Raw genomic sequence first — 57,671 nt, forward strand, 5'->3', positions numbered from 1 at the left:
AGATTCCGATGACGTTGACTCTCCCCGGAAAAGCCAACCGCGGTAACGCCGCTCAGGCCGTAGCGGCAGCGGCGGCTTTGGGCGCAGATCCGGTCGGGGCAGTTGCCGCCGCGTCGACGGTCCAGGAAGTCGCCGGCCGCTACAGCACCGTCGAGGTCGGACCGCACTCCGTTCACATGCTGCTCGCGAAGAATCCCGCCGGTTGGCAGGAAGCGCTGTCGATGATCGATCCCACGGTGGACGGCCTGGTCATCGCGGTGAACGGTCAGGTTCCGGACGGCGAGGACCTCTCCTGGCTGTGGGACGTGAAGTTCGAACACTTCGAAGGCGTCAAGGTAGTGGCCGCCGGCGAACGCGGAACCGATCTCGCCGTTCGCCTCACGTACGCAGGCGTCGAGCACACCCTCGATCCGGATCCGTTGCGCGCCATCGCTTCCTGCCCTCCCGGACGTGTGGAGGTACTGGCGAACTACACAGCCTTCCGTGACCTCAACACCGCCATCGCGAAGGAGTCTCGCAATGTCTGACTCGACAATTCGCATCGGACTGGTTCTCCCCGACGTCATGGGCACCTACGGCGACGGCGGCAATGCCCTGATCCTGCGTCAGCGTCTGCGGATGCGCGGCTACGACGCCGAGATCGTGGACATCACCTTGAGCGATCCGGTCCCCGATTCGCTCGACGTGTACACATTGGGTGGCGCCGAGGATTCCGCCCAGCGACTCGCAACGCGCCATCTCGCGAAATACCCTGGCCTGCAACGCGCCGCCGAGCGCGGCGCACCGGTTCTGGCGATCTGCGCTGCCATTCAGGTGCTCGGCAACTGGTACGAAACCTCCAGCGGCGAACGCGTCGACGGTGTCTCGATGCTCGACGTCACGACCTCTCCGCAGGAGAAGCGTTCCATCGGCGAGGTCATCACGAAGCCCTTGATCGACGGGCTCACCGCGCCTCTCTCAGGTTTCGAGAATCACCGCGGCGGAACAACTCTGGGTAGCTCAGCCTCTGGATTCGCACGTGTCACCCATGGTGTCGGGAACGGTGTCGGTGACGGATTCGAAGGCGTCGTACAGGGTTCGGTGATCGGGACGTACATGCACGGACCCGCCTTGGCCCGGAATCCGGAACTCGCGGACCTCCTGCTCATGCGGGCCTTGGGTGTGAACGAACTCGAACCCCTGCATCTGCCCGAGGTCGACAAGCTCCGCAAGGAGCGGCTCGCGATTCGCTGAGCCTGTCGTCCGTTCGGACGACTGTTGGTGGGCGGCGGCACCTCGTAGCCTCATTCCATGCGTCTTCGTGTGGCGATCTGTATTGCGGCGACTGCGATCATTGCCGTCGGGTGTTCGACGCAGGGCAGTGGCGGGCCCAAAGAAGCAGGTGGGACCCAGGAAGTAGGCGGGCCCCAGCAGGCAAGTGTCACTGCTGATCCGGTTTCAGAGGCGAGCGCAACGGCGCCTAGCATCATCGTCCTGGACGCCTCGGGGTCGATGAAGCAGGACGACGCTCCCGGTCCTCGAATCGATGCCGCCAAGAACGCGATTCACACTCTTGTCAGTGGTCTTCCAGACGACACAGCGCTCGGTCTGATCGCGTACGGCACCGCCACAGGTAGCAGCGACGCCGAGAAGGACGCGGGTTGCCGCGACATCAAGACCGTCGTGCCACTCGGACCGCTCGATCGAAATGCATTCGCAGCGGGAATCGACGGGTTGTCCGCGTCGGGATACACGCCGATCATGGCTGCGCTTCAACAAGCCGCCGCCGCACTCCCGACCGATGGCGAGCGCACGATCATCCTCGTCTCCGACGGAGAGGACACCTGCTCAACCGAACCTCCATGTGAGTCCACGGAAGCGATACCTCACGATCCTGACCTGACTATCCACACAATCGGATTCAAGCTCGACGCCGCTGCGTCCGGCCAGTTGAAGTGCATCGCCGACGCGACCGGGGGCATGGCGATCGACGCCGCCAACGCAGCGCAACTCACCGCACGGCTGGCGGTTGCCTCGAATCCCGAATCCGCACGGGAGCGACTCTCCACCAGCGGCTTCCGTAACCTTCGGATCGGCATGACGGTGGAGGACGCACGGAAAGCGGCCGGCGATCTGGCGTCGGTATCGAAGACCGGAACGGTGGTGGTCGAATGGCAAGACTGCGAATTGACCTTTACCGATGGCGTTCTCGTCGAAATTGCACCCCGGACCGGTGCTGTCACACTGGACGGACTGGCCGTCGGCCAGAAGATGCAGCGCGCCGCCGAACTGTACGGTCCCTTCACTGCCACAACCAATTCCGACGGCGAATCGGTTGCAGTCTTTCCGGCCGACTCCGAAGCAGGAACCGGGTATCGCATCACCTTCACACCCGAAGGCAAGAAAGCGGATGAGGGAACTATCACCCGCATAGTCCTCTGCCGGTGCTTGCCCGCGACTGCGGGATCATCAGCGGGCGGTACACCCACCGAGATCGTGAATCTTGTTGCCGTCGACGGTTCCGGCAAACCCAAATCCGGTTGGAGTGTCAAGACACCGGCCATGAAAATCAGCGAGTGCTACGGAGCATCTCAGTCGGCCGTCACGCCGGGAGTCATCACCTGCGGAAGCACCGCAGACGGGGCGGACGCGTGTTGGGTCGGCCCGGAGCCCGATTCGATTCTCTGCCTGCAATTTCCCTGGGGAACAGAACTGATCACCGCTCGAGGCGTGGACGGCGTCGAGGCCTATCCGCCGCCCGCCGGTCCGACTCCCTTCGGACTCGAACTCGAGAACGGCCTTCTCTGCCGCGTCCGGCACGGCGGTTCGTGGCCCTCTGCCGAATCCGACCCCCGTCTGGCGGGCGCCTACTCCTGCCGAGGGCAAGGGACGGATACACCCATCGTATGGGCCGAAAGCACCTATCCGATCGATCGTTCCGAAGATCGGTGGACCGTGCTGGTCGGACCGTCGAAGGGACCGCTGGAGACCGTCGCCGTCACCAAGGCGATATTCCTTGCCGCCGAATGAGCGCTCAGACGGTTTCGGATTTCCCCTCGGTCAGAACCAGTTCCACGGCCAACAGCGCGGCGCAGGCCAGCCCCGCGACCAGTTCGGGCACCGCGGTGTAGGTACCACCGAGCACGACGACGATCGCGACCGAGAACGGCATGAGGGTGCGTACCGAGGAGTCATGTAGTCGAATGTGGATGAACCACAGGGCGGCAAGGATGACCGCGACCGGAACGGTGACGGCAGCACCCGTCACCAACGCGCTACCGTCACCGTGATGAGTCCAGAAGTCGACGCGCGAAGCCAACCCCGCACCGATGGCGGCAGCGGCGGCGAAGATGAAGTAGTGACCGAACCCCCAGACGAAGGGTGAGACGTTGTCACCGCCGATCACTTCGCCTGCATTGCGTTGGAAGTAGAGCCACCACAGGCTGAAGACAATCAGAATGCCGCCGATCACGACGTAGGTGACCTGCGCTGCCGGATGCTCACCGTCGACCGCGTCCTGAATCGCGATGGTGGTCGAGAGGATCGTCTCGCCCAGAACGATGATGAAGAACAACGAGTACCGCTCCGCGATGTGATGCGGGTGCCACGGCGTCATGCCCGGCTTCTCCGACCAGATCGGTACCGCGAATTCGCACAGAACCAACACCAGGAACGTCGGGACGTAAATGGCGGATGGAACGAAGTAGAAACCGATCCAACCGATCTGGACCAACACGATTCCGAGAGCGTATCGACGAGCCGTGAGCGCATGTTCGGGGTCGTTCCGCGACACCCTGAGCCATTGGATGACCAGGGCTATTCGCATGATGACGTAGCCGACGATGATGAGCAGGGCGTCGTCGTTGAAGAAGCGGACGATGCCGGCTGCAAGGACCAGCGATCCGAGGATCTGGAAGATGGTCAGCAGCCGGGCGATTCCGTCGTCGTTGTCGTACGCCGAGGTGAACCACGTGAAGTTCAGCCACGTCCACCAGATCGCGAAGAATGCCATCGCGAAGTGCCCGACGCCCGAAGCCGCGTGCCCTTCGCTGATCGCGTGGTGCAGACCGGTGGCCGCTTGAGCGACCGCCACGACGAAGCAGAGGTCGGTGAGCAGCTCGAGCGGCGTCGCCACCCGATGCGGCTCGTGCGGATCCCGCGGAACCAACGGCCGGATGAACGAACTGGTGCGATTCACGAAGGGCAGAGTAGCGCGATGATTGCCGACGCGCTGCCCGTGACTGCAACCTGTCGTCTCAGATATTCACGCCGACGCCCCGATCTGGGCTCGGATTTCCAACTGATCGGCGAGTTCGGCGCCTATCGCCCCCGCGCTCCCCAAGGTGAAGGCGATCTGCCGTCCCCACAGGAAATAGCGGTGAATCGGGTAGTCGACGTCCGCTCCGATTCCGCCGTGCAGGTGCTGGGTCGCGTGCACCACGCGCAGGCCGCCGCGCGACGCCCACCATTTGGCGACCAGCGCAGCTGCTTCCGCTTCGCTCTCGACTCCGCTGTCCATCAGCCAGGCAGCGCGGTGCGTGGTCAACCTTGTGCTCTCGGTGTCGAGGTATGCGTCGGCGGCCCGGACGGCAACTGCCTGGTTGGTCGAGAGTGGACGACCGAATTGCACTCGCTCGGAGGTGTATTTCGCCGTCATCGCCAGCGCTTCCTCGCAGACGCCGGTAGCCAGGGCCGCAAGAGCCACCCGTGCACGCCGCAACGTCCAGTCTCGAACCACCGCGCCGTCGGCGGGAAGTGCGTCAGCTGCAGTAACCGCAACCCCGTCGAACTGCACAGAGCTGTTGCTCTCGCGGTTCGTCACCGCAAGCGGTGTACGCACCAGCGCGTCCCGGTCCGTGGGCACGATCATGACGCTGACACTGCCGTCCGGCATCGTCACCGGAACGACCAGCGCGGCCGCGAACTCCGCGGCAGGCACGGAGTCGACGTGGCCTGACAGAACCCAACCGTCAGGCGCCGGTTCGGCGCGAACCGCCGTCTCGGCGTTGTAGCCGGTGTCGAATGCGCCGGTGACGATCACCGAGCCGTCGAGCAGTCCCGGAAGCCACGACGCTTTCTGCTCCGTGCTGCCGAACTCGGAAATCGGCAGCGCCGCCGTGGAAATCACCGACCAGAGCGGCACCTGGGCGACCCGGCGGCCCTGTTGTTCGAGCACCGCAGCCAGGCCGAGCATTCCGAGTCCTGCTCCCCCGACCTCTTCCGGCAGAGCGATTCCCAGAACGTCGGAGTCGGCGAGGAGCTTCCACAGTTCGGCGTCGAAACCGCCGGCGCCCTCCACTTCCCGCAGTCGGTCCACTCCGGACTTCGCCGAGAAGATCGATTCACTCAGATCCCGCACGGCGGACAAGTTGTCGTCGAATTCGAATTCCATGTCAGCTCTTTTCGTTCTGTGCAGCGGGCCGGCGACGCGCAGCAAGCGCCATGCCCAGGCATTTTGCGGCGACAATTTCACGCATCACTTCGTTGGTACCACCACCGAAGGTGTTGTTCTGGGCGCGCCGACCCAGGTTCTCGACCCGCCCTTCCAGTACCGCTCCGGGTGTACCGGGGCGCAGTAAGCCTTTGGCACCCAGCACTTCCTGCAGCATGCCGTACGCACTGACGACGGCTTCGGTACCGAAGATCTTGGCCGCGGCCGAATCCCCGCCGCCCAAGGTGTTGGCGGCGACGTCCGCCACCAGTCGCAGGTTCATCAGGTCGGCGGCGCTGAGCAGCGCGTAGACTTCCGCCAATTTCTCACGTACCCAGCCGATGTCGTAGACGTGGCCGTCACCGGCGGGTTCTGTCTTTGCCCACTCGACCACCTCGGCGAAGAGCTCGTTGGCGATGCCGCCGCGTGCTGCCAGGGCAACACGTTCGTGGTTGAGCTGGTTGGTGATGAGCTTCCACCCCTGATTGAGCTCACCGATGACATTGCTGATCGGCACCCGAACATCTTCGTAATAGGTTGCCGAAGTGCTGATTCCGCCCACGGTGTGAATTTCGGTGACCGAGAACCCCGGCGAATTGGTCGGTACCAGGACCACGGAAATGCCCTGATGCGTCGGCGCGTCAGGATCGGTGCGAACGGCAAGCCAGACCCAGTCGGCAAACACACCGGCGCTGGTGAAGATCTTGTTGCCGTTGATGACAAGCTCGTCGCCCTCGATGCGGGCGCGTGTTTCGAGTGCCGCGAGATCGGTGCCCGCATTGGGTTCGGTGTAGCCGATGGCAAAGATCAATTCACCCGCCAGGATCGGACGCAGGAAGAAGTCCTTCTGAGCTTGCGTCCCGTGCTTGATCAGAGCGGGTCCGACGGTGTTCAGCGTGACCAGTGACAGCGGCGCATTCGCGCGAATCACCTCATCGTAGAACACATACAGAGCTTCGGGGTTCTCACCCCGACCGCCGAATTCCTCCGGCCACCCCAAGCCCAGCCAACCGTCTTTACCCATCCGGCGCAGGATGCGATCGAAGACGGGGCCGCCTTCGGTCTGATCCACGAGAGCACGGCGGTCTTCGTCGTTGATGATCTCTGCGAAGTATGCGCGCAATTCCTTGCGCAGAGTCTTCGACTCCTCCGACAAATCCAAGTACATGGTGAAGCTCCTAAGATCTACGAACGCGGCAGGCCGAGTACGCGCTGCGCGATGACGTTGAGTTGGATTTCGACGGTTCCGCCGCCGAACAGAATCGAGGGAAGTCCGATGTGGTCTATCGCGTAACTCGCCGACGGGTCGACAACTGCGGCGCGCGGTCCGAGCAGTCGCAACAGGTCCCGCGAGCCCTCGCGCTGCGCCAGGGCGTTGTACACCTTCGACACGCTGATCTCGGCGCCCGGTTCCTGACCCGCCAGTCGCGCCGACACTCCGCGCAGATTCATCGCGGACAGTGCCAACTCACGAGAGATACTGCGGCCGAGGCCTTCCACTGCATCTTCGCGGGGGCAGTCGTGGCTCGCGTCGGCAATCACCTGACGGAACAGTCGACTCGAACCGTGGTGCAGCGTGCTGCCCATGCTCAAGCGTTCGTTGGACAGCGTTGTCGCAGCCAGTTTCCACCCTTGCCCAGGTTCGGCCACCAGGCAGTCGTCCGGCACGAAGACGTCGTCGAGGAATACCTCGTTGAACTCCGACTTACCGGTGGCTTGCTTCAGCGGGCGTACGTCGATGCCCTTCGAGGTCATGTCGACCAGGAAGTACGACAGCCCACGATGTTTCGGAGCGTCCGCGTCGGAACGCGCCAGGCATACTCCCCAATCTGCCTCGTGCGCACCCGAGTTCCACACTTTCTGACCTGACAGGACCCAGCCACCGTCGACCTTGCGCGCTTTCGTGCTCAGACCGGCCAGGTCTGATCCCGCGCCCGGCTCACTGAACAGCTGGCACCAGATGATGTCGGCACGCAGCGAAGGCTCGACGAACCTGTCCTGCTGCTCGGCGTTGCCGTGTTCGAGAATCGTGGGCAGCACCCATTCCCCGATCACCGTGGACGGTTGAGCCCAACCTCGCATCGCGAATTCATGTGCGATGACGGCCTGTTCCCTCGGTCCCGCTCCCAGCCCGTACGGCGCCCGATAGTGCGGGGCAACCAGTTTGGCGTCGGCAAATCGGGCGCGTCGAGCGCTCCCCTTGGCCGGCGCCCAACTCGCGCTGGTGGTTCCGTCGTCAGGCAGCAGCGCAACCTCGTCCAGAACCCTCCGAACCTGCTCTCGTAACTCCGGCAGCATTTCCGGGTCGACAAAGGAGAAATCCCGTTCCGAATCGGCGGACCGGTCTCCCAATGTGTGTGCCCACTTCACCTCGGAACCCGCCACTGCCGCGATACTGATCGCCCGGCGCCAGTACAGATGCGCGTCATGCTCCCAAGTGAATCCGATTCCGCCGAGCAAAGTTACACATTCGAGGGCGTTCTCGATGCCGACGGGCAAAGCGGCCAACGCAGCTTGAGCCGAGACAAGTTTCTGCTGATCCTCGTCGTGCTCTTCGGATCGAGCGGCGTCCCACGCTGCGGCACAGGCAATCTCGGAGCGGACCAACATCATGGCCGCCTTGTGCTGAACTGCCTGGAAGCTTCCGACCGGACGGCCGAACTGCTGCCGGGACTTCACATAGTCGACTGCGGTCCGTAGCGCCCACCCGGCGATACCGCTCGCCTCCGCAGCCAACACCGTGTTGACGATCAGTTCGACTCGGTGCGCCTGGAGGCCGTCGACGATCAGCCCAGCCTCGACCTGGTGATCGGTCAACGTCAGTGTTCCGATCGACCGTGTCAGATCCACCCCGTCTTCGATCACCACCGCAGCGGAAGTCGACGGTTCGAGCCGGAACCACAACTCGCCGTCTTCGCTGTTCGCCCGCACGAGAACGACATCAGCTCCGGGCAGACCTAGAGCTGGGTCGGCAGAACCGCTCACTGTCCACCCAGCGTCGCTGCGAGCCGCGCGCAATCTCGTTCCGGTGCAGACTGCTCCGGTTGCACCGGCGGCCAATTCGGTCAGCATTGTTTCCGCAGCCGGGCCCGCAGCTGTTGCGAGAATGCCGCTCGCGATGACCGTCGGAACGTACGGTCCCGGATAGAGCGCATCACCCAATTGCTCGACTACCACTGCAAGTTCGGCAAGACCCGCCCCGTCACCGCCGTACTGCTCCGGCAGGTGCACTGCGTGCAGGCCCTGACGGACCAACCCATCCCACGAGTCCGGCCGATCACCGGCGGCGTACCTCTTGACGTTGCTCCGGGTATCGGCGATTCCACCGAAGCGGTTCGCGAATGCGGCTACCGCTTCCGCCAGGTCACGGTGATCTTCGAGCAGGGGTAGTGCCATGGCAGGTTCCTCAATCTTCGGTTCTTGTCAGATGCATTCGAGAATCAGGCAGGTGGTTGCGGCGGACGCGCAGATCGCGATCAGTGCGATGGACTTGTTCCGGCGTTCCAGTTCGTCGATGACATTGGCCAACAGTCTGATTCCGGTTGCACCGGCCGGGTGGCCCAGTGCGATTGCACCACCGTTGACGTTCAGCAATTCGGGATCGACGCCGTGAACCTGCGCGAACGACATCGGTACCGAAGCAAATGCCTCGTTGACCTCGAACAGATCGATGTCGTCGATTGTCAGCCCGGTGCGTCCGAGCACGATGTTTGCCGCGTCGACGGGACCGTCGAGCATGAACTCGGTGTCACCGCCGATGACGCACTGCGCCAGTATCTTTGCGCGCGGCCGCACGCCGAGGGCCTTGGCTCGATCCTCGGACATCAGCAGAGCGGCACTCGCACCGTCCGAGACCTGCGAAGACGTTCCAGCGGTGTGCAATCCGCCCTCTTGAACGGTGCGCAGCTTCGCGAGCCCTTCGAGACTCGATTCGCGCAGACCCTGATCCCGATGAACCGGAACGTCAGAGCCCGGAGCGACCACATCGATGATGTGCGAGTCGAAGCGTCCTGCCTCCCACGCCGCCGCCGCCCGCTGCTGCGAGCGCAGCCCGAAGGCGTCGAGATCCTCGCGGCTGAAACCGCGCTTGACAGCAATCCGATCGGCCGCGGTGTACTGGTCGACGGTATCGAGTGACCACGACTCCGGACGCGGCGTTCCCAGACCGGTACCCACCTTGTACGTCAACGGAGCGCGGGACATCAACTCGACACCGCACGCCACACCCACGTCGACTGCACCGATGGCAATCTGCCCGGCGATCAACTGCACCGATTGCTGCGCTGTGCCGCACTGCGCGTCGATCGTGGTGCAACCCGCTTTCAACGGAAGGCCCGCATGCATCCAGGACGTACGCACGATGTTTCCGAACTGCTCACCGAGAGGCGTCACACAGCCGCCGATGACCTGGTCGACCGCGTCAGGATCCACGCCCACCCGATCCAGCACGCCTCTCTGCGCATATCCCAACAGTTCCGCCGCGTGGACTCCGGACAGCCAACCCTCACGCTTGCCGAACGGCGTTCGTGCTGCGTCCACGATGACGGGCTTCATGCCAACTCCTCGGTTCGTAGTGCCGGGTTCTCCGGTAATGCTGCGCCGTCCAGACCGCGTACGGTCAGGGACCACTCGTCGATCAGGTCCAAGCTGACGCTCGAGCGCGCGGTGAACTCGGTGTCGCAATCACACAGCGCTGTGACCGCTTCCACCATTTCTTCCATAGATTCGACCTGATCCGGCCGGATAGTCTCACCGACCAGGACTCTGGCGCCCTCACTGAGCACCGCTGCCCGCGGTTGAACCGTGTTGACGCGAACCCCCTGGCCGTAAAGTTCCACGCCCATGCCGTTGCTCATCCTGTTGAGCGCTGCTTTGGAGGCGCCGTACACGGTCATGGCAGTTCCCGGTTCGACCCACGTGAACGGCGGGCCATGCCACAGTTTGACGGTGCCACTGGACACGTTCACGATCCAGCCGTATCCGTTTGCCACCATCCCCGGCACCACGGCTTGCATCAGATCGAGCGGTGCATGGACATTTGCCTCGAACATCAAACGTCGCCGCCGCAGTGGGTAATCCGACAGCAGCTGATAGATCGCCGCTGCCGCGTTGTTCACCAGGATGTCGATCGTCCCGCCAAGCTTCTCGATCGCCAGCGGCACCACCGTGTCGCGCTGCTGCTCGTCCGTCAGATCTGCGACAACTATCTCGACTTTGGTTCCGTACTTGGCAATTCGAGCCGCAGTCTCTTCGAGACTGCCCGGCAGGGTTGCATGCGTGCCGAGCGTCCGAGCCACGAGGGCGACGTCGGCACCCTCCGCGGCCAGTCTTTCTGCGACGCCCGCACCGATTCCACGACTGGAACCGGTGACAAGCGCCCGGCGGCCGTCAAAGCGCCTCGTCATGCTATTTGAACTTCGAGGCGAAGCGATTGATGCTCTCCGCAATCCGTGCAACTTCGTCTTCACGCAGGCCGTGACTCATGCCGAGTGTCATTCCTCGGGCAAAAACCGCGTCGGCTTCCGGCAATCCTTCGGCCGGCTGACGGAACTCGATGTTGTTCATCATCGGGTGACGAGTGACGTTGCCGCTCCACACAGTTCGTGTGTCGATACCGTCGGCCTCGATGGCTTCCTGCAGGTCGCTGCGCGTGAAGGGGGCGTTCTCGTTGATCATCACCGGGTAACACAGCCACGCCGTGTCGAGACCGTCGAGTTCTACCGGCGTCGTGAAGAATTCAGGATGGGCGCCGTATGCCGCCGTGAAGGCCGCAAACGTTGCCTTACGCGTCTTGTAGTTCTCTTCCAGCTTGTCGAGCTGCACGACGCCGTAGGCTGCGCCGAGTTCGGAGGGCTCGAAGTTCCATGACATGAGCTCGAAGATGAAGTCGTTGTCGTAGTCGACGCCGTCGAGTTCTTCACGGAAGACTCGGCCGGACTTGGTACTACCGAACAGATTCGGCTCACTGCGACGACCCCAGCGGCGAAGCAGGAGCGCCTTGTCGCGGCTGGCTTCGTCGTCGACGCACACCATTCCACCGGTTCCCGCGCACGTGATGATGTGTGCCATCGAGAAACTGGTGACGACGATGTCCGCCCGGGAGCCGGTGGGAGTGCCGCGGAGCGTGGCACCGATCGCGTCACACGAATCCTCGATCACCTTGAGTCCGTGACGATCTGCGATATCACGAATGACGTCCCAGTCCGGGCAGTTGCCGGCGAGGTTCGGCATGAGGATGGCACCGGTTTTTTCGGTGACCATTGCCTCGATCTTGGTGACGTCGACGTTGAACGTGTTGGGTTCCACGTCCACGAACACCGGCACCAGACCGGCACGCACGATCGGTGCGATGTCGGTGGAGAACGTCAACGGCGACGTGATGATCTCGCTTCCCGCAGGCAGTCCGAGCAGCTCGACTGCCAAGTACAAACCCGAGGATCCCGAGTTGCACATGACGCCGAACTTCTTGCCTGCCAAGGCCGCGATGCGTTCTTCCATCTCGAAGACGTTCTTGCCGATGCGCAATCCTTGATGCCCGCTGCGCAAGACGTCGACAACCGCCTGTATTTCTTCCTCGCCGTGTGTAGCCCTGGCGTAGGTGATCCGCTCACTCATCTTGTTCCTGCTTTCTCGAATAGGCGGCAGATTCAGCGATCTGCCGAGAGGACGAGCGCACTGTGCGGGACGGGAGAGCCGCCGGTCACGAGCACGTTGTCCAGAGTTTTGGTGGGTTGATTGGTGGAAGTGCCGCGGATCAGGCGTACACCTTCGGCAATACCGTTGACGCCGTGGATGTATCCCTCACCGAGTTGACCGCCGTGGGTGTTGATCGGCAGGCGACCGTCCAGCTCGAGATTGCCGTCGGCGATGAAGTCTTTTGCCTCGCCTCGACCGCAGAATCCGTACTCCTCGAGTTGAAGCAGAACCATCGGGGTGAAGGCGTCGTAGAGAATTGCGGCATCGATGTCGTCCGGGCCGATACCGGCCTGATCCCACAGTTGGCGCGCCACGAGTTCGACTTCCGGCATGCTGTCGATGTCTTCGCGGTAGTAGCTGCTCATCGAAATCTGTTGTGGACCTACACCTTGCGCAGCACCGCTGATGATCGCTGGTTTGTGCGGCAGGTCGCGGGCGCGCTCCGCGCTGACGATGACCAGCGCCTGTCCGCCGTCACTTTCCTGACAGCAGTCGAGCAGGCGGATGGGGTCGGCGATCATGCGCGAGTTCTGATGATCCTCGATGGTGATCGGGCGTTCGTAGAACCAGGCCTTCGGGTTGTTCGCGGCATGCTTGCGTGAGAGAACCGAGATCTGACCGAAGTCGGCGCTGGTTGCCCCGTACTTGTGCATGTAGAGCTTGGCGAGGAAGGCTTCCTGCTGCGCCGGCGTCAGAAGCCCGTACGGGTTGATCCAGTTCCGATACTCCTGGTCCGTCGACGCGTTGTACGCAAAGGGCGGTGGCCCGGCGCCGAATCGGTGGCCTGATCTTTCGTTGAAGGCACGGTAGACGACCACGACGTCGGCGACACCACTGGAGACGGCAAGCGCGGCTTGTTGAACCGGTGCGCAGGCGCCGCCGCCGCCGTGTGGAATACGACTGAAGAATGTCAGTTCCGGGATCCCGAGAGCGCGTGCGACCGCAATCTCGGGATTGTTCTCCATGGTGAACAGCGCAAATCCGTTCACCTCTTCTGCCTCGATGTGAGCGTCGTCGAGCGCGGCGATCACGGATTCGCACGCCAACTGCCATTCACTGCGGCCGGAGTTCTTGGAGAACTCGGTGGCGCCGATCCCGGCGATGGCGGCTTGCCTCGAAAATCCTCGTGTCATGCGATTACCCTTTCCGCCGGTTCGAGGGTCACGTCGGCTGTCACGTGCGTTCCGCGAGCGTTCTTGCCGAGAACCGTCACGGTGAGCGTCCGGCCGTCGGTGTCGATCACTTTGCCGGTGAACGTCATGGTGTCTCCGGGAAAGTTCGGAACACCAAGCCGTAGTGATGTTTTGACGATTCGCGATCCCGGGCCTGACCAGTCGGTGATGTAGCGGTCGATGAGCCCGTTGGTGGTGTTGATGCTCATGAAGATGTCGGGAGTTCCGCGATCCTGCGCCTTGCCCGGATCGTGATGCACGTCCTCGAAATCCTGAGAAGCGATCGCCGTGGCGACGATGAGCGTTCGGTCCAACGGCAGTTCGAGGCTGGGAAGGGTCGAACCTACCTCGTAATCAGAAAGATTCGTCATTGCACCGATCCCCGTCGCCTCAGTTGCGGCAGCATCTCGCTGTGAGCGTGCTCGGAGAACGCCACTTCGAGTTCCATACCGAATTCGAGTTCCTCGTGATCGATGCCCGCGATGTCGGCAACCAGACGCGTGCCTTCTTCGAGATCGACGAGTCCGACGGCGAGCGGGTACTCGAAGGCAGGATCCTTCGGGTGATGAATGACCGTGAAGCTGTGCAACGTGCATCGCCGCGTGGATTCGACTGTGTCCCAACTGAACGAGCGGCATTCCGGGCAGGCGGGCGCTGGCGGGTGGCGCAGTGTCTTGCAATCCGCACACCGTTGGATTTCGAGGCGACCCTCTTTGGCCGCGGAGAAGAAGAAATCGTTGTCATCGGTGACGGTGAGTCTCGGCACCGCGGTGTTGCGGGAGCCAGTCTCGCTCATGCGATTACCTCCTGGGCTTCGGGCTTGGTATCTGTCTGGGCATCTGGTTTGAATCTGAGCAATCGGAAGCGCTCTTCGACCAGCGTCTTTCCGTCCTGGTCCACGTACTTCTTGAACAGGGTGATGAAGCACCCGTGACCGAGAGCCGTCTGTTTGAACGGTGAGATCGCTTCGATGGTGAAATATGCGGTGACGTGGTCTCCGGGACTCAACTCCGCGAAATACTCCTGCTCGACGTTGGTCGCGACTACGGACGTGTAGCCGGCCTCGTCCAACAGCCCGAGTAGTCGTGAATAGGCGAAATCCTCGGAGGCTCCGTCGGCGCGAAGTTGTTGGACCTGCCGATAGCGGCGGTAGCCCGCCATCACCCAGGTCGAGATCATGGCGGGTGGGCAGACGACGTCTCGACGACCGGTGCTGCGAGCAGCTTCGGCGTCGACGTAGATCGAGTTGCGGTCGTCGTGTGCCTCGACCCAGTTGCGGATCATCGCCTCGTTGACGGCGTAGCGGGCGACGCGGGGTGGTTCGGCCTCTGCGCCGATGAAATTCGGAAACTGCGTCTGCAGGCTCTGCACTGAAATCCTCCGTGAACGAAAGTTGAGCAAGCGCTTGATTTTGAAGCTAGCATAGGAATACGGAAGTGGAAACACGCGATCTCACCGACGAATTGGTTCGAGCCGGAGCCATCAGGCAGGATTGCGCTACGTTCGACGCCGGCAGCCCGGCACCCGCGAAACCCTGCCCTGAGCAGGACCGACAACCAGTGGAGATTTCAGTGGCATCACCAGATCGTCGGGAGAAGATCCTGGAGAGCTCAGCCGAGCTGTTCGCCAGGAAGGGTGTCGCCACCACGACCGTTCGCGAGATCGGCGACGCCGCTGGAGTGTTCTCGGGCAGCCTTTACCACTACTTCAAGTCGAAGAATGCGATAGTCGCCGAGCTCATGCGCGGCTTCATCACCGACATTCAACTCCGCTTCGATCAGGTGGAGAAGACGGCGAACGACCCCGAGGACGTCCTACGCGGCCTGATCCGCGAGACCCTGGTCGTCATCGAACTGCACCCGCACCCGACGGCGATCTACCAGAACGATCGGGCATATCTACGCGACAACGATCTCCTGCAATCCGTCGACGGGCCTTCCCGCCAAGTCCGCGAGCACTGGATGAAAGCGATCGCCGAAGGCGTCGATCAGGGAATCTTCCGCAAAGACGTGGCCCCGGAGATTTTCTATCGATCAGTACGAGACACCCTGTGGTCGACCACGCATTGGCCGGACCGCCAGAAGTACACCACCGAAGAGTTCGCGGATCTGATGATCACACTCTTCCTCTCGGGATTCAGGGTCGCCTGACGAGATCCGGCAGGTCCAGATGTTTCGGGGTTCGCCCCTGCGGCAACAGGATCGACACTACGAACACGACCACGGCGCAGCCCGCGCACACAAGGTAGGCGACGGAGAATCCGGTCCACGACGTGGAATGTTCCGAACCGCTGATCACGAACGCGGCGAGGATCGTTGCCACCGTCGCGCTGCAGATCGTGCTTCCGGACGTCCGCAGAAGTGAGTTCACCCCGTTGGCTGCAGCCAGTCGCTGACGGGGCACGGCAACCAGAATCAGCAGCGAGAGCGTGCTGTAGACGATGGCGGTCCCGACTGCTGTGATACCCAGTGCTGCAACCACTCCCCACAGTGGCTTACCGGCAACTGCGTGAATCCCGTACCCGCCGGCGAGGAACACGGCACCGGTCAACATCGCGGTCCGTGAACCGAAGCGGTCGGTGATCCGCACCGCAACCGGTGAGAACAGCACCATCGCGATACTCGCCGGAATCTGGCAGAGCGCAGCCGCGATGATCGACAGGCCGTACCCGGCGCCCGGCCCCTTCATCCCCTGCAGCAGTTGCGTGGTGATCAGTGTGTTCCCGAAAAATGCGAACCCGACCAGCAGAGCCGCCAGATGCGGGATCAACACCGCACGTTTCACGAGAGCACGGACGTCGACCAGCGGATTGACGTTGCGCCGCTGTTGAATTACCCAGAGCGTGAACAGCACCGCCGACGCGGCCAGCATGGAGATCACCGCTCCGCTGGTCCATCCCCAACTCGATCCCTGAGTGATCGGCACCAGTAGCGCGATCATCGCGGCGCTCAGACCGACAGCCCCGACGCCGTCGAATCTTCCCGACGGATTCGCCTCGGACTCTCGAATGAACAGCACCGCAGCAAGAGTCACGGACAGCCCGATGGCGGTGGTTACCCAGAACAGGACGTGCCAGTTCGAGTACTGCGCGATCATCGCAGAAAACGGTATGCCCAAAGCGGTTCCGACGCCGAGCGTCGAACTCATCATCGCCACTGCGCCATTGACCTTGTTGCGTGGCAATTCGTCACGCAGCATGGAGATTCCGATGGGGATGACCGCCGACCCGGCTCCCTGCAACGCTCTCGCGAAGATGAGGACAGCGATGTCCGACGACAGCGCACACAACATCGAGCCGAGAGTCATCATCGAGAAGGCAACCAGAAGCATCTTCTTCTTGCCGAACATGTCGGCGAGCCGGCCAAAAATGGGAGTGACGACGGCGCCGACCAGCAGCGTTACGGTCACCAGCCAGGACACGGCCGTGCGTCCAGCGCCGGTGAAGTGCGGCAACTCCGGCAGCAGTGGAACGATGACCGTCTGCAGAACAGCCTGGAACACGGCGGCGGCGACAACGATGGGGAAGAGAAAGCGGGAGCGCGACTGCGCGAGACTCGCGTCGGGGGTGGTGGCTGCAGGCGTGCCCGGCGGACGGTCGAGCGTCGTCACCCCACACCGCCTGTTCCCACTAGGTAAATATCCGTTCACCTACATTAGGTGAACGGATATTTACCAAGCAAGAATTGTGATGCCGCTCACCCGTCGAGCAGCTTTTGGACAAGTGGTGCGTACAGCGCAACCACTTCGTCCTGGGTGCCGGTGGCGTGGCCGGCCATCATCCGTCGGCGCATGATCGCCACTCCGACCACCATCGACATCGCCAGTTCCGCGCGCAATCTCGCGTCGGGGCCGGACAGGCGAGCGGCGAGGGTGTCGATCATCTGCGTCGAATAGTTCTCGCGCAGCTTGCGGTTGCTCTCTTCACTGACGCCGCTCATGAACAACAAGCTCATGGACAGCGGCTTGTACGACTCCAACGGCTTGGTGAACAGCGAGACCATGCGCTCGCCGAGCGAGTCGTTCGGGGCGTCGAAGACCGTGACCGCTGCTGCCCGGAAGTCGACCAACTCGTCGTACAACTGCTCTTTGGAACCGAAATACTTGATGATCAGAGGTGCGCTGACGCCTGCGTCTTCGGCGATGTCCTTGAGCGTGATTTCGCGGTACGGCCGAGTCGCGAATGCTTTCCCGGCCGACGCGATGATCTGCGCACGCGTCTGCTCGGACGTACGACGCACCTGCTGACCTTGCTCCGTGCCGCTCATCAAGCGTTCCGCGACAATTCACGACGGCCGGACAATGCCCGACCCAGCGTCAACTCGTCTGCGAATTCGAGATCGCCACCCATCGGAAGACCCGAAGCCAACCGAGACACCGTCAGCCCCGGAATGTCTCGCATCATGCGAACGAGATAGGTAGCTGTCGCCTCACCCTCCGTGTTGGGGTCGGTGGCGATGATGACCTCGGACACGTCGACGCCGTCCTCCTGATTTGCGATGCGAGCCAACAACTCCCGGATACGCAACTGGTCCGGCCCGATCCCCGAGAGCGGATTGAGCGCACCGCCGAGCACGTGGTAGCGACCCTTGAACTCACGGGTGCGCTCGACGGCCTGGACGTCCTTCGGTTCCTCCACGACGCAGATCACCGTGCGATCGCGACGTGCGTCGGCGCAGATGCGGCACTTCTCCTGATCGGACACAGTTCCGCACACCGTGCAGAACTGAACGCCGTCACGGATGCGCTGCAATGCATTTTTCAAACGGTCGATCTCGGGAGGCTCCACGGAGAGCAGGTGAAAAGCGATGCGTTGAGCGCTCTTCGGCCCGACTCCGGGAAGCTTCCCGAGTTCGTCGATCAGATCCTGAACCGGACCTTCGTACACGCGTTCTCGTTTCTAGAAGCCGGGGAGACCGGGAAGGCCTCCGCCGAGTCCGCCGGCCAACGGGCCGAGCTTCTCAGCAGCGACTTCCTGTGCTTTGCGCGAAGCGTCCTCGATCGCGCCGATCACCAGATCCTGCAGCGTCTCGACGTCTTCGGGGTCGACGACCTTGGGATCGATCTGCAGACCGACAACCTCGCCGGTGCCCTTGACCGTGGCGACAACCAGTCCGCCACCGGCCTGACCGGTCACTTCGGCCTGAGCCATTTCCTGCTGCGCCGCCATCAATTGCTGCTGCATCTGCTGAGCCTGAGCCAACAGAGCAGACATGTCGGGTGCTCCACCTGGTTGCACGAGCGGTCCTTTCTACAGAGTTATCCCCACCAGCGTAGTCGGTGCGCGCTACCGTGAGCGGGTGCGCCGGAACCAGTCAGACACCGTAAAACCGTCAGGTAGGTCAAACATGGCATCACGTGTGTTCCGCTCCACTGCCTTGATCGCCGTGGTCGGGGCTGGGCTTCTGAGCGCTGCGTGCACGATTCCGACCGACACTGCCGAGGCCACGACTTCGGTCGAGGTGTCTCCGCTCAGCACTGTGGCCGCTGGCGTCCCCGCTGCGCTCACCGGCAAGGTCGTCTTCCTCGATCCCGGGCACAGCGGGGCGAACGACGACAGCATCAACACCCAGGTCCCCACGGGCCGCGGCGGCACCAAGAACTGCCAGACCACCGGCACCAACACCGATGCCGGGTTCCCCGAGCACACCTTCAACTGGGAAGTCGCGAGCCTGGTCAAGAGCGAGCTCGAAGGCCAAGGCGCAACTGTCGTCCTGAGTCGACCCGATGACGTCAGCGTCGGATCATGCGTCGACGCACGTGCCGAAGCTGCCAATTCCTCCGGCGCCGACGTAGTGGTGAGCATTCACGCGGACGGCGCAGCAGCGGGGGCCGAGGGCTTCCATGTCTGCTACTCCGCGCCCCCGCTGAATACGGTGCAGGCCGGCCCGTCCGTCGCCTTTGCCGAAACCATGCGCGACTCACTCGTCACCGCCGGGCTCACCCCGTCGACCTACATCGGTGACGACGGGTTGGCGCCACGCGCCGATCTGACGGGTCTCAATCTGTCGCAGCGGCCGTCGATTCTGGTCGAACTCGGCAACATGCGAAATGCCGACGAGGCAGCGCGCATGACGAGCCCGGACGGTCAGCAGGAGTACGCAACCGCCGTCACCAGCGGAGTCACCGCCTTCCTGACAACCCCCTGACCTCGCTACTGTGGAGAAATCCCGATTGTCCACAGGAAACTCGGCACCGTCCCGCTAGCCAGCTCACCTGGATACGGTTCTGCCATGGGGCCGATACTTCAGGTAGATTTCGCTGCTCTGCAGCAACTTTCAGCTGATCTGTCTCGAATTGCGGATCAGATCTCGGGGATCGATTCCGTCGGCCCGATTTTCGAAGCCGCGGCGGCCCTGAATTCGTCCGCTGTCGCGGCTGTGTCGACTGGGAATGCCGGAGTCATCGCCGACGCGTACCGGTACCTGGCTACGCAATTGGGACTCATGGCGTCGGGAACCGCTGCCGCAGCACGTCTGTACGACGCTGCCGAGGGCGAAGTGGTGTCCGAACTGCGCGGAGCCTACTGATGCAGCCCACCGTCTCTCAGCTTCGAACGTGGTCACCGGAGAAATTGCTCACAAGCGCTTCGGAACTGATCGACATCGACCGGCAGATCGAAGCTCTCGGCAATGACGCCGGACGCAGCATCGACGGCGTCCGCGAATTCTGGCAGGGACAAGCGTCGAGCGTGGCGGCAGTGCAGTGGTCTGGCGTCTCGCTTTCCTCGTCGCGGCTGTCGATTGCCGTTCGCGTAATTGCGGATCTGTATGGCGGAGCGGCCAATACGATCGGTGCGGCGCGAAAATCAGTTCTGGACCTGGTCGAGGAGGCGACTCTCGAACACGGCTTGACGGTGTCAGACAGTGGAGCTGTATCGGCACCTGAGACGAAGCAGCCCTGGAATCTGGCCGACGTCATGCAAGATTCCGAAAATGCCACGGCTGCACAGATTTTTCAGCAAAAGATCTCCACTGCATTGACGGCACTCGACGACGAAGACAACCGGGCCGCGACTGCTCTGGGTGAGGCATTCCGGGAGATCGGATCACTCCTTGGTAATCAGACTGATCGCCTCAACCGCACTGTCGTCGACATCATCGATGGGAGGTCGACACTCCCCGGGACACCAACGGAGCTACACCGACTGTGGGAATCGCTCACTCCCAACGAGAAAGACGCGTTGGCGAGGTGGGATCCGTCCATCGGTAGCCGCGACGGCCTTCCCGCTCTAGACCGGGACTACTACAACCGGCGGTACCTCTCTGCGCTCGAGCAGTTGCCGGATCGAACGGTAGCTGCCGGATACACGGCCGTGCGCGGCGAACTTCGACCGGACACGTTCCTTCTCTCGGTCACGGATGGGCACGCCGTCGTGGCAGTCGGTAATCCCGATGCCGCCGACAACGTCGCAACACTGGTTCCCGGAACCGGCTCCGGGCTGTCGGGCGTCGGCGGAGATCTGCAACGAACCAAGGCCATGTACGACTCGGCGGTGAGGGCGGCGCCAACGGAAGCCACATCAGTGATCCTGTGGTCCGGATACGACGCTCCCCCAGGCATTCCCGATGCAGCCTCGGATCAGTACGCCAACTCCGCGGCACCGAGGCTGGACAGCTTCCAGGACGGGTTACGAACCTCGCATGACGGTCAGCCGTCGCACAACGTGGTGATCGGTCATTCCTACGGCAGCACCGTCGTCGGTGCCGCGACTACCCGTGGCGCTTCTCTCGATGTCGACGAACTGGTTTTTGTCGCAAGCCCGGGCGTCGATGTCGAGCGCGTGAACGAACTGAGCCTGGACGGCGTCGACTCGGACGAGGTGGCGCGCCATGTTCATTCGACGACGGCCTTCTGGGATCCGGTCCAATTGATCCCCAAGATCCTCGGAGTCCACGGGTTCGACCCGTCGGATCCGGAATTCGGCGCGCAGATATTCGCCGGATCACCCGGGCAGCCTGGGTTCGGAGTTCACAGCGACTACTGGGAAAGCGGAAACCCCGCACTCGCCGAATTGGGGCGGATCATTACCGGCCCATGAAAGAAGGCGCCGTACCGGTGAAGGTACGACGCCATCTCGGTGATGCAGGATCAGTTAGACGAGTTCGCGCTTGAGGTTGTCCAGGACCTGGGCCTGGATGCGCTGCAGACCCTTCGGGGCGAACGTGCGCTCGAAGAATCCGCCGATACCGGTGGCACCCTGCCACTGGGTGAGCGTCGTCACCGTTGTTCCGGTGCCGTTGGGGGCAACGGTCCAGGTGGTGACGAGACTGGAGTTCGCGTCCTTCTCGGTGATGACGTTGCCGTCGACCGTAACGGTGGCCTTGACGTTGCGCGAGCGCTTTTCCGTCGCCTTCAGCGTCCACTGCGCGACGGTGCCGTCACCCTGGCCGCCTTCGACGACCTTGTAGTCGAGGTACTGCTCGGACAGGATCCGCGGGCGAACCGTCTCGTAGTCCGCGAGCGCCGCGAGCACCTTGTCGGGTGCTGCTGTGACGACTATCGAACTCATTGCATTGACCTGACCCATATGCCCTACGTCTCCTTGCTCGACCAACGCGGCTCGATACCGCGAATGACTACCCGAATCCGCACCTCGAACTGCGCAGATATTCCTTTCCATACTGCCTGCTGCGCCCGGGTATCTCGACCATCTACCCATTCCGTGTGAGCTGGTTCACCACTCGGAGCATTTACCGAGTTCGATTGCAACAACTCGATCAAATTCGGGCATTAATACCCCTCCGGATAGCTTGCACACGCAACTACCGATAGCGTCAGGGTGTGACTCTCTCGTTCAATGGGGTAGTTCAGAAGTTAGATCGAATCCGGACAAAGCAAGGCCCGGGTTCCGATGCTGCGCGTGAAATGGGGTTCGAGCAGCACAGAGAAGGCGTCGAACGCCTACTCGCGTCATACCGCGCCATTCCCGCCGATGCTTCTGTACGCCTGGCAAAGAAGACATCCAATCTGTTCCGCGCTCGCGCCAAGACGTCGGCCCCCGGCCTCGACGTCAGCGGTCTGGCAGGTGTCATCGCCGTCGATGCGCAGGCGCACACAGCCGACGTCGCCGGCATGTGCACCTACGAAGACCTCGTCGACGCGACGCTGCCCTACGGTCTGGCGCCACTGGTCGTACCTCAACTCAAGACCATCACCCTGGGCGGTGCGGTGACGGGCCTGGGCATCGAGTCCACCTCGTTCCGCAACGGCCTGCCACACGAGTCGGTGCTCGAAATCGACGTACTGACCGGCAGCGGCGAGATCATCACCGCAACGCCGGACGGCGAACACGCCGAACTGTTCTTCGGTTTCCCCAATTCCTACGGCACACTTGGCTATTCGACGCGATTGAAGATCGCACTCGAACCCGTCAAGAAGTACGTCGCCCTGCGACACGTGCGTTTCGATTCGTTGAAGAAGCTCGAAGAAACGATGGATCGCATCGTCACCGAGCGCGAGTACGACGGGATCGCCGTCGACTATCTCGACGGGGTGGTCTTCACCGATTCCGAGAGCTACCTCACACTCGGCGTACAAACCGACGAGGAAGGCCCGGTCAGCGATTACACCGACCAGGACATCTTCTACCGGTCGATCCAGCATCCGTCACTCACACAGCCCAAGACGGATCGCTTGACCATTCGGGACTACCTGTGGCGCTGGGACACCGACTGGTTCTGGTGCTCACGGGCTTTCGGTGCACAGAACCCGAAGATTCGACGCTTCTGGCCCAAGCAGTACCTGCGCAGCAGCTTCTACTGGAAGCTGATCGCCCTCGACCACAAGTACGACATCGGAGATCGCCTCGAAAAGCGCAAGGGCAAGCCCCCGCGCGAACGCGTCGTCCAGGACGTCGAGGTACCCATCGAACGAACCGCGGACTTCGTCTCTTGGTTCCTCGAGGAAATTCCGATCGAACCACTGTGGTTGTGCCCGTTGCGTCTTCGTGAGCCCAGCCCGGCCGCTGCCTCAGCTTCTCGGCCGTGGCCCCTCTACCCCCTCGAACCCAAGCGCACCTACGTCAACATCGGCTTCTGGTCTTCGGTGCCGATCGTTCCCGGCGAGCGCGAGGGGGCAGCAAATCGACTGATCGAAGAAAAGGTCAGCGATTTCGACGGACACAAATCGCTCTACTCCGACTCCTACTACTCGAAGGAAGACTTCGAGGAGCTGTACTACGGCGGCGACCGGTACATCGGACTCAAGGAACGCTACGACCCGAAATCCCGTTTATTGGATCTATTCTCTAAGGCGGTGCAACGTAAATGACCACGTTCAAAGACTCCAAAAGCCAGGACAAGCTCTCTATTGCCGAGATTCTCGAGACGCTTTCCGACGGCATGCTGCCGCTTCGATTCACCGCGTACGACGGCAGCACCGCCGGCCCCGAAGATGCCGACTACGGACTGCACCTCAAGTCGACTCGCGGAACCACTTATCTCGCAACGGCGCCCGGCGATCTCGGCATGGCCCGCGCGTACGTCTCCGGCGATCTCGAAGCCGAGGGTGTTCACCCCGGTGATCCGTACGAGATCCTGCGCATCATGGGTGACGAACTCCACCTCAAGCGCCCGTCGGCACTGACACTCGCCAGTATCACCCGCTCACTGGGCTGGGATCTGTTGCGGCCCATCGCCCCGCCGCCCCAGGAACACCTTCCTCGCTGGCGTCGCGTCGCAGAAGGACTGCGTCACTCCAAGACTCGTGACGCCGAAGTCATCCATCACCATTACGACGTCTCCAACACCTTCTACGAGTACGTCCTCGGCCCGTCCATGACGTACACCTGTGCCGCCTACGACAATGCGGAACAGACGCTCGAAGAAGCCCAGGAGAACAAGTACCGCCTGGTGTTCGAGAAGCTCGGACTCCAGAAGGGTGATCGACTTCTCGACATCGGTTGCGGCTGGGGCTCGATGGTTCGCTACGCGGCCCGACGCGGCGTCAAGGTGATCGGCGTGACTCTCTCACGCGAGCAAGCGGATTGGGCACAGAAGGCCATCGAGGACGAGGGCCTCGCCGATCTCGCCCAGGTCCGTTTCTCCGACTACCGCGACGTGGCCGAAACCGGATTCGACGCAGTGTCCTCCATCGGCCTGACCGAGCACATCGGCGTCGGAAACTACCCGGCGTACTTCGAGTTCCTCAAGGGCAAGCTGCGTGAAGGTGGGCGCCTGCTCAACCACTGCATCACCCGTCCGGACAACCGAAGCAGTGCCAAGGCAGGCGGATTCATCGACCGGTACGTCTTCCCCGACGGGGAGCTCACCGGTTCGGGTCGCATCATCTCCGAGATCCAGAACGTCGGTCTCGAGGTGCGCCACGAGGAGAACCTGCGCGAGCACTACGCACTGACGCTCGCCGGATGGTGCCAGAACCTCGTCGACAACTGGGACGCCTGCGTCGCCGAGGTCGGCGAGGGAACCGCACGCGTCTGGGGCCTGTACATGGCCGGCTCACGACTCGGGTTCGAGCGCAACGTCGTTCAGCTGCACCAGGTTCTGGCCGTCAAGCTCGGCCCCAAGGGTGAGGCGCATGTGCCGCTTCGCCCGTGGTGGAAGGCTTAGGGAGCTCCGCTCCCTGTGAGTGGTTAAGGAGTCTCTGTACTCCTTAACCACTCACAGGCCCCGCAGGGGTTCTCCCCTCTTCTCTCCCAACCTCCCCGCCGCAAGACCATCTCCACCTCGTGCGCAACCTGGCACGGGGTCTTCATCACCTCGTCGAATCCGTAGACCAACCGCGGACGACCTGCCAGCTCTGCCGCGTTGTCACGACGGCGATCACGGAATGCCACCTCGGCCATGGAATGCGCCCACCGACCGTCGAGACGCACGATCAGCGGCACACCCACTTCGCTGTAATCACAATCCTCGTACAGTGTGCGACCGTCGACGCGAACCGGTGATTGGCGTCTGGCCGACGGCAACCCGTGTGCCTGCTCCACATCCACCGCATAGTGATATTCGAGAGTCGATTGCACCCCGTCTGCCAAAAGCTTCACCGCACTTTCGAGGGCCTTCCGGTACCTACGGGGTGAGCGCTCCTCCATGCGTCGGCGGATGTCCGTCAAGCGGATGCGGCCGTTGGTGACTGTGGTGATGAGGCTGACATAGGCCTCGCGCGGAGTCGGTTCTGCGACGGCCAGATCGAGTGCTGTATCAGCCTTGCCGGTGCGCGGCATCTGCGCGTCGACGCCGATGTGACGATGAGCCCTCGAACGGTGGACCACAACGCCGGGATGGAGGACAGTGCCGATCAGGGGTGATGGATGTCGGTCGGCGCCGAGGCCACGAACGAAAGTGGCGGCCTGAGAGATCGCAGACTTCCCGTACGGAACGGTGATATGTACGGGTGCAGTGCCATCCGGCCGACACATCGACCATTCCTCAGCGGCGGTGCGATGGCTGAGCATCGACGACCCGCCGCCGTACAAGAGCGCGGCCTCGAGTACGGCATACCTGGTCAATGGGCCCGTGGTGACGGAGTAGACGCCGCGAAGAACAGTTTGCCAGCGTCCGACCTCAACTCGTTGTTTCACGCGAGAGCGAGGAAATCCGAGCGTGTGAAGTTGAGTGTGAGTGACCAGTCCGTGCTGAGCATCGACGACGGTCTGCAATGCATCGATTTCTGTATGTGAAGGCATACGACGAGCCTGCAAATACATACAGAAGGATTTCACCGAGAAAACCAACCTGTGGATAAAGCTGTGCGCGGTTAGGAAGTGTTGAGACTCCCTAACCGCGCACGGGGGCTATGCCCCTAGCGAAGCCGGCGGGGTGAACCGCGGGCCGTACTGCGCAGCGAGTTCCTTTGCGCGAGCGACGAAGCCGGCCGTGCCGCCCTCGTATCCGACGATGAACTGGTGAACGCCACCGGTCCAGGCCGGGAATCCGATGCCCATGATGGAGCCGATGTTGGCGTCCGCCGTGGTGATCAGGACGTTCTCGTCGAAGCACTTCTGCGTCTCGATCGCCTCGATGAACAGCATGCGGTCGATGAGGTCCTGGATCGGAGCATCGGAGGTTCCGGAGTTGAAGTTCTCGCGGAGTCCGGACCACAGGCCGGTGCGCTTGCCCTCGGCGTAATCGTAGAAGCCCGCTCCACCGAGCTTGCCCTTACGATCGAACTTCTCGACGAGGGTGTTGATGACCTCGCCGGCCGGATCTGCCGGCAGTTCCTTGCCCTCGGCCTTGGCGGCGTCGGCAGATTCCTTGCGGATCTTCTGCATGAGGGTGAGGTTGAGCTCATCCGAAAGCTGAAGCGGCGCAGCCGGATAACCGGCCTGCATACCGGCCTGCTCGATGGTGGCAGGCTCGACACCCTCGGCGAGCATGCCGATGGCCTCGTTGATGAAGGTGCCGATGACACGTGAGGTGAAGAAGCCACGCGAGTCGTTGACCACGATCGGCGTCTTGCGGATCGCCTGGACGTAGTCGAACACGCGAGCCAGAGTCTCGTCGGAAGTCTTCTCACCGCGGATGATCTCCACCAGCGGCATCTTGTCGACGGGCGAGAAGAAGTGGATGCCGATGAAGTCTTCCTGACGCTTCACGCCGGTGGCGAGACCCGTGATGGGCAGCGTCGAGGTGTTCGAGCCCAGCAGTGCCTTGGGATCGACGATGTCCTCGATCTCCTGGAACACCTTGTGCTTGAGTTCCTGGCTCTCGAAGACCGCTTCGATGACGAAGTCGACGCCGGCGAAATCTGCCGGGTCAGCCGTCGGGGTGATCTTGGCGAGGAGTGCGTCGGACTTCTCCTGCGTGGTCTTGCCGCGCGAGAGTGCCTTGGCCTCAATGCCTTCGGCGTACGCCTTGCCCTTGTTGGCAGCCTCGATGCTGACGTCCTTGAGGACGACGTCGAAGCCGGCCTTCGCGGAGACGTACGCGATGCCCGCGCCCATCATGCCCGCGCCGAGGACGCCGACCTTCTTGATGGTGGACTTCTCGATGCCTGCCGGACGTGAACCGCCGCCGTTGATCGACTGCAGGTCGAAGAAGAACGCCTGAATCATGTTCTTCGCGACGCGGCCGGTCACCAGCGAGGTGAAGTAGCGAGCCTCGATGAGGAGCGCGTTGTCGATGTCGACCTGCGAGCCTTCGACGGCTGCGGCCATGATGGCGCGCGGAGCCGGCATCGGAGCACCCTTGAGCTGCTTACGCAGGTTCGCGGGGAACGCCGGAAGGTTGGCAGCGAATGCCGGGGTGGACGGGGTTCCGCCAGGGATCTTGTAGCCCTTGACATCCCACGGCTGAACGCCGCCTTCGGGGTTGGCCTTGATCCATGCCTTCGCAGCCGGAACCAGTTCTTCTACCGAGCCGACGACCTCGTCGATGAGGCCGACTTCCTTGGCCTGAACGGGTCCACGCTGCTGCCCCTGGAGCAGGACGCCCATGAGCGCGTTCTGCAGACCGAGCATCCGCACGGTGCGCACGACGCCGCCGCCGCCGGGCAGCAGGCCGAGGGTGACCTCGGGCAGGCCGATCTTGACGCCCTTGACGTCTGCCGCGATGCGGTGGTGGGTCGCGAGAGCGATCTCGAGGCCGCCGCCGAGCGCCGCGCCGTTGATGGCGGCGACTACCGGCTTGCCGAGAGTTTCGAGGCGACGCAGGTCTGCCTTGATCTCGACGCTGTGGTTGTAGATCTCCTCGGCCTGCTCGGGGCCGACCTTGATCATGTTCTTGAGGTCGCCACCGGCGAAGAAGGTCTTCTTGCCTGAGGTGATGACGGCACCGGTGATGGAGTCCTTCTCGGCGACCAGGCGGTCGACGGTGGCCTTCATCGACGCGATGTACGCGTCGTTCATGGTGTTTGCGCCCTGGTTGGGATCGTTGATGGTGAGCACGACGATGCCGTCGGCGTCCTGGTCCCAGTTGATGATGTTCTGATCAGTCACTTTGCTTGACTCCTGGTAAGCCTCGTTGGAAGGACGGACGCCGCGTCAGACGCGCTCGATGATGGTGGCAACGCCCATACCGCCGCCGATGCACAGGGTGATGAGGGCGCGCTTGCCGCCACGACGCTCGAGCTCGTCGACCATCGTTCCGGTGATCATCGCGCCGGTTGCACCGAGCGGGTGACCCATGGCGATCGCGCCACCGTTGACGTTGAGCTTCTCGTCCGGGATGTTCAGGTCCTTCTGGAACTTCAGGACGACGGAAGCGAATGCCTCGTTGATCTCGAAGAGGTCGATGTCGTCGACCGTCAGGCCGGCAGCTGCCAGAACCTTCTTCGACGCCGGCGTCGGGCCGGTGAGCATGATGGTGGAGTCGGCGCCGCTGGTGGCGGTGGCGACGACGCGAGCGCGCGGCGTCAGACCCATGTCCTTGCCGGCCTGCTCGCTACCGACGAGCACGAGGGCAGCGCCGTCGACGATTCCCGAGCTGTTGCCGCCGTGGTGAACGTGGTTGATCTTCTCGACCCAGTGGTACTTCTGCAGCGATACGGCGTCGAATCCGCCGATTTCACCGATCACACCGAACGCGGAAGCCAGGCCGGCAAGGTTCTCGGCCGTGGTGCCCGGACGCATGTGCTCGTCGTTGTCGAGGATGGTGATGCCGTTGATGTCCTTGACCGGCACTACCGACTTGGCGAAGTATCCGCCGGTCCACGCCTTGGCGGCGAGGTCCTGCGAGCGCACGGCGTATGCATCGACGTCGTCACGCGAGAAGCCCTCGATGGTGGCGATGAGGTCTGCGCCGACGCCCTGCGGCACGAAGTAGTTGTCGTAGTTGGTGGCGGGGTCGAGCGCCCACGGTCCACCGTCGGATCCCATCGGAACGCGGGACATCGACTCGACGCCACCGGCGATCACCAGTTCGTCCCAGCCGGACCGAACCTTCTGAGCTGCCATGTTGACGGCTTCGAGGCCGGAAGCGCAGAAACGGTTGAGCTGAACGCCGCCGACGGTGTCCGGCAGTCCCGCATCGTTGACTGCAACGCGGGCGATGTCCATTCCCTGATCGCCAACGGGGGTGACGACGCCCAGGATGAGGTCGGAGATCCGATCCTCGTCGAGGTCGGGAAAGCGCACGCGCAGTTCCTGGATCAGACCCGTGACCAGCGAGATCGGCTTGACCGAGTGCAACGACCCGGTCTTCTTGCCGCGGCCTCGCGGGGTACGGATGGCTTCATAAATGAATGCCTCTGTGGTCACTGTGAGGTGTTCCTTCCGTGTAATTCGTCGAACCGGTCTGCAGATCGTCCGCGCCGCCTTCGGTGGTGGCGCATGGCCGAGGTACAGACCTCAGCCCTTTCACTGTAGAACGTGTTCCAAATTCATGGGAAGGACCGAAGCGATCCTGCTAGGTGACCGAGGTGATCCGACGCGCGAACGCCTGCCCGCTTCGGTTCATTTCGAGAGCGCCCCCGGAAGCACTCACGGCACGATGCGATACGGCAACATCATGTCGTGATCTTCGTGATCGAGTAGATGGCAATGCCACACGTATCCCTGGAGCCGACCGGTGTTACTCGCGTCGTGGTTGCTCATGCCGTGATGCCCGTTTCCCTGATGCGCCTGATCACCGCCCGTCATCCCACCGCCCGTCATCACAGCGCTCGTCATCCCACCGCCCGTCATCACAGCGCTCGGAAGACGATCGAACATCGCGTCGGGATCGAAACCCAGCTCATCCTCGGTGGGGAATCGCACGATGATCCGGGTGACAGTGCCGCCGTCCACCCTGACGGTGTCCTTCATCCCCGCTTCCCACGGCGCCGGCGCGATCATCGGCCCCGCCTCGAACCCGTCGGGCGACGGAGTCCACTTGTTGCCGATCACCGGCTGCGGATGGCGGATCAAGTACTCCAGCGTCCGCATCGGTGTCCTGCCGAGAATCCGGAAATTCACCAGGTGCAGGTGTATCGGATGCGGGTCCGGCGTGGTGTTGACGATGTTCCACTGCTCGACGGTGCCTTGCCGCGGCCTCTCGACGTCCGTGGTGCTGAACGTCAGGTTGTTCAGCGTCATCTGAGCCGGTGGATTCCGCAGTTCCAGTTGCTGGCTCACTGTCACCGTGCGAATTACCGTCGGCTGCTCCAACGGGGCGAGAACGTCACGTTGTCGGCGCCCACCGCGCAGTTGCGACGGAACACCACCGGTGAATCCGCGCCTGGAGTCGCCGCGGAACCGGCAGAACAGCGGCATAGTCACTTCACCGATGACAGCAGCGGGCAGCGGGGGCGCCTCGTCGTTGCGGAGCTCCACCGTCGAACCCTCCGACAGTCCGGTGAAATCGACGAGGAGGTCGTACCGCTCCCCCGGTGCGCAGCGGAAGGCATTGACCGCGACGGGTGCGTCGAGCATTCCGGCGTCGTTGCCGATGACCCAGAACGTCATCATGTTCGAGAAGTGAAGATTCCACACACTTGCCGACGACGCATTGACGATGCGGAAGCGGTAAAGGCCCCGAGCCACAGACAGTTCCGGCCACACCTTGCCGTTGACCAAGCCAACGTCGCCCACCGCGCCGCCTTCCCACGATCCTTCCGGGATCAAGATGGTGGATCGGCCGTTCTGGGCGCCTGTCGGCGTGAAGATCTTCTCCTGCAGGATCAACGGGATCTCGAATTCCTCGGCCGGCAACCCCAACGGATTTCCCAGTTTGCCGGTGTCGAATTCATCCCTGATCAGATAGTTGCCGATCAGACCGGCGTAGACGTTGAGCCGGGTGATGCCCATCGCGTGATCGTGATACCAGAGGTGGGCGGCTTCCTGACCGTGCGAAAAGTGATGCATCGCAGCCTGTCCCGGCATCACCAGCAGTTCCGGGTGGCCGTCGCTCTCAGGTGAAGTGACTCCACCGTGCAAGTGCAACGACGTCGGCGGTTTCGCACGAAAGTCGGCCTGCATTCCGTGCAGCGTCATATCCATGTCCGCTGCCAACGGATGTCCGGTCAGATCGTTCTCGAACGTCAACATGATCGGCTCGCCGGAATGCGCCTCGACGGTCGGGCCCAGATAACCGCCACCGATCTCTCCGCTGCGGTACGACAGTGCCGGGGACGATGGAAAGTCCCGATGAAAGGCATGTTGCCCCACTTGCGCTGTCAGCGTGATCTCGTTTCCGGAAAGCGTCGACAACGAGGGTAGTTCGTCACAAAACGGCTCGAACTCCGGCGAATGAAAAATCAACGGCGACTCGATGTCCGCGCTCCCGGTTGGAACAGCACTTGCCTTTGCACCCAATGCAACCGCCACCGTGCCGACTGCCGACCCCTTCAGAACCGACCTTCTCGAAACCCCGATACCCATACATACCCCTCCCCATCGAAACGGGTTGCGTTCTCCGGCAAGGAAAACGCAACCCGTCTCTCCACTTCGATCTCGGAAAATCCCCCGTCTACTTTCCGTCGATCGCCTCCAGCACCGAATCGATCAGTGACTGCGGAAGTTTCGACGGCGGAGAGATTTCCAGTTCTCCCAGAGCGCCCGGCATCGTCCAGACAGTTCTGTGCCGAGCGATCGCGAGCTTCTCCCGTGATCCGTCCTGATTGACCTTGAAGTACTCGAACTCGAGGTCGATCCCCCTCTCGTAGAGGGCAGCCAAGGACATCGTGACCAGGACGTCGTCGAACGGCATGACCTCGCGCAGATGCTCAACCCTGGTGTGCACACAACGCAGTTCCCCGAGAGCGCCTCTGGCCGCCATGGCCTCACGCTGAGAACGGGCGAGGAACTTGTCCCGAACCCTCGACTGCCAGATGTAATAGTTGCCGAAGTAGATGTTGCCCACGACGTTTCCGTCCTGCATCGTCGTCGAGAACATCTCGGATTCGAGCAGGTACGGATTGCGCGGCACCATCGGAGCCGAGCGGATCAAGGAACCACGATCGACGTCCTTCGGTTGTGTGGGGACAGCGATGTTCTTCGCCCCCGTCGGAATCGTCATCGGTTCGATGAAATCGTGGAAGTACTGCGGCATCGGCCGTGCCGCCACCACACCGTGGGAGAGGATTTCCACCCACGTCGTCTGCATCGCACTCCATCCGATGTGTGTGCGCGTCTCGCCGTCGACCCGGCACCATTCGACATGCAGATTGGTGGTTGCCCGATCCGGACCGGTGAGCTCGGTGATCCAGATGGTCCCCTCGACAATGTCGTCGGTGTACAGGTTCGCATCGATGAACACCTCGGAGTTGTTGGTCACCATGCCCCAACGACCCGTCGCCATGTCCTCCACGATCTGCTTCGAGATCGGTCCGGTTCCCCTCTCTCGCAAAGCGCCCAACCACAGCGCGAAGCTCGCGAACCCCACTGATCCACCGACGTTGCACGCGTCCCGGAACCCGACGGGGAACCGGATCGACACCGCCGGGTAGCCGCTCCGAGCCACCACATGCACGTCGGAGCCGTAGGCCATCGGATCGAACTGCGCGAGAGACTTCGCCGACAACGGGCCGGAGTCGAACTGTGGTGCCGGGCCTTGCGCCGGTTCTTCCGCATCCGCCTCGTCCGAAACACGCTCTTCGGCATCCGCCTCATCGGTCACAAAAGCGAGAATCCGCTCCTCGTTGTCCGTCAACAGAGCCGGAAAAGTCAGAACCACCACGCTTCCCTCTGCGCCGCCGCGGAAGGTCACTGCGTCGTCCTCCCTGGCGCCCATCGCCAGAGAAACCGACATCTGCCCCGTGGCCTTTCGGATCGCCTCGGCCGCCGCCCACAGCCTGGTGCCCGCACGATCGAGTGATTCGCCGCCTGCGATCAACTCGTCGAGCAGCGGAATCCGCGCCGAACCCAGAAGCGCCTTCCACTGCACGACGGTTCGGGAGCGAATCGGTTCGATGTCACACCCCTGAGGCCAGTCGCCGGCCGAACTGAGTGACTTGCTGCCGTCGTGCGAGAGCGAGACATCCACAGAGGGTGGAATATCACCGACAACGACGGGCTTTCCGGTTTCCTGCCATTCGATGGCAAAGGCATTACTCATTTGATCACCACATCCTCATCGAGATGAATGTTCACGGCCGCCTCGGCGATCGGTTTCTCCTGCTCGTGGCGTTCCGACTTGGTCAACTCGTGAATCCCCGGGGTGTGCGCGACCACAACCCGCGGGCTCTTCACTCCCAACGCCCGGCTGTGTTGCGCGAGCTTGTCGAGAATGATCTGTGCGTCGCGCGCAGTCGGATCCGCGATTTCCTCAGCCGTAGGACGGCTTTCGTCGTGGGAGAGAATCTGGGAGCGATATCCCTCGAGCTGCATCACCACTCGTCCGTCCTTCACCACCGCCACGTCGGCTTGCATGTGGGTCTCTGTCTGCACCTTGTCGTAGGCGTACGCGGTGAACGAACGAGCCTCGAATCGTCCGTCGTACATGTCGATTCGCGCAATGTTGACCGGAAGGCAGATCTCCCGCGGAACCATGATCTGGCCCGATTGGAGCAGGGAATCGAGGAAATACGGATCACCGAGGAGGTGCTGCTTACGGTCGGCTCGCGAAATAGCACTGAAGAGAATGTGCTCGGAATCGAGGCTCGAGATCTCTTCGAGTCGGCGGAAATCGCCCTCCTGGAACAGCAACCACGAGTAGAGGTCGTCCAACGGATCGATGTCGAGCACCGGTCGCGGCAACTCCTTCTCGAACTCCGGCAGTGATTCGTCCAGCCCGAAGATGAAGTCGGCCGAGAAATGGGGCCGCCCGTACCCGGTCCGTTCGGTGCCGATCGTGACATGCACACGCGCTCCTGCGGCATCACGATCCTGCTCCACGACGCTTGCCTTGATCTCGACTCTGGTGCCCTCGACGGTGTCGACGACGATCGGTCGATCCAGTTTGATGTCGTCGATGCGGACGCGACCCAGGGTCACGCGTCCGGTGACATACGCCGCCGCCTGCGACATCGCCTCGAGCCCGAACACCGTCGGAAGCAGCGCCGATCCCTTCCAGACATGATCGAGGACAAAGGGATCCGCCGAGGTGGACAACGTCGTCCGGGTCACCAGTTCTACCTGCGGCTCGAATGTCACCACTTGGTCGATGTAGCGCGACACCGCCGGCAGAGCCGGTGCTGCCGGCGCCCAGGTGTCGAGACCGCCGAGTCGACTGGTCACGACGATACGACTCGCCTCGGGTCCGCTGTCGACCAGGCGAAGGAAATGATCCACTCCCGCAGCCGTCGAAATCGGCATGACACCCATCTTCGCGAGGTGGTTGACACTGCCCATGCGGGCGCCCATCCCGGTCTCTCCCCACACGCTGTACGCGAGCGAGAACGTCCGAGTCTTCGGGTGCCCGGCGGCATACCGCACCACCATTTCGTCGAGAAGCTCGTTTCCGTATGCATACCAGCTGTTTCCGGGCATACCTGTGAATCCGATGATGGAAGAGAAGCCCACGAACAGCTTCAAGTCACGATCAGCGAGCGCTTCGACGAAGTTGGCTGCGCCCAGGACCTTAGGTGCAACCTCCTCGAAAGCCGCAGCGCTGTCGACTCTCTCGAACCGCCGCGGAACATTTGCCCCCGCACCGTGGACAAACCCGGTGATCGGCCCCACCTCGACCTCGATCTGGGCGACGACGCCGGCCACCGCCGCGGCATCCGTGACGTTGCAGCGATAGTAGTGAGCGCTCAAACCGGCAGACGTGAAGTCCGCAAGAGTGGAGGCGATTTCGTCGCCCGCTTGTCGCTGAGAGCTTCCGATCAGCACCAGTTCGGCGCCGGTCTTTCGACCGAGGGCCAGAGCACATTGGGCCATGATGCCTTTCGCGCCACCGGTCACGACCACGACATCCGAACTTCCCAATCCGCTTTCGCGGACGGTGTAGTCGTTCGAGGCGAGAACCCGCGGTTGCAGTGCCGTGCGTCCCATCTCGGCGTCGTAAGTCGCGAACACATAGGGTGCAACCGAATCCAACTCGGAGACGACAGTGGCTGCCACCTCCGCGTCCGCAGTCGAGCCGTCGAATCCTATGACGCGCACATCCAGTTCGGGACGCTCGTGATGCACCGAAGCGGTGAACGCCGCCACACTCGGCACCGGCGCTGGATTGCTCAACTCGACATCGGTGAACTGAACCACTGCCAATGTGGTTCGCGCGCCTCCACTTTGCTGCGCCGGAACTATCTTGTACATGTGTTCGATCCCACGGCGCAAGCCGCTTTCGGTGACGGAATCATCGGTCACGCGCGGCATTACGGCAACCACGTGGTGTGCATTCGCAGAAGTGCTGTCGGAGAATGTGCGAATGTCGACCTGAGCACCACGACCTCGAAGTTCGGATTCCAACCTTCCGACCAAACCGGCGTCGTCACCGATGACGACAAACGTCGTGTCCGTGAGGTCTCGGACTCCGTGCAACGCTGTCTCGCTCCGAACCTTTTCCAGGGTGTAATCGCGAACCCAGGTGAAGCTGTCGGCTGATATACCCTTTGCCTTCGCCGGCAGCGCCCGCGCAGCCGGCTGCTGCTGCCCCGACTTCTCCTTCGCGGACCGATCGAGCACTTCGATCAGTTCACCCAGGCTGACGTTGACGAGTTCGGCTGGATCCAGGTCACCCTGAACACCCAATCGTGTTGCCACCGTCGCGATTGCATCGGCGGCCTTGATCGAGTCCATGTTCAGGTCGTCCAGAAGGTGGAGATCGACGTCGAGAGACTCCACCGGAAATCCGGTGTCCTCCGCGATTACCTCGAGCAGTATTCGCGACACGTCCGACTGCGCCGAACTCGCTGCTGGAACGTCAGAACCGGGATGCGGTGATGCCGCAAGGATCAGCGATGCTGCTTCTCCGATGGTGGCGTTGGCCAACTCGGCAGGGTCGAGGTCGACAACCTCGAACTGATGTGCAACCTTCGAAATAGCCTCTGCCGCACTGATCGAGTCGAGATTCAGATCATCGAGCAGACGCAGATCCGTCGTGATCGACTCGGCGGGGAATCCCGTCGTATCGGCGAGGATCCTGATCAGCTCACTTTCCACGGACCCGGCGCCCGCAACAGCCGGCTCTTCGACTACCGGAGCCGAAACCGGCGAAGGAGCTTTGGCTGCTACAGATTCGTGGCCGTTGGTGACTGCCCGCGAAGTCGGAGCAGATGGAGAAGACGGAGAAGTCGCTCCACTGCCTACATCCGCGCGAATGACGTCGACGAGGAAGGTCCCGCGTCGGCTCAGGTAATCGGCCAGCGCCGCAGCCGGATCCCCGCCGGACGTACCAAGTGCGAGCGGTTCGGGAGCAGAGGTAACCGTCAGCTTCGCCTCGGCCAGGTTCTCGATGAACACCTTCTGATCGGCAGGAACGAATTCGCGCACGAACCGGCCGTCGAAAAGTTCGTTCCAGCGGACCTGAGCGCCGTGTACGTACATCGCGGCCAGTGCGACGTTGAAGTCCTCGTCGCGTCCGGACTTGGACGCAACGGGGAAGCAGCGCACGCCGTCGGTCCCATTGATCGCCTTGGTGAGCCCGGTCAGCACACGGCCGGGTCCGACCTCGACGAGCAGGTCCACTTCCTGCGAGATCCCACTTACCGTCTTGACCCAGTCAACCGGTGAGACAACCTGTTTGGTGACCAGTTCGCGAAGTGCCAGTGGCGTCTGTACGCGTTCCCCTTCGACGCAGGAATACACGGAGCAAGTCAACGAATCGACTTGCTCGTCAACGGGCGCAGTGGACTTCAGCTCCCGTTCGGCCTCGTTCATCATCTCGGAGTGGAAAGCATTCGACACGGCAAGCGCCTGAGCCGACACTCCGCGGGTCTTCGCGATGGCAACCACATCGTCGACCGCGTCTTTGGTACCCGAAACCACACTCTGCGTGGGCGTATTCAGATTCGCGACGGTCGCGTAACCCTTTGCCTCCGCGATGATCGCCTCAGCCGTCGATCGGTCGCAGGTCAGGCTCGCCATTGCGCCGTTTCCACCACCACTGACAGCCATGGCCGCACCCTTCGCCGCAGCCAAGGTGATCAGCGTCTTCTGGTCGTAAGCTCCGGCCGCGTAGAGCGCAGTCAACTCCCCGAGACTGTGGCCGGCGACAGCACTGGGTGTGACACCCAATCGGCGGAGGTACTCGAACCAGAGCAGCGACGCCAAGGCGACGGCGGGCTGGGTGAACTGTGTCTGGGCGAGGTCCCGCTTCCACTTCGCCAATTCCGCAGCGTCTGCGCTCTTGACCGGGTTCCGCAGAATCCGCGGCGTGATCGCCTCCGCTCCAACTCCCTCCAACCAGCCGTCCGCCTTGGTCGCCAGTTCGCGCGCCCACTCGAAGCGCTCGATCAGCACGCGAGCCATCTCGAGTTGTTGGGATCCCTGTCCAGGGAACAGGAATCCGATGTCGTGGCGGACGCTGTTCGAAATCGAGATCTCGTTGCTCACCACCTTGACCTGGCCGGAAGCTGGAGCGGAGTTCTCGCAGATCACGGCAAGCTGACGCATGCGTTCGGCCAACTGCGCGGGACGTCCGGCCACCACTGCGGCACGGAAGGGCGCGGTCGGCGAGATCACTCGCGAGAGTTTCGCCGAAAAGTCCAGCAGCTCCGCAACACTCAACGGAACCGCCAGATCTGCAACATCCCGCGCTCGGGTCGCCAAGTCCACCGCGGAATCTGCAGAGAGTACAAATACCTCGGTGTCCTGATACGACGCCATCATCGTGCGGACGTCTTGCGAGGGTGTCAGCTTGCTGGACGGTGCATCAGCCGATTCGATCGCGACGTGGCAGTTGATACCGCCGAAACCCATGGCTTGCGCACCGGCACGCATCTTCTCCGACGGATCTCTGATCTCGCCGTTGACAAGCGGAAAGAGTGCCGGTGCTTCGGTTCCGAACGCCGGGTTCGGGTCGGTGCAACCGGCGAGCGGCGGAAGGATTCGTTGATTGACGGCCATGGTCGCCTTGATCAGCGCAAGGATGCCCGACGCCGCCTTCGTGTGCCCGATCAGCGACTTCAGTGAGGTCATGCCGATGCTACGAGCCTCGACTGGTCCGTCCGTCTGCGCGGCCTGCTGGACGCCGGCCAATTCGACAGGGTCCCCGACGGGAGTACCAGTTCCGTGTCCTTCGACAAAGGCAACCTCGCTGGCCGCGAATCCCGCTCCCGAATATGCGCGACGGATCATTTCGGCCTGAGTTTCGGCGCGGGGCTTGGTAATTCCACCCTTGCCATCGGTAGAGATGCCCCAGCCGCGAATCGTCGCGTACACGTAGTCGCCGTCCGCCCTGGCGTCCTCGAGTCGTTTCAAGGCCACGAATCCGCAACCTTCACCCGGGATGAATCCGCTTCGGCTTGCGTCGTACACGTTCATGTCGCCGCGTGTCAGTGCACCCAAACGGGCGAATCCCACCAGTTCCAAAGGATCCAGGCTGACGTCGACTCCACCTGCCAATACGAAGTCGGCCGCGCCGGACGCCAGCTTTTCGGCTGCAGTCGCCACCGCGAGCATTCCGGACGCGCACGCACCGTCCACGACGTACCCGCCGCCGTTGAAGTCGAGGTAATTGCAGATACGGCCGGCGATCGTATTCGACAACATGCCGGCCAGAGTGTCTTCACTCGGCTCCACCAACGGGCCTTTGTAGACCTCTTCCATCGTCTCGGCGAGAGCATCGGCGACGGAACTGTCCAACTGGCGCGCTTCGGCTGCCACAGCGAGTGCGCGCTTGACGTAAGGCCAACGCAAACGCATCGACCACATCCGGGATTCTTCACCGGTGAGGGAGTTGCCGACGATTGCGGCGCTGCGTCCAGTTGGCACCGATCCTCGGCTGTAGCCCGCGTCCGTCAAAGCCCCGAGTGCTGTTTCCAGCGCCAACCAGTGTGTGAGATCTGTCGACTTGAAGGTTCGCTCCGGTATCCGGCGACCTACCCAGTCGAATTCGAAACCGTCCATGAACGCGCCGCGGTCGGCGTATGTCTTGTCGACGTCGTCAGGGCTCGCGCTCCAGTAGTCGTCGAGCGACATCCGCGACTCGGGAAACTTTCGGAATTGCATCCGTCGCGCGAGGACGTTCTCCCAAAATCCTTGCAGATCATGGGCACCGGGAGACCACATGCTCATCCCGACTATCGCGATCGCGGGATTAGTTGAATCTTCAGTCATCTTACACTTCCTATTTTCGCGCGCATCCACGGGAGACTCAATCGACCGAAGACTAACCACGCGTTCAGCCGTGTGTAAAACGCAGATTCACCTCAAGGCATAAACAAATAACAAAGGTCGTTCAGCTCCGTGAACAGGTGTCAGCAATTTGACAGCAATCGATAGTTAGCTGTAACTCGGAGTTACTTATTTGCTTCGTCGCCGGTCAAGCAGTGGCTTGAACATCCGTACCGGACACCGGTTTCACGGCCACCTTTTTCTCGAGATCGGCAAATGCTCAGTTGAGTGCGCACCGAAATGCCGCAATGCCGAATATGTGGCCAATTCGCCGAATGTCCCAAATTGGTCGATCACCGCAAAACAAACATCCGACAACTATCAATCTGAACATTCGTGGCACACCGAGAATTAGCAACAGCACGCGAATGTCGATCAGACAACGAGAAATTCCAGATATACTTCGGCGACCATCGTCCGAATCGATGTTTCGTTACACCGGAATTGAGCGAACGAATGTGCCAGCAAACCGGCCACACACAATTCAGCTTTGCCGGGCCGAGCCGGTGCCCTTTCGACACGTGCGCACACAAAAGGAACGGCACTTATAACAATTCGATCACACAGTGGTGCCGCGGCATTCCGACAGCCGTTTCACGCGCACGGACCGAGTCGGCAACTCAGCTTTCGAGGCGGCGTGCCCCGAGGACGTCCTTGAGGAGTTCCTTTGCAACGTCCTCGGGATCACGTCTGGCAGTCGGATCAGCGGGCTCAGCCGCCTCCGCGAACATCTCGTCCTCGTCCTCCGGCGTTGCAGGCGGAGGAGTTGCCTCGTAGTCGACCTCAGGAGCAGGGGCCGGTCCAGGGTCTTCCGGATAGTCGGGGGCCTCAGGCGGCGGAATGTCGTCCGAATCTCCGCGCTGGGGCTGCGGGGCCTTGGGCTGCTGCGCTGCACGCTCCTGACTGGGGCGCGAGAAGCGGGGCGCAGCGGCCGGGCGGCTCGCAGCTTCTGTCGCCTTGGGTGCGCTCGATGCTGCCGGCGCTGTGGGCGCACCTTCTTGGTACTCGACTTGCCAAGTGCCACCGAACATCTCGGCAAGGACCTCGCAGATGACCGCCGCGTTGTGCGGTTGCGTCACACGAGCACCCAGGACCGGCGAGCCGTGAGCGATGACCACAACATGTCCACGCACGTCGTGAACCGTCGCAGCGGACAGCATGGCCGGAAGAACCTTGTTTCGTTCACCGACCTTGTTGCGCAAGGTGTTCCACGATTCACGGAGGGTCTCGACTGTGGGGCCCGCCGAGACCGGCGCAGCTTCTGCAGCCGCCGGCTCCTCGTACTCGGGCTCGGGCTCGTAGTCGGGTTCCGGCTCGGCAAGCCCGATCAGCTCTTCCGCTTCGACCGGAGCAGGAGCCGGTGGTTCAACCACAGGAGCTTCAACTATTGGAGCTTCGGCAACCGGAGCTTCAACCACTGGTGCTTCAACCACCGGAGCTTCAACCACTGGAGCTTCCGCAACCGGCGGTTCCACGATCTCGACGGTGGGAGGTTCGACCACGGGAGCTGCCGCTACCGGAGGTTCGACGACAGGAGCCTCGACGACCGGCGGCGCCGCCGGAGCCGGGGCGGCTGGTTCCGGCCGTGCCTCAGGCTCGGCCTTGCGTTGGGAGGGCCGTTGGAACTTGGAAGCAATCTCCGGTTCGAGCGGCGGCACAGTCGGTGCCGGCGTTGCTGCCGCGCGAGGGGCAGCGGCAGCCGCGACTCCGGCAGCCGGAAGATCTTGTTCCAGGCGCTCGAGCCGCTGCAACACAGCCGACTCGGTGTCGGAGGCCGAAGGAAGCAGCATTCTCGCGCACATCACTTCGAGCAGCAGCCGCGGCGCCGTCGCCCCACGCATTTCACTGAGACCAGCGTGGACGGTTTCGGCGAAACGGGTGAGCGTGGCCGGGCCGACTCGCTGAATCTGTTCACGCATCGTGACCAGCTCGGCCTCCGGCGCATCGACCAACCCTCGTTCGCTGGCATCGGAGACTGCCTGCATCAAAATGAGATCGCGTAGACGTTCGAGGAGATCGAGCGCGAATCGGCGTGGATCGTGACCGGCGTCCATCACCCGATCGACAGTGCCGAACAAGGCGGCTCCGTCACTGGCAGACAGGGCGTCTACTGCTTCGTCGATGAGCGCGACGTCGGTGACTCCGAGAAGAGAGAGCGCCCGCGGATACGTGACACCTTCTTCGCCGGCTCCCGCGAGCAACTGATCGAGGACACTCAACGAGTCGCGAGGCGAACCGCCGCCAGCCTTGATGACCAGGGGATAAACAGCAGGCTCGACCGGTACGCCTTCCTGGGCGCAGATCTTTTCCAGGAGTCCGCGCATGGTCGACGGCGCCAACAGGCGGAACGGGTAGTGGTGTGTACGCGAACGGATGGTCGGGAGAACCTTTTCCGGTTCCGTCGTCGCAAAGATGAAGATGAGGTGCTCCGGCGGCTCTTCGACGATCTTGAGCAGCGCGTTGAAGCCCGCCGCCGTCACCATGTGTGCCTCGTCGATGATGAAGACGCGGTAGCGAGAAGCGGCGGGGGCGTGGAACGCCTTGTCTCGGAGTTCTCGGGTGTCGTCGACGCCACCGTGACTTGCGGCGTCGAGTTCCGTCACGTCCAGGTTGCCTGTGCCGCCCGGGCCAAGCGAAACGCACGAGTCGCATACATCGCACGGCGTCGACGTCGGTCCCTGCTCACAGTTCAGCGAACGCGCCAGGATTCGCGCCGACGACGTCTTTCCACAGCCGCGCGGGCCGGAAAACAGATAGGCATGGTTGATGCGTCCGGTGTCGAGGGCCGTGCTGAGCGGTGCGGTGACATGCTCCTGCCCCACCACCTCGGCGAAGGACGCGGGTCGATACTTCCGGTACAGGGCCACGCGCAAAGACTACCGGCGACCCACGACAGGTGATCCGGTGCGGGTGCAACGCCGACTTCTCCCGAAACATGTTCGCAACACAATCGCAGTGCGGAGGAAACCGCACGCACCCATCGTGGGTTCCGTGCACGCGGGCTGGTCCGCATGCGTGAGGAGAAAACTGTGCCCGCCACCATCGATGCCGGAGCAACTGCCTGGTTGCTCGTCAGTACTGCACTCGTACTTCTGATGACGCCAGGACTCGCGCTCTTCTACGGCGGCATGGTCCGCTCGACCGGCGTACTCAACATGATCATGATGAGCTTCGTCTCCATCGCACTCGTCACGGTCGCGTGGTTGTTCGTGGGCTACAGCCTCGTGTTCGGCGACGATCACGGTGGCATCATCGGCGGACTCGAACACGTCGGCATGGCGGGCATCGACCCGTCGACCGTGCACGGGAATGTCCCGGAAGTGTTGTTCGCAACCTTCCAATTGACGTTCGCAATCCTTACTGCAGCACTCATCAGTGGTGCGATCGCCGACCGCGCGAAGTTCTCCGCCTGGATGATCTTCGTCCCCATCTGGTCCTTGCTCGTCTATGTCCCTGTCGCTCACTGGGTGTGGAATCCGCAGGGATGGCTCGCCCAGATGGGCGCACTCGACTACGCCGGTGGCCTCGTGGTCGAAATCGTGTCCGGAGCGTCAGGCCTGGCATTGGCACTGGTCCTCGGCCAGCGGATGGGTTTCAAGGCCGAGTCGATGCGTCCGCACAATCTGCCGTTCGTCCTGCTCGGCGTCGGTCTGCTCTGGTTCGGTTGGTTCGGATTCAACGCCGGGTCGGCCCTTGCGGCTGACGGTATGGCCTCGCAGATCTTCCTCAACACACTCGTCGCCGGCTGTACCGGACTACTCGGCTGGCTGTTCGTCGAGCAGAACCGTGACGGACACCCCACGACGTTCGGCGCAGCTTCGGGCGTCGTCGCCGGTCTGGTCGCGATCACCCCGTCGTGCGGAACGGTGAACATGTTCGGTGCGCTCGTCATCGGTCTGATCGCGGGCATCGTCTGCTCGTACGCCGTGGGATGGAAGCACAAGCTCGGCTACGACGACTCCCTCGACGTCGTCGGCGTGCACCTCGTCGGCGGAATCGTCGGCTCGTTGCTGATCGGACTCCTCGCGACGGCCGTGATGACGGGCGGTCCGGAAGGTTTGTTCTTCGGCGGTGGATTCGCGCAGCTGGGCAAGCAGTTCGTCGGTGTCGTCGTGGTCGCGCTCTATGCCTTCGGTGTGACCTACGGTCTCGGAAAGCTCATCGACAAGACCTTCGGCTTCCGTATTTCGCGTGAAGACGAGGCCCGCGGAATCGACGTTGCCCTGCACGCGGAGTCCGCCTACGAGCACGGAGTCCTCGGCCACGGTCCGATCGGCGGACAGAACCCGAGCCCGTTCCTCCAGCGTCAGCGTGAGGAACGGGAGAACCGCGAGCGGGACTGACCGCCGTCACCGGTTTGCGATTTCCTCCATCAGGATCGGAACGCCGACATTGCAGGAGTGAATCCCGACGACGGTGGTCAGTTTCAGCACCTCGAGAATCTCCTTCGGGGTCACTCCCATGTCGAGCGCAGCGCGAATATGGCGTCGTACGCCGGGTGCGTACATGTGTGTGCTCGCCGCATCGACGGCTATGCACAGCAACTGGATCACCTGAGGTGACAGCACCCCACTGTTCCAGGGCTGCATTGCTGTCTTCATGTACAGCTCGGTCCACTCGGGATCCAGCTCCGAAAGTCCGTCCCACAACGGATTCCAGCCGCCCGAATCCTTCATGGCCTGGGTCACGGGAAAAGCTTCACTTGCTCGAACGTCAGTCATCGATCTCCTCAGACAATCGAAAATGCTTGATTCAGTTCACGTTTGAGAATCTTTCCGGTTGCCGTCATCGGCAGCGACGGCACGAACTCGATGCGGCGCGGATATTTGTAGGCGGCCATCTGTTCCCGCGACCATTCCACGAGATCCGATTCGGAGATCTCTTCACTCGGCTCTCGGATCACGAATGCGACAACTTCTTCGCCGAGGCTCGTGTCCGGCACCCCGACGACAGCGACGAGTGAGACGGCTGGGTGGGTGAGCAGAACCTCTTCGATTTCGCGTGGGTAGACGTTGAATCCGCCCCGCACGATCATGTCCTTCGCGCGGTCGACGATGTAGTAATTTCCGTCGGTATCGACCCGTGCCAGATCCCCGGTGCGAAACCATCCGTCGCACATTACTTCCGCCGTCGCCTCGGGTCGGTTGAAATAGCCCTTCATGACGTTGTGCCCGCGAATGGCCAACTCACCCACTTCATCGGGGCCGGTGATCGTACGCCAAGAGTCATCGACAAGCCGCGCTTCGACGCCCCAGATCGGCACGCCGATCGAACCGGGCCGGGGGTCGCTCTCCGGGTCACTGAACAAGGCCAACGGAGAGGTCTCGGACAACCCGTACCCTTCGAGGATCTGAACACCGAAGCGTTCCCTGAACTGTGTCAAGATTTCGACGGGAAGCGCTGCACCACCGGAGATCGCGCACCGCATGTTCTGTGCAACGGTCTCGATATCCACCCCGGATTTCACTGCCTCCTCCAGCACGCCGAGCAGTCCCCAATACATGGTCGGGACGCCCGCGAAGACCGAGATCTTTTCGCGTTCCATGATCTCGAGTGCCGCGGTCGCATCGAAGCGCGGCATCAACACCAAAGTGGCACCGACGCAGATTCCCGCATTCATGGTCACTGTCTGGCCGAACGAGTGGAACAACGGCAAAGTCAGGAGATAACGCTCATGCATGGACGGAACGCTCTCGAACAACCGGTTGGTCGACAGTGCATTCAAGACCATGTTGCAGTGAGTGAGTTCGGCGCCCTTGGGCTTTCCGGTCGTGCCGCTGGTGTAGAGAATGACCGCGGTGTCCGTCGGTTCACGAACAACCGCGGCTGCAGGCGTTTCCGTGCCGGACACGGATGCCAGTGCTTCGCCTAGAGTCTCGACTCCGAGGATCGACGACGGTGCACCCGGCTCGGTGCTGATCACGATCAGGGCCGAACAGGTCTCGCTCTGCTCGAACCCGGCGATGGCGTACTCGGCGATCGGTAATTCGGGACTTCCCTCGAAACAGAAGTACAGCTTCGCTTCCGAATCAGCCAGGTGATAGGCAATTTCGCGCCCCTTGAGCAGGATGTTCAGAGGAACGACGACGCCACCGGCCTTGAGAATGCCGTAGTAGACGATCGGGAACTCGAGAACGTTCGGGCAGGACAACGCCACCTTGTCACCTGGCTCGACACCCCGCGAGACGAGCAGATGGGCGATGCGATTCGCGTAGGCGTCGAACTGCGCATACGTCAGCCTCGCTTCTCCGAGAACCAGCGCATCCCGTTCCGGGTATCGCCGGGCCGAATCTTCCAGCAGAGCAGCAAGATCAAGCATGACTGTGTTCCTCCTGCGACTCGGAATCCGTGGTACGAGACGAGGCGGCGTGCGACACCGACTCGAGCAGTTCCCACACCAATGATTCCGCCCGCGGCCAATACCCGTATCCGGACGCCGGATTGAGATGTCCGACCTCACCCAGATCCAGCAACCGACTCCCCCATCCTTCAGCCAAACCCACAACTCGGCGATACCCGGCGAGCGGATCGTTCCGACTCGCCGCGACCGTGCTCGGAAAAGGCAGACGCTGACGCGGTATCGGTAGCCACCCGTTCCGATCGAGCTCCTCGAGAGACGGATAGGACTCGGGTAGAGGAAGTTCGAGATCCGCCGGCGTGACCAGAAGTGCGCCGGCAACATCTCGATGATGCGCCCTCGCCCAGTGGGCAACTGTCATAACTCCGGCGCTGTGCGCGACCAGGACCACCGGGCTGGAAACACTTGTCAACACCTCGTCCAATGCCGCAACCCTGGCATCGCGACTGAGCTTGTCGGTCTCGAGGGGAGGAACCGTCAGAACGTTGTCGAGCCTGCGCGCGAGGTGAGTCTGCCAATGATCCTCGACATGATCGCGCAGACCGGGAACTATTACTACCGTGGGTGATTCATCCATCAGGAACTCCGAACTTCTGCTACTTCAGTGGCGCCGGTGATCTCGGGCCGATTCTGCAACGTCGCCAACCGCCTCATCCCGGCGGGATAGGCACGCTTGCCGGCTACCAACGCGAGGGCCGCGACGACATAGACGAAGGGCGAAAGCTGTAGAGCACCGAGAAGACCCAGGTGATCGGCGAGGATGCCGACCACGAAGGGACCGAGCGCCAGCCCAAGAAGGTTGTTGGCAACGGTGAGCGTTCCCATGGCCGACGCTCGAATCGAGTGATGGGTAAGGTTCGCGACCATAGCTGCCGTCGGCCCCGACGAACCGGCGGAGAAGAATGCACCGATACCGAGCAATACGAGTTGCGCTGTCCCCGTATCCAACCGGAGCCCGATACTCAGCGTCACCAACGAGATGGCGCAGTAGACGATTGCGGTGGTCCATTTCCGCGCCGAATCGTCGCGGCTGAATCGATCTGTGATGAACCCGCACACCACCATCCCACTTCCGACCAAGAGGACGAATACGGAAGCTGTGACGCCGGCCTTGTCCGGGGCCAAATCGTAGTAGCGATTGAAGAAGCTCGGCAACCACGCCAGAAGTACAGCGGCGGTGAACATCTGGAGACCACCACCGATGTAGGCGAACAACACGGCGGGATTGGTGAACAGCGAGGACACCGGCGCACGAAAACCGTCGTGTCTCACCGCTTCCCCGGCGGCATCCGGCGCGGCCTCGACGGCGTAAGCGGTGAGCTTCTTCTCGGTGACGAGGGCACGGAACAGCGCAACCAGAATCAGACCGAAGATCGCCATGGCGGCAAAAGACCACCGCCAACTGAACTGGACTGCGATGAACCCACCGATTGCCACACCGATGACCGAACCGAACGATCCACCGGCCATGAAGGCACCGGCAAGAGCTGCGTGCACGCGGGGCGCAAACACACTGAGGACCACGGCGATACCCACGCTGCCGTACGCCGCTTCACCGACACCTACCAAGAATCGGGCGCCCAACATCTGTTCGTAGGTCTGAGCGATTGCGCACAGCAACGTCGCGACGCTCCACAACACCGCCATCAAGATCAAGCTCTTGACGCGGCCCCAGCGGTCCGCGAGCAGCGACAACGGGAACGTCAACAGCCCGACCATCAATGCCACCACGCTGCTCAGGGAGGCGAGGTGCGAATCGGAGAGATCCCAGTCCGCTTTAAGGATCGGGAAGACTGCACTGAGCACCTGCCTCGACATGTAGTCCGAGAGCAGAAGACCGAAAGCCAGGGCGAAAACGATCCACGGGTATAACTTTCGTCGTCCGCCGATTCCGAGCGCGGTGTCCACACGTGGCGTGGCGGGAGCTTGCAGTCCCATGACTCTCCTAGAAGTACTCGAGGTAGACGGGGGGATTCGGGGGTACGAACCGTCGCGGTTCGTACCCCCGGAACTGTTGTACGAGAGGGTGTGAACTCAGGCGTGCTGCGTGAATCCCAGCTGGCCGATCCGGCGGTTGGGCGCGTAACCCAGCTTCGCCAACGTCTCGTCGGTGTCGGCATACGTCTCGCCGATCCGGTAGATGTCCCGAGCTTCCTTCGCGGTAGCCACCTCGCGGCCCAATTCGCCTGCAATGCGCACCAACTGCTCGATCTGCTGCACCGACGTCATCTTCTCGCCCTTGCGGCCCCAGATGGTGTCCTCGTTGCCGCAACGAGCGTGCAAGCCCATCGCGATGGCCATCGTGTTCACCGGCAGGACGCTACGCATCAGCGTTTCCAGCGTCAGGCACGCACCGTCGGGAACACGCTGGACGAAGTTCATCATGTTGTACGGGTTGGGGCCGTCGAAGCCGCCGCCGATTGCGACCCACGTGAGGTTGACCGGACCCGTGTAGATGCCGCGTCGGATCAACCGCTCCACCGTTTCGAGCTGCGGAATACTGGACAACTGGAAATGCGGCTGGATTCCGGCGGCCTGCAACCGGCGCAGGTGCTCTGCCACCCACTCCGGACCGGCGGGCACGGTCATTTCCCGATACGTATCGGCCAATTCCGGACGTTGCATCGACGTACCCGCGATGTCGTCGTCGGTCATCAGTTCCATGATGTTCATCTGGCTGGTGTTGATCGCGATCGTCACCTGGTCGGGAGCCGGCTCCAATTCCGCCAGCATGTGACGCACGTCGTCGGACAACCACTTCGCATCGGCGCCTTCGCCCTCCGGGGCAAACGAAATCGAGCCGCCGACCTGCAGAATCATCTCGGGAACGGCCTCACGCAAGCGGCCGAGAAGCTCGTTGAACTTCGACAGTCGCTTCGAGCCCTTGCCGTCGAGTTCACGCACGTGGATGTGGAGAACGGTGGCACCGGCGTTGAAGCAGTCGACGGCTTGCTGGACGTGCTCGTCCATCGACAGCGGGAGGTCTTCTGCAAAATCGTCCGGCTCCCACTCCGGTCCGTAGGGAGCAACGGTGATGACAAGCTTGTCCTGGGTTTCGGGGAACAGTGAATCGTCGTGGAAATGCATAGTGTGACTCCGATCGAGTGAATGAATTATCTTCGGGGCTGGGAAGAGAGATCAGAACGGTGCGTCGCCGATGATTCCGGCGCGTTCCATCTTTCGAACCGCGGGCCAGTAGTCCTGCACCGCGTAATGCTGTGTCGACCGGTTGTCCCAGATCGCGACGCTGTTCTCGGTCCAGCGCCACCGAACCTGGTACTCGGGAATCTGGGCCTGACTGGCCAGGTAGGTGAGCAGGTTTCCGGCACCGGGGGCGTAATCGATTCCGTAGCGGACGTTCTCGGGCGTGTGATAGTTCACGAGGTGTGTGGCGAACGAATTGACGAAGAGAATCTTCTCGCCGGTCTCCGGATGTGTTCGTACCACGGGATGTTCGGCGTCGGGAAAGCGTTCCTTCAGCTGGTGCCGCTGATCGATCGGCATCCGAGCGCCGAAGGTCGACTCGATACTGTGCCTGGCACGCAGATCCTTGATCTGCTCCTTGACCCGCGCCGGCAGATTCTCGTAGGCGAGTGCCATGTTCACCCAAATCGTGTCGCCGCCGACCGGAGGTGTTTCCACACAACGCAATACACATCCCATGGGAGGGTTCACGCGCCAGGTGGCGTCGCAGTGATACGCATTCTCGAAATGCTCCGGTGGGCTGTCCAGGTCTTTGTAGATGCGGACCAGGCCCGGGTGGTCGGGGTCGCTGCCCAGGGCCGGATGATCCTCGAGCTCACCGAATCGCTGGGCAAGCTCTACGTGCTCGGCTTTGGAGAAGTTCTGGTCGCGAAAGAACAGAACCTTGTGTTCGAGCAGCAATGCCTTGATCTGGGCAAAGAGTGCAGCATCTCGTGCGACCTCGCCGAGATCCACCCCGGACAACTCTGCCCCGATCGAACAGGTCAATTTCTCGACGTGGATCGTGCTGGTCGACGAGGGAAGGTTTTCTGTCAACGTTGCGGTGTTGGTCATGACAATTCCTCTGGGAAGTGCTGTTTCGGTTCAGACGGAGAAGACGGAGGAACCGATACTGCGACCGGACTCCATGTCGTGGTGCGCACGCACCGCATCTTCGAGGGGGTATCGCTGGTTGATCTCGATCTTGATTCGCCCGGATTCGACGTGTGAGAACAGTTCGCCCGCCAATTCGGCACGTTCCTCGGGATCTGCGATGTAATCGGCAAGTGCCGGACGTGTGAGGAAGAGAGATCCCTTGACGGCCAACTGCATTGCCTGAATCGGCGGAGTCGGCCCGGACGCCGTTCCGAAGCACACCAGCAGCCCGCGCCTGGCAAGGCAATCGAGAGAGATGTCGAACGTGGATTGCCCGATACTGTCGTAGACAACCGGCACGCCGACGCCCCCGGTGATCTCCTTGACACGCGCTACGACGTCCTCGCGGGTGTAGATGACGACTTCATCGCACCCGTGAGCACGGGCAACGCTCGCCTTCTCGTCGCTCGACACCGTTCCGATCACTTTGATTCCCAACAGTTTTGCCCACTGGGTGAAGATCAGTCCAACCCCGCCCGCCGCAGCATGCAGCAACACGGTGTCTCCCGCTTTCAACGGGTAGATGCGACGCAGAAGGTAGGCGGCGGTCAGTCCTCGCATGGTCATGGCGGCCGCGGTGTCGAAGGCGATGCCGTCGGGTAGCGCGATCAGGTCGGACGACGCCATGATCCGCTCGGTGGCGTACGCACCCAGCGGACTGCCGGTGTAGGTCACACGGTCCCCCACTGCAAAATCGACTACTCCCTCGCCGATCTCTTCGACCACACCGGCGCCCTCAACGCCCATCCCGGCAGGCAATTGCGCAGGATAGAGGCCACTTCGAAAGTAGGTGTCGGCGAAGTTCAACCCCACCGCTTCATGACGAACCCGAACCTCTCCGGCACCCGGTCGTCCTACCTCGATCTCTTCCCAACGCATGACGGACGGTGTGCCGATCTCATGGAACCGAATGGCGTTTGCCATCAATGCTCTCCAATTCTGTGGGCGGGCTCGACTCGATTACGGTCGAGCTGTATTCGTACGCAACAACTTCCAGAAGTCGGTGCTCGACTTCGCGGTCGTGCTGAACTGATGTGAACAAAACTATGTGAGATCCGGCTCACATGCTTAACTTGACGAGACACACAACACAACATTTCGGGACATCGAGTAAAGGGGGCCCTATGAAGCCACTCGCCCGCTACGCGTCACTGAACCGATACGTCGACCTGTGCCGAACAGTGGACGTGGACGCTGTGGCCCTCATGAGAAGTGTCGGCCTGAGCCCGGCAAGCCTGGCGCACCCCGACCAATGGGTACCGGCCGCCTCCATCGCATCGCTCCTGGAGCGATCGGCAGCGGAGTCCGGACACGAAGACTTCGGGCTTCTACTCGCCGGCCTGCGTCGACTGTCCAATCTCGGTCCCCTCAGCTTGGTTATCAGGGAAGAACCAGACGTCAGGAGCGCGCTCGACGTATTGATGCGATACGAGCACACGTACAACGAGTCATTACGCATTCGACTGAACGAGGTCAACGGACTGGCCACCCTGCGAATCTCGCTCGAGGTCGGCGAACCGGTCGACACCAGACAGAGCGTCGAACTCGCAGTCGGCGCGACGCTGCAGATCCTGCGAAGTTTCCTGGGTTCTCGATGGCATCCGGTCAGCGTGGGATTCACGCACAATGCCCCGAAAGATACGAGCACGCATCGACGAATCCTCGGCGACACCGTGGAATTCGATCACGAATTCACCGGAATCGTTTTCTTCGCCGCCGACCTGGATGCGGCAAACCAACTCTCCGACGAGTTGCTCCGGCCGTACGCTCGCCAGTTCCTCGACTCACTTCCCGCATCGGAAACCTCCGACACCCTCAGCCGAACCAAGGAATTGATCGAAGTTCTGCTTCCGACCGGCCGCTGCTCTGTCGAGCAGGTGGCACGAAGCCTCGGATTCGACCGGCGGACACTGCACCGTCATCTCGCCGAATCCGGAGATACGTTCACGGCCGTTCTCAATTCGGTCCGAAGCACCCTCGCGGAACGATTTGTCGCCAACCCTCGCTATTCATTGACCGAAGTGGCGGTGCACCTGGGGTTTTCGACGCAGGGTAGTTTCTCGCGCTGGTTTCGCACTCAGTTCTCGACGAGCCCGAGCGCATGGCGGACTCAACGCTCGATCAGCTGACCAGCACGACTCCGACGTAGGCTATCGTCGCCACCCACACGGTGGAAATCGCGGCCAGAACGAATGGTCGGGCACCCACTCCACGAATGACGCTCAGCCGCACCCCCAGCCCGAGAGCGAACATCGCAGCAGCCAACAGCGCCGTCTGCACGGTCTTCGCCAATCCGAGAAGCTCATTTGGCAACATTCCGGTGGAGCGCAAACCCATGCAGCCGATGAATGCCACGACGAACAACGGAATCAGCGGGGGCCGCTTGGTGGCGGTGTTGTCGACCATCGTGCGTTGCCGAATGCTCAGAAACGCCATGACCGGCGCCAACATCAATACGCGCGCAAGTTTCACCACGGTCGCGACACCCAACGCGGTGGCGCCGAGAGCGCTGCCGGCAGCCACTACTTGTGCCACTTCGTGGATCGACCCACCGGCCCACATGCCCGCCTCGATCTCGTTCATACCGAAAGCATCGGCCAGCAAGGGGATCGTCGGAATCATCAGAGTTCCGAAGATCACCACCAGCGCAACAGCGGTCAGCAACTCTTCCTCTCGCGCATTCACCACACCGTCCGCAGCAGCCACAGCGGCTGCTCCACAGATCGAGAAGCCGCAGGCAATCAGAATCCTCTGCGACCAACTCAATCCCAGAAGCTTTCCGGCATACATGGTCCCGGCGATACCGAGGAACACTATCGCCACCACAACGGCGATCACTCCCCAACCCAAACCGACGATGTCGGAGAACATCAATTGCAGCCCGAGCAGAGCGATACCCACCCGAAGTAGCCGTTTCGCCGAGAATGCCAGGCCAGGTTGGAATTTCGCCGGCAAAGAGACGGTATTCGCCAACACCGCACCCGCCACGATCGCAATCAGCAACGGACTCACGGCGGAGGTGAACTGACCGGCTATCAGCGCGACCGTGGCACCCAAGGCGCACAACGCAACTCCGGGCACCAATGCAACCACACTCGACCACCGTCGTACTTCTGACGAAGGGGCGACTGCGGGTTTCTCGGCCACGGACTTCACATCACGGTTCACTCATCCAGCGTCCTTGAGCCACCATCGCTCCGGTAGGGCGATTTCTACCATCACGACATATCAGATCGATATGGAATAGATGCTGGGTATAGCCTGTCTGCATGACCAGAAGGTGGCCCGACCTCACCACACTCGAGCTACTCGTCGGCATCGATGATCACGGAAGCCTCAGTGCTGCAAGCCGTCTGGCTCACATCGCACAACCGAATGCCAGCCGCGCCGTCAAAGCCCTCGAGCGGCAGCTCGGGATGCCACTCATACACCGAAGGTCGACGGGGGCGACTTTGACTCCGCAGGGGACCGTCATCGTCCACTGGGCGCGCCGCGTCCTCGCCAACTCGAGGCAGCTTCTCGACGTCGCCGAAGGGATGCGGACCGAACGATCCGCGGAATTGACCGTGTGTGCCAGCATGACCGTCGCCGAACATCTGATCCCGGCCTGGCTCGGCGTCTTTCGATCACTGCATCCTGGTGTCACCGTCCACCTTCAGGTCTACAACTCGACACGCGTACTCGAAGCCGTCGAAGTAGGAATGTGTGACCTAGGATTCGTCGAGTCACCGACCGTTCCGAAGAGCCTGCCCAGCGTCACCGTCGCGCGTGACTCGCTGGTCGTGGTCGTTCATCCGGATCATCCATGGGCGCGTCGACGAAAGCCGCTGACCGTCGCCGAACTGGCAGCGACACCGCTGCTGGTGCGTGAGCCCGGATCGGGAACCAGAACGACTCTCGACCTGGCGTTACACGAATACGAGCGCGGTGCACCGTTGTTGGAACTGGGTAGTTCGGCCGCGATTCGAACCAGCGTGCTCGGTGGCGTCGGCCCGGCGGTACTGAGCACGCTGGCCGTCGAGGACCAGGTGAAGCAGGGAGAACTTCGGGTCGTAGCCGTCGAAGGCTTGGAACTCGACCGATCCCTGCGTGCAGTGTGGCGCCCGCCGCGTCAGCTCGAGGGCCCCGCAGGCGACCTGATGAAAGTAGTGCGTGCCAGCGGGTCCCGGAAATCCTGAAAGCGGCTTACTTCTTGTCGGCCTTCGCTGCCGCCTTTGCGGCCTTCTTGAACTCGCGGACCTCGAGCAAAGACTGTTCGTCGACCACGTCTGCAATCGAGCGCCTCGAGCCCTCGAGCCCGTAGTCGCCGGCCGCTTGGCGCCAACCTTTCGGCTCGACGCCGATCTGTTTTCCGAGCAACGCCAGGAAGATCCGGGCTTTCTGATCCCCGTAACCGGGTAGGGCTTTGAGCCGCTTCAGCACTTCCTTGCCGTCGGGATTTCCCGAAGTCCAGATCGCCGCGGTGTCGCCGTCGTAGTTCTCGACGATGAACTGGCACATGAGCTGGATACGCTCGCCCATCGACTTGGGGAATCGGTGCACAGCCGGAGGCTCGGCACAGATGGCGATGAACTCGTCGGTGTCCATGTCGGCGATATGCCTGACGTCGATACCGCTGAGCCGATCCGCCAGCTTCTTCGGACCGAGGAAGGCCGTTTCCATCGGAACCTGTTGATCGAGAAGCATTCCGATCAACAACGCCAACGGGTCCTCGGCCAGGAGGGCATCAGCTTCGGGGTCACCGACAAGGTTCAGTTGAAGTGCCATGAGTCCGATACTGCCACGTCAGGCGGCAGTTGTGACCGGCGCCGACGCATCCGGAGCCGGAATCTTCCACTTCTTCCAGCCGAACAGAACCAACGTCGAGACCGCGGCAAGCGTGAAGACCCAGAGGTAGACGCCGACGGTCGGAATCCGCAGATACTCGGGCGGCACGAACATGAACAGGCCCATTCCGACAAAGCGATCCGTACCCGGAATGACCGACGGGTCCCACCAAGTGTGAGACCAGTTCAAGACTGGGAGCAGGAAAACGAACGGCGCCACCCACGCCCAGCGCTTCTTCGACACCATCGCGTAGTGCGCGGCGAGGACGACCAGCGGGACGAACCACACCCAGTGATGACCCCACGAGAACGGCGAGACAGTGGTCGCAGTCAACCCCGTCATGGTGAGGCCGAGCAATTTCTGGCCGTGCCGGTGAGCAATCCACGCGGCACCGAGTCCGAGGCATACTGCCAGCGCACTGAAGACGAGGACCAGGACCCGCGACGACGTCGGAGTGTGAGTGAGCTGAGCAATCAGACCGGACACGGACTGGTTACTCGGAGCATCCGTCGGTCCGACGCGTTCGCTGTCGACAAGAGTGCCGGTCCAGTACTTGTACGCATCGTTGTAGATCACGACGAAACCAATCGCGACGGTCGCCGCGAACGTCACGACGGCCGTCACCAACGCACGCCATTGACGAGTGATGAAGAGGTACGCCCAGAAGAAGGCCGGAGTGAGCTTCACGCCGGCGGCGATGCCTGCCCCGATTCCACGGAGCCGACTCTTCTCGTCCCGACCGAGGTCCCACACGATCAAGAGCAGCAGGAAGATGTTGATCTGCCCGAGCCAGAGCGTCGTACGTATCGGTTCCATGAACAGAAAGATCGTGGTGGCCAACGCACTGACGGCGTACGCCTTCACGTCGAGCCGATAACCGAGGTACTTCCAGCACAACACGATCACTGCGAACAACGCAGCGATGTTCAAACCCGTCCACACGACAATCGCCTGTTTGAACGAGAGCACCGCCCACACCGTGAACAGCAAAGCCGCAAACGGGGTGTACGTGAACATCATCCCTTCCAGGACTGGCCCGTCGTACAACGGAAGGCCCTGAACCACAACGCTGCCGCCGTGGCGGTAGACGTCGAGATCGAGGAAATTTTCGAAGATCCCCCAGTACCGCGTATTCATCGGCACGGCGAAAAGAACCATCAGCACGGACGCGACTGCCAGAACACCGAGCACAGAGAATCCGAGAACACCGACACGGAGACTGCGTCGCGGTATGTCAGCTTCGATGACCGACTCTGATTTCGCGGTGTGCGCCTCGAAAGAGGGTCCATCCGAAGCGTTGATCGCGCCCGTCACTACAACCTCCGGGATTTACACCCTATGTCGGGAATTGATGCTCCGAACGGTACAAGACGAGACCGAAAAGTACCGACCGGGCACGCCGCTTAGAGAACTCAGATCTCGGAGAGACGCGATTCGGTGGCTGCGAGCAGGACACACGTCGCCACGCCGTCCATGGCAACTTCGAGTTCAGCCGTGGACGGGAAGCTCGGGGCCAACCGGATGTTCCGGTCATCCGGATCCGTGCTGTACGGGAAAGCCGATCCGGCAGCGGTGAGCGCGATACCCGCGTTCTTCGCCAGTTCGATGACGCGCTTGGCCGTGCCGTCGACCACGTCGAGGCTGATGAAGTATCCGCCCTTCGGCTCGGTCCAGGACGCGACCTTCGAAGCACCGAGACGATCCTCGAGGATCCGCAGTACGAGCTCGAACTTGGGTGCGAGGAACGCGCGATGCTTCTCCATGTGCGCACGAACGCCGTCGGCATTGCCGAAGAAACGCAGGTGGCGAAGCTGATTGACCTTGTCAGGTCCGATGCTCTTCTTACCCAGGAACTTCTGGTACCAGGCAAGGTTTTCCGCCGAGCTACCGAAGAAGCTCACACCAGCGCCGGCGAAAGTGATCTTGGACGTCGACGCGAACACGAGCGGACGGTTGGGGTGTCCGGCCTCCGCTGCCATCGAGAGAATGTCGTAGGAAGGTGCGGTCTCGCCGACAAGTGGATGCACGGCATACGCGTTGTCCCAGTACAGGCGGAAGTCCGGCGCGGCCGTCGGCATCGACGCGAGCGTCCGGACAATTTCTTCGGAGTACACGGCACCGGTGGGGTTCGCGTAAACCGGAACCGCCCACATGCCCTTGATCTGCGGATCTGACGCAACAAGTTCGGCGATCTTGACGATATCCGGGCCGTCGTGGTTCATCGGCACCGCAATCATCTCGATGCCGAGGGACTCGGTGATCGCGAAGTGGCGGTCGTAGCCCGGTGCGGGGCAGAGAAACTTGATCTTCTCTTCCTGTGCCCATGGCCGGGCCGAATCCGGAGTGCCGTGCAGCAGTGAGAACACGACGTTGTCGTGCATGATCTCGAGGCTCGCGTTGTTGCCGGCGAGAAGGTTCGCAACGGGGATACCCAGCAGCTCACCGAAGATGGCGCGCAGTTCCGGCAGACCGGTGAGTCCGCCGTAGTTACGGCAGTCGGTGCCGCTGCCGTCTCGGAAGTCACCGTCGCCGGGCAGCGTCAGCAGCTCTGCGGAAAGGTCGAGTTGTTCCGGGGAAGGCTTACCGCGGGTCAGATCGAGTGCGAGCTTCTGCGCCTGGAGCTGCGTGTACTTCGCGCTCTGGCTCTCATGCTCGGAGGTGAGTTCTTCATGGCTCATCAACCCGATCTGGGTTTGGATAGGCATCCGGAGCGGCCTTTCACCGACGAGGCGGGGTCGGGTATGTGAAAAAATAGAGGACCCCGCGCACCCGGCAGAGCCCGTTGACCCTTGCTGCCTTCCGGCCCTGGGGGAGTTCACAGGATGCGCGCCGCGCGGGATCCAATGAACAGTGTAGACGGCTTTCGTCGGCCGCTGCACACCACCTACCGGGGTGGAGATGCAAACCCTGAGATCCACCGGTTCTTCGCAGGTCAGGTACCCGTTTAACGCTTCACGCCTGCAATTGGGTATGCTGCTCCACGGAGGATTCGCCTAG

The 57,671-nt window shown here is 62.1% G+C and carries 46 protein-coding genes, 1 tRNA gene and 1 other RNA gene (2 of these 48 cut by a window edge); 13 read left to right on the forward strand and 35 right to left on the reverse strand.

The window, feature by feature from the left end; genetic code table 11:
• The 3 genes in view from RE4_RS20580 to RE4_RS20590 are tightly spaced (at most 57 nt apart) and all read left to right on the forward strand, a layout consistent with a single transcriptional unit that may run on beyond the window.
• On the forward strand, window positions 1-527 hold the final stretch of the coding sequence (locus RE4_RS20580; protein WP_021332917.1) for a Mur ligase family protein. Its footprint begins 727 nt before the window's first position; only the last 527 of its 1,254 coding nucleotides appear in the window; its start codon lies off the left edge, out of view; it ends in the stop codon at window positions 525-527.
• Complete coding sequence (locus tag RE4_RS20585) at window positions 520-1,233, forward strand: type 1 glutamine amidotransferase (protein ID WP_019746560.1); 714 nt, start codon at window positions 520-522, stop codon at window positions 1,231-1,233. Before RE4_RS20580 ends, RE4_RS20585 begins: the two co-directional genes overlap by 8 nt.
• A gap of 57 nt (window positions 1,234-1,290) precedes the next feature.
• Window positions 1,291-3,009: a vWA domain-containing protein gene (locus tag RE4_RS20590; RefSeq protein WP_081098405.1), complete on the forward strand. Its 1,719-nt coding sequence runs from the start codon at window positions 1,291-1,293 to the stop codon at window positions 3,007-3,009.
• A gap of 4 nt (window positions 3,010-3,013) precedes the next feature.
• Here the strand turns inward: RE4_RS20590 and RE4_RS20595 are convergent, their stop codons facing one another.
• From RE4_RS20595 to RE4_RS20645, 11 genes are all read right to left on the reverse strand, one after another.
• Window positions 3,014-4,177, reverse strand: coding sequence for a low temperature requirement protein A (locus tag RE4_RS20595; RefSeq protein ID WP_020905917.1), 1,164 nt, complete (start codon window positions 4,175-4,177; stop codon window positions 3,014-3,016).
• Between the two features lie 66 nt (window positions 4,178-4,243).
• Window positions 4,244-5,371 carry an acyl-CoA dehydrogenase family protein gene (locus RE4_RS20600; RefSeq protein ID WP_021342640.1) on the reverse strand — a complete coding sequence of 376 codons (1,128 nt, stop codon included), beginning with the start codon at window positions 5,369-5,371 and terminating at the stop codon, window positions 4,244-4,246.
• 1 nt (window position 5,372) lies between these two features.
• Window positions 5,373-6,578: an acyl-CoA dehydrogenase family protein gene (locus RE4_RS20605; RefSeq protein ID WP_060939252.1), complete on the reverse strand. Its 1,206-nt coding sequence runs from the start codon at window positions 6,576-6,578 to the stop codon at window positions 5,373-5,375.
• Between the two features lie 17 nt (window positions 6,579-6,595).
• Complete coding sequence (locus RE4_RS20610; protein WP_060939253.1) at window positions 6,596-8,806, reverse strand: acyl-CoA dehydrogenase family protein; 2,211 nt, start codon at window positions 8,804-8,806, stop codon at window positions 6,596-6,598.
• A gap of 27 nt (window positions 8,807-8,833) precedes the next feature.
• Window positions 8,834-9,964: a steroid 3-ketoacyl-CoA thiolase gene (locus RE4_RS20615; protein WP_060939254.1), complete on the reverse strand. Its 1,131-nt coding sequence runs from the start codon at window positions 9,962-9,964 to the stop codon at window positions 8,834-8,836.
• Complete coding sequence (locus tag RE4_RS20620; protein WP_060939255.1) at window positions 9,961-10,815, reverse strand: SDR family NAD(P)-dependent oxidoreductase; 855 nt, start codon at window positions 10,813-10,815, stop codon at window positions 9,961-9,963. The genes RE4_RS20615 and RE4_RS20620 overlap by 4 nt, the downstream gene beginning before the upstream one ends.
• 1 nt (window position 10,816) lies before the next feature.
• Window positions 10,817-12,025: a DegT/DnrJ/EryC1/StrS family aminotransferase gene (locus tag RE4_RS20625; RefSeq protein WP_003943793.1), complete on the reverse strand. Its 1,209-nt coding sequence runs from the start codon at window positions 12,023-12,025 to the stop codon at window positions 10,817-10,819.
• A 32-nt stretch (window positions 12,026-12,057) separates the two neighbouring features.
• Window positions 12,058-13,239, reverse strand: a complete 1,182-nt coding sequence (locus tag RE4_RS20630; protein ID WP_047888076.1) for a lipid-transfer protein — start codon at window positions 13,237-13,239, stop codon at window positions 12,058-12,060.
• Complete coding sequence (locus RE4_RS20635) at window positions 13,236-13,649, reverse strand: hotdog family protein (protein WP_020968218.1); 414 nt, start codon at window positions 13,647-13,649, stop codon at window positions 13,236-13,238. Before RE4_RS20635 ends, RE4_RS20630 begins: the two co-directional genes overlap by 4 nt.
• Window positions 13,646-14,074: a Zn-ribbon domain-containing OB-fold protein gene (locus tag RE4_RS20640; protein ID WP_060939256.1), complete on the reverse strand. Its 429-nt coding sequence runs from the start codon at window positions 14,072-14,074 to the stop codon at window positions 13,646-13,648. The genes RE4_RS20635 and RE4_RS20640 overlap by 4 nt, the downstream gene beginning before the upstream one ends.
• Complete coding sequence (locus tag RE4_RS20645) at window positions 14,071-14,649, reverse strand: FAS1-like dehydratase domain-containing protein (RefSeq protein WP_041814552.1); 579 nt, start codon at window positions 14,647-14,649, stop codon at window positions 14,071-14,073. The genes RE4_RS20640 and RE4_RS20645 overlap by 4 nt, the downstream gene beginning before the upstream one ends.
• A 65-nt stretch (window positions 14,650-14,714) precedes the next feature.
• Here RE4_RS20645 and RE4_RS20650 point away from each other — a divergent pair, with 65 nt between their 5' ends.
• Window positions 14,715-15,428: a TetR/AcrR family transcriptional regulator gene (locus RE4_RS20650; protein WP_020968216.1), complete on the forward strand. Its 714-nt coding sequence runs from the start codon at window positions 14,715-14,717 to the stop codon at window positions 15,426-15,428.
• Here RE4_RS20650 and RE4_RS20655 read toward each other — a convergent pair.
• The 4 genes from RE4_RS20655 to RE4_RS20670 all read right to left on the reverse strand — a co-directional run bounded on the left by RE4_RS20655 (window position 15,415) and on the right by RE4_RS20670 (window position 18,514).
• Complete coding sequence (locus RE4_RS20655; protein ID WP_060939257.1) at window positions 15,415-16,887, reverse strand: MFS transporter; 1,473 nt, start codon at window positions 16,885-16,887, stop codon at window positions 15,415-15,417. The genes RE4_RS20650 and RE4_RS20655 overlap by 14 nt on opposite strands.
• 86 nt (window positions 16,888-16,973) lie before the next feature.
• Window positions 16,974-17,543, reverse strand: coding sequence for a TetR/AcrR family transcriptional regulator (locus tag RE4_RS20660; protein WP_007731538.1), 570 nt, complete (start codon window positions 17,541-17,543; stop codon window positions 16,974-16,976).
• Window positions 17,543-18,163 carry a recombination mediator RecR gene (recR, locus tag RE4_RS20665; RefSeq protein WP_003943917.1) on the reverse strand — a complete coding sequence of 207 codons (621 nt, stop codon included), beginning with the start codon at window positions 18,161-18,163 and terminating at the stop codon, window positions 17,543-17,545. The genes RE4_RS20660 and recR overlap by 1 nt, the downstream gene beginning before the upstream one ends.
• 12 nt (window positions 18,164-18,175) lie before the next feature.
• The gene (locus RE4_RS20670) at window positions 18,176-18,514 is read right to left on the reverse strand and encodes a YbaB/EbfC family nucleoid-associated protein (RefSeq protein WP_003943929.1); all 339 of its coding nucleotides are present in this window, start codon (window positions 18,512-18,514) and stop codon (window positions 18,176-18,178) included.
• 109 nt (window positions 18,515-18,623) lie between these two features.
• Here RE4_RS20670 and RE4_RS20675 point away from each other — a divergent pair, with 109 nt between their 5' ends.
• From RE4_RS20675 to RE4_RS20685, 3 genes are all read left to right on the forward strand, one after another.
• Window positions 18,624-19,424 carry an Rv3717 family N-acetylmuramoyl-L-alanine amidase gene (locus RE4_RS20675; RefSeq protein WP_060939258.1) on the forward strand — a complete coding sequence of 267 codons (801 nt, stop codon included), beginning with the start codon at window positions 18,624-18,626 and terminating at the stop codon, window positions 19,422-19,424.
• A gap of 84 nt (window positions 19,425-19,508) precedes the next feature.
• Window positions 19,509-19,805: a hypothetical protein gene (locus RE4_RS20680; protein WP_060939259.1), complete on the forward strand. Its 297-nt coding sequence runs from the start codon at window positions 19,509-19,511 to the stop codon at window positions 19,803-19,805.
• Window positions 19,805-21,316, forward strand: coding sequence for an alpha/beta hydrolase (locus tag RE4_RS20685; protein WP_060939260.1), 1,512 nt, complete (start codon window positions 19,805-19,807; stop codon window positions 21,314-21,316). Before RE4_RS20680 ends, RE4_RS20685 begins: the two co-directional genes overlap by 1 nt.
• 54 nt (window positions 21,317-21,370) lie before the next feature.
• Here RE4_RS20685 and RE4_RS20690 read toward each other — a convergent pair whose 3' ends face one another.
• Window positions 21,371-21,805, reverse strand: a complete 435-nt coding sequence (locus RE4_RS20690) for an SRPBCC family protein (RefSeq protein ID WP_019746544.1) — start codon at window positions 21,803-21,805, stop codon at window positions 21,371-21,373.
• A 338-nt stretch (window positions 21,806-22,143) separates the two neighbouring features.
• Here RE4_RS20690 and RE4_RS20695 point away from each other — a divergent pair, with 338 nt between their 5' ends.
• Together RE4_RS20695 and RE4_RS20700 are read left to right on the forward strand one after the other, a co-directional pair.
• Window positions 22,144-23,547 carry an FAD-binding oxidoreductase gene (locus RE4_RS20695; protein WP_019746543.1) on the forward strand — a complete coding sequence of 468 codons (1,404 nt, stop codon included), beginning with the start codon at window positions 22,144-22,146 and terminating at the stop codon, window positions 23,545-23,547.
• Window positions 23,544-24,845 carry a class I SAM-dependent methyltransferase gene (locus tag RE4_RS20700; protein WP_003943932.1) on the forward strand — a complete coding sequence of 434 codons (1,302 nt, stop codon included), beginning with the start codon at window positions 23,544-23,546 and terminating at the stop codon, window positions 24,843-24,845. Before RE4_RS20695 ends, RE4_RS20700 begins: the two co-directional genes overlap by 4 nt.
• A gap of 23 nt (window positions 24,846-24,868) precedes the next feature.
• Here RE4_RS20700 and RE4_RS20705 read toward each other — a convergent pair whose 3' ends face one another.
• From RE4_RS20705 to RE4_RS20735, 7 genes are all read right to left on the reverse strand, one after another.
• Window positions 24,869-25,921 carry a putative endonuclease domain-containing protein gene (locus RE4_RS20705; protein ID WP_060939275.1) on the reverse strand — a complete coding sequence of 351 codons (1,053 nt, stop codon included), beginning with the start codon at window positions 25,919-25,921 and terminating at the stop codon, window positions 24,869-24,871.
• Window positions 25,922-26,029: 108 nt separating this feature from the next.
• The gene (locus RE4_RS20710) at window positions 26,030-28,171 is read right to left on the reverse strand and encodes a 3-hydroxyacyl-CoA dehydrogenase NAD-binding domain-containing protein (protein WP_003943799.1); all 2,142 of its coding nucleotides are present in this window, start codon (window positions 28,169-28,171) and stop codon (window positions 26,030-26,032) included.
• Window positions 28,172-28,216: 45 nt separating this feature from the next.
• Complete coding sequence (locus tag RE4_RS20715) at window positions 28,217-29,431, reverse strand: acetyl-CoA C-acetyltransferase (RefSeq protein ID WP_003943886.1); 1,215 nt, start codon at window positions 29,429-29,431, stop codon at window positions 28,217-28,219.
• A gap of 222 nt (window positions 29,432-29,653) precedes the next feature.
• Window positions 29,654-31,531 (reverse strand): multicopper oxidase domain-containing protein, encoded by a 1,878-nt coding sequence (locus tag RE4_RS20720; protein ID WP_060939261.1) that lies wholly within the window; start codon window positions 31,529-31,531, stop codon window positions 29,654-29,656.
• 88 nt (window positions 31,532-31,619) lie between these two features.
• Complete coding sequence (locus tag RE4_RS20725) at window positions 31,620-33,206, reverse strand: hypothetical protein (protein ID WP_060939262.1); 1,587 nt, start codon at window positions 33,204-33,206, stop codon at window positions 31,620-31,622.
• Window positions 33,203-39,313: a type I polyketide synthase gene (locus RE4_RS20730; protein ID WP_060939263.1), complete on the reverse strand. Its 6,111-nt coding sequence runs from the start codon at window positions 39,311-39,313 to the stop codon at window positions 33,203-33,205. The genes RE4_RS20725 and RE4_RS20730 overlap by 4 nt, the downstream gene beginning before the upstream one ends.
• 677 nt (window positions 39,314-39,990) lie before the next feature.
• Window positions 39,991-42,237 (reverse strand): DNA polymerase III subunit gamma and tau, encoded by a 2,247-nt coding sequence (locus RE4_RS20735; RefSeq protein ID WP_060939264.1) that lies wholly within the window; start codon window positions 42,235-42,237, stop codon window positions 39,991-39,993.
• Window positions 42,238-42,399: 162 nt separating this feature from the next.
• Here RE4_RS20735 and RE4_RS20740 point away from each other — a divergent pair, with 162 nt between their 5' ends.
• Window positions 42,400-43,713: an ammonium transporter gene (locus tag RE4_RS20740; protein ID WP_060939276.1), complete on the forward strand. Its 1,314-nt coding sequence runs from the start codon at window positions 42,400-42,402 to the stop codon at window positions 43,711-43,713.
• A gap of 6 nt (window positions 43,714-43,719) precedes the next feature.
• Here the strand turns inward: RE4_RS20740 and RE4_RS20745 are convergent, their stop codons facing one another.
• The 7 genes from RE4_RS20745 to RE4_RS20775 form a co-directional block, all read right to left on the reverse strand.
• A complete protein-coding gene (locus RE4_RS20745; RefSeq protein WP_020905896.1) occupies window positions 43,720-44,091 on the reverse strand; it encodes a carboxymuconolactone decarboxylase family protein in 372 nt (123 codons plus the stop codon).
• Window positions 44,092-44,099: 8 nt separating this feature from the next.
• On the reverse strand, window positions 44,100-45,689 hold the full coding sequence (locus RE4_RS20750; protein WP_060939265.1) for a long-chain-fatty-acid--CoA ligase: 1,590 nt from the start codon (window positions 45,687-45,689) through the stop codon (window positions 44,100-44,102).
• Window positions 45,682-46,305: an RBBP9/YdeN family alpha/beta hydrolase gene (locus tag RE4_RS20755; protein ID WP_047888063.1), complete on the reverse strand. Its 624-nt coding sequence runs from the start codon at window positions 46,303-46,305 to the stop codon at window positions 45,682-45,684. The genes RE4_RS20750 and RE4_RS20755 overlap by 8 nt, the downstream gene beginning before the upstream one ends.
• Window positions 46,305-47,666 carry an MFS transporter gene (locus RE4_RS20760; protein ID WP_060939266.1) on the reverse strand — a complete coding sequence of 454 codons (1,362 nt, stop codon included), beginning with the start codon at window positions 47,664-47,666 and terminating at the stop codon, window positions 46,305-46,307. Before RE4_RS20760 ends, RE4_RS20755 begins: the two co-directional genes overlap by 1 nt.
• Before the next feature lie 96 nt (window positions 47,667-47,762).
• A complete protein-coding gene (locus RE4_RS20765) occupies window positions 47,763-48,815 on the reverse strand; it encodes a beta-keto acid cleavage family enzyme (RefSeq protein ID WP_003943988.1) in 1,053 nt (350 codons plus the stop codon).
• 51 nt (window positions 48,816-48,866) lie between these two features.
• Window positions 48,867-49,766, reverse strand: a complete 900-nt coding sequence (locus RE4_RS20770; RefSeq protein ID WP_046377803.1) for a TauD/TfdA dioxygenase family protein — start codon at window positions 49,764-49,766, stop codon at window positions 48,867-48,869.
• A gap of 30 nt (window positions 49,767-49,796) precedes the next feature.
• The gene (locus tag RE4_RS20775; RefSeq protein WP_003943928.1) at window positions 49,797-50,771 is read right to left on the reverse strand and encodes a quinone oxidoreductase family protein; all 975 of its coding nucleotides are present in this window, start codon (window positions 50,769-50,771) and stop codon (window positions 49,797-49,799) included.
• 200 nt (window positions 50,772-50,971) lie between these two features.
• Between RE4_RS20775 and RE4_RS20780 the strand changes: the two genes are divergently transcribed.
• On the forward strand, window positions 50,972-51,976 hold the full coding sequence (locus RE4_RS20780) for an AraC family transcriptional regulator (protein WP_060939267.1): 1,005 nt from the start codon (window positions 50,972-50,974) through the stop codon (window positions 51,974-51,976).
• Here the strand turns inward: RE4_RS20780 and RE4_RS20785 are convergent.
• On the reverse strand, window positions 51,969-53,015 hold the full coding sequence (locus RE4_RS20785; protein WP_081098407.1) for a YeiH family protein: 1,047 nt from the start codon (window positions 53,013-53,015) through the stop codon (window positions 51,969-51,971). The genes RE4_RS20780 and RE4_RS20785 overlap by 8 nt on opposite strands.
• A gap of 101 nt (window positions 53,016-53,116) precedes the next feature.
• Here RE4_RS20785 and RE4_RS20790 point away from each other — a divergent pair, with 101 nt between their 5' ends.
• Entirely contained in the window at window positions 53,117-54,025 is a 909-nt protein-coding gene (locus RE4_RS20790; protein ID WP_020905889.1) for a LysR family transcriptional regulator, read from the forward strand.
• A gap of 7 nt (window positions 54,026-54,032) precedes the next feature.
• Here RE4_RS20790 and RE4_RS20795 read toward each other — a convergent pair whose 3' ends face one another.
• The 4 genes from RE4_RS20795 to ffs all read right to left on the reverse strand — a co-directional run bounded on the left by RE4_RS20795 (window position 54,033) and on the right by ffs (window position 57,520).
• Window positions 54,033-54,614 (reverse strand): HhH-GPD-type base excision DNA repair protein, encoded by a 582-nt coding sequence (locus RE4_RS20795; RefSeq protein WP_060939268.1) that lies wholly within the window; start codon window positions 54,612-54,614, stop codon window positions 54,033-54,035.
• An 18-nt stretch (window positions 54,615-54,632) separates the two neighbouring features.
• On the reverse strand, window positions 54,633-55,988 hold the full coding sequence (locus RE4_RS20800; protein ID WP_060939269.1) for a glycosyltransferase 87 family protein: 1,356 nt from the start codon (window positions 55,986-55,988) through the stop codon (window positions 54,633-54,635).
• A 98-nt stretch (window positions 55,989-56,086) separates the two neighbouring features.
• On the reverse strand, window positions 56,087-57,379 hold the full coding sequence (locus RE4_RS20805; RefSeq protein ID WP_046377801.1) for an aspartate aminotransferase type Ic: 1,293 nt from the start codon (window positions 57,377-57,379) through the stop codon (window positions 56,087-56,089).
• A gap of 41 nt (window positions 57,380-57,420) precedes the next feature.
• Window positions 57,421-57,520: signal recognition particle sRNA small type (gene ffs / locus RE4_RS20810), an RNA gene on the reverse strand.
• Between the two features lie 136 nt (window positions 57,521-57,656).
• Here ffs and RE4_RS20815 point away from each other — a divergent pair.
• Window positions 57,657-57,671, forward strand: a tRNA-Ser gene (locus RE4_RS20815) (it continues 73 nt past the right edge of the window).

Source organism: Rhodococcus erythropolis NBRC 15567 (genome assembly GCF_001552595.1).
GTDB lineage: Bacteria > Actinomycetota > Actinomycetes > Mycobacteriales > Mycobacteriaceae > Rhodococcus_F > Rhodococcus_F erythropolis.

Bases quoted from the DNA above. Each gene is read 5' to 3' on its own strand.
- RE4_RS20585 (WP_019746560.1), top strand. From the start codon at position 520: ATGTCTGACTCGACAATTCGCATCGGACTGGTTCTCCCCGACGTCATG.
- RE4_RS20590 (WP_081098405.1), top strand. From the start codon at position 1,291: ATGCGTCTTCGTGTGGCGATCTGTATTGCGGCGACTGCGATCATTGCC.
- RE4_RS20600 (WP_021342640.1), bottom strand. From the start codon at position 5,371: ATGGAATTCGAATTCGACGACAACTTGTCCGCCGTGCGGGATCTGAGT.
- RE4_RS20605 (WP_060939252.1), bottom strand. From the start codon at position 6,578: ATGTACTTGGATTTGTCGGAGGAGTCGAAGACTCTGCGCAAGGAATTG.
- RE4_RS20610 (WP_060939253.1), bottom strand. From the start codon at position 8,806: ATGGCACTACCCCTGCTCGAAGATCACCGTGACCTGGCGGAAGCGGTA.
- RE4_RS20615 (WP_060939254.1), bottom strand. From the start codon at position 9,964: ATGAAGCCCGTCATCGTGGACGCAGCACGAACGCCGTTCGGCAAGCGT.
- RE4_RS20620 (WP_060939255.1), bottom strand. From the start codon at position 10,815: ATGACGAGGCGCTTTGACGGCCGCCGGGCGCTTGTCACCGGTTCCAGT.
- RE4_RS20625 (WP_003943793.1), bottom strand. From the start codon at position 12,025: ATGAGTGAGCGGATCACCTACGCCAGGGCTACACACGGCGAGGAAGAA.
- RE4_RS20630 (WP_047888076.1), bottom strand. From the start codon at position 13,239: ATGACACGAGGATTTTCGAGGCAAGCCGCCATCGCCGGGATCGGCGCC.
- RE4_RS20635 (WP_020968218.1), bottom strand. From the start codon at position 13,649: ATGACGAATCTTTCTGATTACGAGGTAGGTTCGACCCTTCCCAGCCTC.
- RE4_RS20640 (WP_060939256.1), bottom strand. From the start codon at position 14,074: ATGAGCGAGACTGGCTCCCGCAACACCGCGGTGCCGAGACTCACCGTC.
- RE4_RS20660 (WP_007731538.1), bottom strand. From the start codon at position 17,543: ATGAGCGGCACGGAGCAAGGTCAGCAGGTGCGTCGTACGTCCGAGCAG.
- RE4_RS20675 (WP_060939258.1), top strand. From the start codon at position 18,624: ATGGCATCACGTGTGTTCCGCTCCACTGCCTTGATCGCCGTGGTCGGG.
- RE4_RS20680 (WP_060939259.1), top strand. From the start codon at position 19,509: ATGGGGCCGATACTTCAGGTAGATTTCGCTGCTCTGCAGCAACTTTCA.
- RE4_RS20685 (WP_060939260.1), top strand. From the start codon at position 19,805: ATGCAGCCCACCGTCTCTCAGCTTCGAACGTGGTCACCGGAGAAATTG.
- RE4_RS20690 (WP_019746544.1), bottom strand. From the start codon at position 21,805: ATGGGTCAGGTCAATGCAATGAGTTCGATAGTCGTCACAGCAGCACCC.
- RE4_RS20695 (WP_019746543.1), top strand. From the start codon at position 22,144: ATGGGGTTCGAGCAGCACAGAGAAGGCGTCGAACGCCTACTCGCGTCA.
- RE4_RS20700 (WP_003943932.1), top strand. From the start codon at position 23,544: ATGACCACGTTCAAAGACTCCAAAAGCCAGGACAAGCTCTCTATTGCC.
- RE4_RS20705 (WP_060939275.1), bottom strand. From the start codon at position 25,921: ATGCCTTCACATACAGAAATCGATGCATTGCAGACCGTCGTCGATGCT.
- RE4_RS20720 (WP_060939261.1), bottom strand. From the start codon at position 31,531: ATGGGTATCGGGGTTTCGAGAAGGTCGGTTCTGAAGGGGTCGGCAGTC.
- RE4_RS20725 (WP_060939262.1), bottom strand. From the start codon at position 33,206: ATGAGTAATGCCTTTGCCATCGAATGGCAGGAAACCGGAAAGCCCGTC.
- RE4_RS20730 (WP_060939263.1), bottom strand. From the start codon at position 39,313: ATGACTGAAGATTCAACTAATCCCGCGATCGCGATAGTCGGGATGAGC.
- RE4_RS20745 (WP_020905896.1), bottom strand. From the start codon at position 44,091: ATGACTGACGTTCGAGCAAGTGAAGCTTTTCCCGTGACCCAGGCCATG.
- RE4_RS20750 (WP_060939265.1), bottom strand. From the start codon at position 45,689: ATGCTTGATCTTGCTGCTCTGCTGGAAGATTCGGCCCGGCGATACCCG.
- RE4_RS20755 (WP_047888063.1), bottom strand. From the start codon at position 46,305: ATGGATGAATCACCCACGGTAGTAATAGTTCCCGGTCTGCGCGATCAT.
- RE4_RS20760 (WP_060939266.1), bottom strand. From the start codon at position 47,666: ATGGGACTGCAAGCTCCCGCCACGCCACGTGTGGACACCGCGCTCGGA.
- RE4_RS20765 (WP_003943988.1), bottom strand. From the start codon at position 48,815: ATGCATTTCCACGACGATTCACTGTTCCCCGAAACCCAGGACAAGCTT.
- RE4_RS20770 (WP_046377803.1), bottom strand. From the start codon at position 49,766: ATGACCAACACCGCAACGTTGACAGAAAACCTTCCCTCGTCGACCAGC.
- RE4_RS20775 (WP_003943928.1), bottom strand. From the start codon at position 50,771: ATGGCAAACGCCATTCGGTTCCATGAGATCGGCACACCGTCCGTCATG.
- RE4_RS20780 (WP_060939267.1), top strand. From the start codon at position 50,972: ATGAAGCCACTCGCCCGCTACGCGTCACTGAACCGATACGTCGACCTG.
- RE4_RS20790 (WP_020905889.1), top strand. From the start codon at position 53,117: ATGACCAGAAGGTGGCCCGACCTCACCACACTCGAGCTACTCGTCGGC.
- RE4_RS20795 (WP_060939268.1), bottom strand. From the start codon at position 54,614: ATGGCACTTCAACTGAACCTTGTCGGTGACCCCGAAGCTGATGCCCTC.
- RE4_RS20805 (WP_046377801.1), bottom strand. From the start codon at position 57,379: ATGCCTATCCAAACCCAGATCGGGTTGATGAGCCATGAAGAACTCACC.